The following is a 57671-nucleotide window of genomic DNA, read 5'->3' on the forward strand; positions in this document are numbered from 1 at the left end:
CCAGTTTCTTAAACCGCTCCGCACACTAGCCCGAAGCGTTAGCGAGGGAGCGCGCCGAGGGGGTTCTTCCTCGCTAACGCTTCGGGCTAGTGTTCTTACGCCTTTCCGAGGATTCGCAGATCGTCGACCATCGTGCAGCGGCGCTGGCGGGTAAACGTCAGCGGGGTGGTGACGCCTTCGCCGGTCGGCGTGGCCACCGAGAACGACAAATAGCCTTCGCCGCCGAGGCCCAAGCCGGCCATGCATGGGCCATTCTTGATAAACAACGTCGTGTCCATCACTCGGCCCATGTGCGTCATGTTGCGGACGTTGTTCGAGTGGATGATCGCGGTGTGGCGAAATCCGTGTTCATAGAACTTCGCTTTTTCGATCGCTTCCCCGACATCGCGGCAGCGGACGAACGGCACGAACGGCATCATCTGCTCGACCGACACGAACGGATTGTGTTCGTCGGTCTCGCCGAACAGCAACTCGACGTCGGGCGAGATTTGCTTGCCGATGCCGCGCGCCAACACCGCCGCATCTTGTCCCAAGAATTCCTTGGCCGGCACATCGTGTTGGTCTTTCCCCTCGCCGACGCTGGCGATGGCGACGCGTGTCAGGGCGTCGACTTCCTTCGCCCCGAGCCGCACGGCCCCGGCCCGATCCATCGCCGCCATCATCTTGTCGAACACGTCGCCGACGACGAACACTTCCTTTTCCGCGATGCACAATAGATTGTTGTCGTACGCGCCCCCTTGGATGATGCAGCGGGCGGCGCGGTCGAGATCGGCTGTTTCATCGACGACGACCGGTGGATTGCCCGGCCCGGCCACGATTGCCCGTTTCGAGCTGCGCAGCGCCGCGCGGGCAACGGCCGGCCCACCGGTGACGCAGATCAGCTTCACGCCGCGATGATTGAAAATCGCATCGGCCGATTCGATTGTCGGTTCGGCGATCACGCAAATCAGGTTGTCGATTCCCAGGTCGCGATAAATCGCCTGGTTGAATCGCCGCACGCCCTCGGCAGCGACGCGCTTGCCGCTCGGATGCGGATTGACCACCATCGTGTTGCCCGAGGCAATCATGCTAACGGCGTTGCCGGTGATTGTCGGCAAGGAATGGGTGACGGGCGTAATCGCTCCGATTACGCCAAACGGAGCGTGTTCGATTACCGCCAGCCCGTTGTCGCCGCTGAACACCTCGCTGGTCAGAAATTCGACGCCGGGAGTGCGCTCGCCGAGTGTTTTCAGCTTTTCGATTTTGTGCGGCAACCGGCCGATCTTGGTCTCTTCCATCTCCATCGTGCCCAGCTCGACTGAATCGTCGATCGAGATGCGGCGGATATGGTCGATGATGCGGCGGCGATCGGCAATGCTCCGTTCGCTTAGTTGCTCGAATGCCTCGGTGGCCGCGGCAACGGCATCGTCGACGCAGGTGAAGACGCCGTGCCGGCCGGTGAAGCTCGATCCGTTCGAGGCATGGGCCCGCGGGCCGAGTTGCGAAAGCACCTGCTCGACCACGGAGCGAATCAATTCTTCGGTCGCTTGCATGGAAGATAATTCCGTTGGGTGGCTAAGGATCGGCCGAAAAATAAGTTCCGTTTGTTTTGAACTCCCTCACCCTGCCCGCTCCCGCAAGCTGCGAGGGCTGTGAAGAAGTTATTGTTCGGACGAGCCGAATTGGGTTGCCGCTACGACGTTTCTCTTTCGAAGACGCATTGGCTGTCGACATGCACTTTGTCAACGATGCCGATGATGACGGTGTCGATCGGCAAGCTCTTGGTTTCCGGCGTGAGCCGGGCGCTCGAGCCCTGGGTAATCAGCACGAACTCGCCCTGGCCGGCGCCGACCGTGTCGACCGCCACGAACGTCCGGCCGGTGGTCACCAGCGACCCGCGTTGTTGCGGTTCGAGCCGATATGGTTCGACCACCAGCAGTTTATGGCCGACCATCGTGGCCACTTTCTGCGTGGCGACGACGGCCCCGGTTACCTTGGCGACGAACATGGTTGACTCCTTCGCGGTGACAATTTCCCGGCCACACTAGTCCGAAGCGTTAGCGAGGGAGCGCCGCGAGAAGGTTCTCCCTCGCTAACGCTTCGGGCTTGTGTTACGACCTCGCTAACGCTTCGGGTTTGTGTTACGACCTCGCTAACGCGTCGGGCTTGTGTTACGACCTCGCTAGCGCTTCGGGCTTGTGTCTTTTCCTTACCGGGGCTGTGGGCTTCGGGGCGATTACGCTGCCGATTCCAAAAACTGTTTGCATTGCCAGGCGACGACTAATTCTTCGTTGGTCGGCATGATCCAAAGCTGCACGCGACTGTCGGGGCCGTCGATACGGCTTTCGCCACGGGCCGACGTATTTCGTTCGGCGTCGAGCAAGATCCCAAGCGATTTGAGCCCCTGGCACACCGCACTGCGCACTGCCGCGCTGTTCTCGCCGATTCCGCCGGTGAAGACGATCGCGTCGGCCCCGCCGAGTTCCACGAGATAGGCGCCCAGGTAGTGCCGCACGCTGGTGGTGAATATATCCAGCGCCAATTGCGCTCGCTCGTCGCCGGCCGCGGCGGCGGTTTCTAAATCGCGCACGTCGCCGCTAGTGCCGCTGATGCCAAGCAAGCCACCTTGTTCGGCCAAAACGTGCAGCACTTCGTCGAGGGATTTGCCGGTTTGCTGCACAATCAACGGCAAGGCAAACGGATCGAAATCGCCGACACGATTGTTCTGCGGCAATCCCGATTGCGGGCTCATTCCCATGCTCGTGGCCACGCTCCGTCCGCCACGAATCGCACACACCGAACTCGATCCGCCGAGATGGCAGGAGATGATCCGCAGATCGTTTGCACTGGCCCCCTCACCCCCGGCCCCTCTCCCGCCAGGGGAGAGGGGAGCTGACGGCCCGGCCCCTCTCCCGCCAGGGGAGAGGGGAGATGATGGCTCGGCCACTTTCCCGCCAGAGGCGAGGGGAGCTGAAGGCTCGCCGGCCACGAGCTGTGCGGTGCGCGTGGCGATATAGCGATGGCTCGCTCCATGAAAGCCCCATCGCTCGATGTGCAGCGATTCGGCCCAGTTCTGCGGGATCGCGTAATTTCGCAGCCGCGGCGGAATCGTTTGGTGAAAGCCGGTTTCAAAGGCCGCCACCAGCGGAATTCCCGGCAATCGCTCGCTGAGCAATCGCATCGCCGCGACATACGGCGGGTTGTGTGCCGGGGCGACGTGGTTCATCTCCTCCATCGCCGCGAGCACCTCCGGAGTCACTCGCTGCACGCCGCTCAGCCGGCCGCCATGCACCGCTTTGAATCCGATGGCCGACACCTCGCCCGCATCGTGCAGGCAGCCGCCGTTCGGATCCGTCAGGTGTTCCAAGCATTGTCGCACCGCGACCGCATGATCCGGCACCAGTGCCACGCCTTCGCTGCGGTTGGATCCGATCTCGGCAAACCAACGGCTCTGCGGCGCATCGGCAGCGCCCGAGCGCGAACCGATCCGCTCGACGCCTCCGCGAGCAAGCTGCCGCTCGTCGGCCATGTCGAACAGCCGATACTTGAAGCTGGTGGAGCCCAAGTTGGCCACAAGGATCTTCATCGAAGTTCGATTGGAGTTGTCGGCAGTTTGAACGGACACAACATTCGCCGGGGGCCGTGCGGACGGGGATGTTATCCCAAAAAAGCGTTGGTCAATCCTTCGGCCGGACGGGGGATGATGTGGCTGGACACTAGTTCGCCGGTTTGCGACGCGGCATTGGCGCCGGCTTCGACCGCCGCGCGCACGCTGCCGACATCGCCCGAAACGACCGTGGTGACCAGTCCGCCGCCGATCGAAACCCGCTTGACGATTTGCACGTTGGCCGCTTTGGCCATCGCGTCGGTCGCTTCGACCAATCCGATGAGCCCCTTGGTTTCGACCAATCCGATTGCACTTTGCATGTTTGAATCTTTCTGGGGAAATGAGGTTTTTCGTGGAGAGCCAATCGCGCGCTGACCGCTCTCGGTCGCTGGGGCAAAGAGCGGGGCGGACGGCACACGGAGTGTGCCTGCTACAATCAGTCGCCGCCGGCGGCTTTTTTGCCCGGCGGGGGCAGAACGATGCCGATGTCGTCGTGCGGACGCGGAATGACTTGCACTCCGACAACTTCGCCGATCCGGCCGGCCGCGGCCGCTCCGGCATCAGTCGCCGCTTTGACGGCCGCTACATCGCCGGTGACAAACGCGGTCACCAATCCGCTGCCGACTTTGTCCCAACCGAGAAACTGGACATTGGCGGCCTTCATCATCGCATCGCTCGCTTCGACAAGGGCCACGAAGCCCTTTGTCTCGATCATGCCTAATGCTTCCATCACTTTTGCCATGGTTAGCTCCAAAAAGGGGTTAGGGGCGAGGGACGAGCGCCGAGAAACGAGGACAGGAAGACTTGCTTTCTTCTCTAGTCCCTCGCCCCTCGTCCCTCGCCCCTAATAAACAGTTCTACTCTTGTTGCGTGGTCCAAATCGGCGGCGTTGCCTTCGTCGGTGTCGAGATGCACTTCCAGCTTGCTGGTGGCGTCGGCGCGCACCACCAAGTCGTCGAACACGGTCGGGCAAGGGGATTCGATTCGCAGGCTCATGCGGCCGCCGTTTTTCACGCCGTAATAGGCCGCGTGTTCGAAGTTCATGTGAACGTGCCGCTCGGCGCGGATCACGCCTTCTTTCAATTCCACGACCCCTTTCGGGCCGACCAGCACGCAGCCGGGCGTCGCCTTCACGTTGCCGCTCATCCGCACCGGCAATTCCAGGCCGAGCGAAATGGCGTCGGTGAAGGCCAATTCGACCTGCGTGTAGGGGCGCGTGGGGCCGAGCACGCGCACCGCCGGCAACATCCGCCGGCGCGGTCCGACGACCATCACCGTTTCCTCGGCCGCAAAAAAGCCGTCTTGATAGAGGTCTTTCATCGGCGTGAGCTTGTGGCCAGAGCCGAACAGCGTTTCCACGTGCTCGTCGGTCAGATGGCAATGCCGGGCCGAAATGCTCACCACAAGATTCGGCGTCTGCAATTTCGCCGGTGGCTGCGGCAATTGCTGGGTCGCCCCGACGCCGGCGCCGCGGGCCGTTATGATATCGCGCACGATTCGTTCGACGCTGGAGCGGTCAAACGTGGTTGCAACGGTGCTGGACATCTTTATCTAGCCCGGCGTTCACGCCTGGCTTCCGAGGGTCCAAATCAAACTTGTTGCCCCTTCAGGGGCTAAAGCCGCAGGAGGGTAAGCCCCGTGAACGGCGCCGCAACGGTTTTTTCAGTCGGTTCGCGGTCCCAGGCGTGAACGCCTCGGCCACGTGAATCATTTGCTTTCAGCCGGAGTATCCATTGGTTTTTCCGCGATCAGCACATTCAGTCCGGCGTCGCTTAACCGCTGCGTCCACTTCGCTTCAATTTCGTCGTCGACGATCAGGCAATGAACGGCATCCAAGGGACACAAATTCGCGAGGCTTTGATGGCCGAATTTCGTGCTGTCGGCAACGACAATCACCTCCTCGGCACAACGCATCATGGCCCGTTCGGTTTCCACCAGCAGCAGATTGCTGTTGAAAAACCCCCGCTCGTTGATCCCCGCCACGCTCAGGATTGTCTTGCGAACGCTCAGGCCGGCGAGCATGTGGTTGGCATAGGGGCCGAGCGTCACGCCGGTCCGCGGATACACATAGCCGCCGAGCACTACTAAGTCCGTATTCGCGGCCGAGGCGAACAGGTTCGCCACCGGGAGCGAATTGGTGACGATCTGCAAGGGCCGGCCGACGAGCAACCGGGCCACCTCGTAGGTCGTCGAGCCGCCGTCGAGCAGGAGCGTATCGCCATTCTGCACCAACTGGCTTGCCCGCTGCGCGACCAGCCGTTTCTTGTCCCATTGCGCGGGTTGCCGCTCATCGAAAGGGGGGAGCTGTGGCGAAGTGCCGGTGTAAAACACCCCGCCGTGCGTCCGTTTGGCGGAGCCGATCCCTTCGAGCTGATCCAAATCACGACGGATCGTCGATTCGGAAACGCCCATTTGGTCAGCCAATTCGGGTAGCGACGCAAACCCCCGCATTCGGACGAGTTCGAGCAGTCGGTTTCGCCTTTCTTCGGCCAATGCCACCGGGAAAACCCTCCGAGCTCGTTCCTCTTGATAGAGTTTGACATAAAACTATCACCAATGCAAGCAAATTGTTGCGTACATATGAAAGATTCAGAAATTCGCTCACGAGTTTGTCACCAACCCGGAAAACTCGGGCCTCTTAGGCGGCCAATATGGGCACAAATCGGCGATCATTCTCTCTGGCCGCGATTCTACTTCGTGAAGACGATGGAAGAAAAATGCCACATTCTTCCAGGAATTCAGGGCTTGGCGATTTGTTCTATCATTTCGCCGAGCAGCTCCATCGGCAGCCCGATCACATTCGACTCGCTGCCTTCGAGCACCTTCACCCAGCCCAGGCGATCTTGATAGCCGAATCCGCCGGCTTTGCCTTCCCATTGCCAGCTTTCGACATAGGCGGCCAGATCGGCCGGGGACAGATGGTCCATTTTCAGTCGCGTCATGGCAATGCGGATCAGCGGATCGCGCTCCGGCAGTTTCCAGAGGCAGACGCCGCTCAGTACTCGGTGCTCGCGTCCGCTGAGCATTTCGAGCATCCGCCGCGCCAGCGATTCGTTTTCCGGCTTGCCGAGCACCTGTCCATCACATTCGGCGACGGTGTCGCAGGCCAGAATCAGTCCCTGGCCGACTTGAACCGCCACGTCCGACGCTTTCTCCAATGCCAGCCGGGCGACTAGTTCAGCCGGGCTCTTTCGGCTACAAATTCCGCATTCGTCGACATCCAGCGGCGGCACGATCTCGAATTCATAACCCGCCGCGGCGAGCAACTGCCGCCGTTGCGGCGATCGGCTTGCCAAGATCAGTTTGGGTCGGCGTGGAGGCATGGGCTGTCCGAATCGCTGTGCTGGACCATCGGCATCCGGAATCGTTTCGGTCCCTATCGTACCGCAATGCGGCGGTGCGGCGGAACTGGTGGAAACCGCGATGCGCGGCCGGTTCTGCAAACTTGCCACGGCCTTTCGCCGTGGCGGGCGGTCGATTAGACTGGATTCTATTCCCCCCACCGCCCCGGTCTTTACAGTCGCCCGCATCCACACCGCAATGCGATGCAGATCGAGCAACTTAATCATTATCTAGACCATCCTGCCGAGTCCGATGGCTGGCTCAGTCCCTGGCAATTAGGCGATATCCGGCGCGGGCACGGCAACCTTGTGCGCATGGCCACCTCCGGCCTGACGCTCGATCTGCTGGCCACGATCTGCGATCAATTGGCCGAGCATCTGCCGCGCGTCAGCGATCCCGATATGGCGCTGAACAACGTCGATCGGTTCGTGAGTTCGGCGCGAAACCCGCTGTCTCTCGGTTCGCTGTTCGAGCGCGATCCCGAGGCGCTGCCGACGCTGTTGCAGATCTTTTCGACGAGCCAGTATCTCAGCGATCTGATCATCACCGATTCGGAAAGCTACGATCTGCTGCGGATGACCGAAGGCCAAGCAGTCGGGCGCGATCTGCTGGTCGAAGAACTACAAGCCGAGGTGGCCACGCTCACCGATGAATTGATGGTGATGGCGGCGCTGCGGCGGTTCAAGCGCCGCGAAACGTTGCGGATCAGCTACGGCGACATGATTCGCGGCCAGCGGTTGGAAACCGTCACTCGTCAAATCTCTTATCTCGCCGATGCGATTCTCGAAGCGGCCGTCGCCGGGGCGCGGCGCAATCTTGAAGCGAAGCGCGGCATCCCGCGCGGCCCCGACGGCGAGCGAGCTCAATTCGTTGTGATCGCGATGGGAAAGCTCGGCGGCGTGGAGCTGAACTATTCGAGCGATATCGACCTGATCTTTCTCTACGACGTCGACGGCACGACCGACGGCCTTCGGCCGATCGCCAATAGCGAATTTTTCGGCCGCCTGGCTCGCGAGGTCGTGCGGTTGCTGACCGAGCCGACCGAGTTGGGTATTTGCTATCGGGTCGATTTGCGGTTGCGGCCGGAAGGGGAGCATGGTCCGGTCGTCATCAGCCTCGAAAGCGCGGTGCACTATTACGACCTGTTGGGCCGAACTTGGGAGCGGCAGGCGTTCGTCAAAGCCAGGCCCGTGGCCGGCGATCTGGAATTGGGGCAAGAGCTGCTCAAGCAACTCGAGCCGTGGATCTATCGCCGGTATTTGAGCCGAGCCGACATCGCCGGCATCAAGGCCCTCAAGCGGCGGATCGAAAAGCGCAGCGAACGGGAAGGGGCCGACGACCGCAACGTCAAAACCGGCCGCGGCGGAATTCGCGATATCGAATTCGCCATCCAATTTCTGCAACTGCTCAACGGCGGCGACTTGCCCCCCTTGCGGACCAGCAACACGCTCGACGCGATTGCCCGGCTCGAAGACGCCGGCTGCCTGACGCATCAAGAGCGGACGATCCTTGAAGACAACTACGGTTTTCTGCGCAAGATCGAGCATCGGCTGCAAATCATGTTCGACTTGCAAACGCACACGATGCCCGAGTCGCCCGAGGAATTGCGCCGGTTGGCGATTCGCATGGGCTATGGCGGCCGGCCGGCCCGGGCGGCTCTCGAGGCATTTCTCGCCGACTATAAGCAAAAGACTGAATTGAATCGCAAGATTCTCGATCACTTGCTGCACGACGCATTTGCCGACGACCATCAGCCGGAGCCTGAAATCGACTTGGTGCTCGATCCCGATCCGCCCAGCGCGCGGGTGGTGGAGGTGCTCGCGCGGTATCCGTTCCGCAATATCCACGAGGCCTATCAGAACCTGATGGCCTTGAGCCGCGAGAAGATTCGCTTTTTGTCGACGCGGCGCTGCAGGCATTTCCTGGCGGCCATCGCGCCGCGGCTTCTCAAGGCCATCGCGGTCACGCCCGATCCCGATGCGACGCTCGTGAATCTCAGCAAGGTGAGCGATTCGCTGGGGGGCAAGGGAGTGCTGTGGGAATTGTTCAGCTTCAATCCGCCGTCGCTGCGGCTGTATGTCGAGCTATGTGCGCTCAGTTCGTTCTTGTCGGGATTGCTCACCAGCAACCCGGGCATGATCGACGAACTGATGGACAGCCTGGTGTTGGACAAGCTGCCGACGCTCGAAGCAATGGAAGCCAGCCTCGGCGATCTGACCCACGCGGCCGAAGATCTCGATCCGATCTTGCATAGCTTCAAAAGCGCTCAGCAATTGCGCGTCGGCGTGCGCGATATTTTGGGCAAGGAAGATATTCATGCCACGACCGGCGCCCTTTCAGACATCGCGCTGGCCTGCTTGCGGCGGATCACGCTGCAGGAATATCAACGCCTCGCGGCAAAGCTGGGCGAGCCGCTGATCGCCACCGGCGACGACGCCGGGCGCATTTCGCAATTCGTCATATTGGCGATGGGTAAATTCGGCGGCAGGGAATTGAACTATCATAGCGATCTCGATCTCATCTTTCTCTACGAGGCCGAGGGAGTGACGTTTCATGCCCGGCGAACGCGCCGCAGCAGCGAAACCACCAACAACCAGCATTTCTTCAGCGAACTCGGGCAGCGGATCATCAAGGTGGCCAGCCAGCTTGGGCCGAACGGCCGCCTTTATGAAATCGATCCCCGGCTGCGGCCGACCGGGCGAAGCGGCGCGCTGGCCACTTCGCTCGATGAATTGCAGCGCTATTTCCTTGAGGGGCATGGGCAGCTTTGGGAGCGACAAGCGCTCTGCAAGGCGCGCGTGGTTTATGGGTCGCCGGCCGCCGCGGCGCGCACGCTCGTTGCTGTAGCCAACTCGATATACGGCATTCTTTGGCAAGCGGGCAATGCGGCCGAGATGCGGCGGATGCGGCTGCGACTGCAAGAAGCGGCCAAGCCGAACGACATCAAGCGCGGCGCCGGCGGAATCGTCGATATCGAATTCATCGCGCAAATGCTGCAACTGAAATTCGGCGCCGAAAACGAGGCGATTCGAGTGCCCGGCACTCGTGATGCGCTCGCCGCATTGCATACCGCCGGCCTGCTTTCGGACCACGATTTCAAATTTCTTATTGCCAGTTATACGACGCTGCGCACGATCGAAGGCCGCTTGCGCTTGATGACTCCCACGGCCCGAAACGAATTGCCGGACGACCCAATCGAGCAAGCCAAGCTGGCCCGGCTGCTGAACTACGCCGACACGGCGGCTCTTTTGGCCGACTGGCAATGGCTGCGCGAAGAAAATCGCAGCCGTTTCGAGCGGATTTTCGGCGAGACGTAAACCGGCCGCGTGTTCGCGCCCGCAGCGTCCGCCACTGGCAAGCGAAGTCTGCAGTGCCGGCCGGCGAGTTCGGTCACTATCAAGTAACTGCCGAATCGTGGGAACGGACGGGAGACGATGTTGGCGAGTGGTCCGTCCTGCGGCGCTCGCACTGGCCGACTGCGATGGCCAGTGGCACACCGGCACTATGCTTCCATGGCCGGCAGCATGAAGATTTTGCCGTCGCCCATGCGGCCGGTGCGGGCGATTTCGACGATGCGGCGGACGATTTCTTCCGCCCGCGCATCGTCGACCCAGAGCGTGATTTCCACCTTGGGCAGGAAGGCGAGCGAATATTCGCTGTCGCCATATTGGTCGAGATAGCTTTTCTGTCGGCCATAGCCTTTCACTTCGCTGACGCTGCACGCCTCGAGCGGCGCCCGCTTGAGCCCCTCCAACACTCGCTCAGCCAGATACGGCTTGACGATGGCGACGATTTGTTTCACAGGATGGACTGCGTCGGTTTAAGGGTCAACCACACTAGCCCGAAGCGTTAGCAAGGGCGCATTGCGATAGAACGTTGCCTTCTCTTCGATGTTGATCTATTGAGCCTGACTTAGTAAATGGAAAACACGCCCGAGATCGGTTCGGCGTTTCTCGAACTAGTTCCAAATCAATTTCCATTATCAAAGTCAGGCTCAATGGCGACGTACGCGCTGTGGGGTTCGTGTGATGTGTGATCTTGCGGCAGTTCGTTCCTCGCTTACGCTTCGGGCTAGTGTCGCCACACAAACCCGAAGCGCCCGCGACGCAGTGCTGCACACTAGCCCGAAGCGTTAGCGAGGCAGCACAACGAGCGGGTTCGTCCTCGCCAACGCTTCGGGCTAGTATAACCCGCGGGGCGCGGCCTAGCTGAAAAAGTTCTCGCCATACAAATCGAGCGGCGGTTTGGTGATCACGGTCATGTCGCCGTTGACGGTCGTCTGGCAACTGAGTCGCATCGTGTCTTCGTGGCCGATGTAGGCCATCGATAGTTTTTGCAGCCGGATTCTTTCCATGAACGTCATTGGGCCGGCGTTTTCCATCCCCTTGGTGATCAGCACCCGGCAGCTTCCGCAGGTGCTGATGCCGGGGCAGTGCAGCAGCTTGTTAATACCCGGATAAACTTGAATCCCGGCCCGCATGGCCTCTTTGCGGAGGTTGGCTCCGGCGGGCACCTGGATTTCCTTCTTCTCATTGACGAAATTGACGATCGGCATGAACCGCACACCTAAGGCTGAAAGACAGTCGAAAGAATCCCCTCGAAGCGGTCTATGGTAATGCGATAGCCGCAAAAAATCTAGCGCGACCGTAGTTCGGGCTCTCCAGCCCGACGGTAGCGCCCGGGAGCCCGCAGCGCAAGCACGGACGCCGGGGGCGATGAAAGGCGCGGACAAAGAGCCGTCTGGGTACGAACGACGAACTTCCTTGCTCGCTTCGGGCTCGGAGGGTGCCTCGCGCGGCGGGGCGCGGTAGGCGTGCGATGGTCGGCCGAAATGCCCTTCCCACGCTGCAGTCAGGCTGGAAAGCCTGGCCTACCGGACGGCTTCGACCTGCACGTTGTCGTACGACGCTTCGCCGGTGCCGCCCAAGAGGCCGATGGTGACGATCGCTTCGCGTGCTTTCGCCGGCACTCTGAACGTGCCCGACTTCTCTTGCCAATCGAACGAGCCGCGCCAAAATCCCCCCACGCATACGCTGCCGACCGATCCGCGATTCTCATCCATGAAAATCACCGCGAGCTGCGCCGTCTGATCGGGTGTCGGCCCGGGAAAAACGTCCTTGCACCGTGCCATGCACGAAATCTTCAATTCATGCACCTTGCGGCCATCGACGGCAAAACCTTGCAAGGCCCGGCTGCCGCGCCCCGGCACGTCGTTGGTGAATGTCACGCAGCGCTCGCCATCCGGAGCGCCGGGGCCGGTGACGACTTTCATCTGCCGCACGTAATACCAGCCCACCGGCTGGCCTCCGGCGCCGACCAACTGTTCGAAGCTGCCGTTGGCCAAGTGAGGATGCGCCGGGTCAGGCTTCTTCTCGCGCTTTTCTTCCGCTTCGCCGGTCATCGGCACGAAGAGCGTCGGCCGCAATGCTTCGTTGATCAGCTTGCCATTTTCCTTCTTCAACAGATGAAACACCTGCTGATACCGCTCGCCGACCGGCACGACCATCCGCCCTCCTTCCTTAAGCTGATCGATGAGCGGCTGGGGGACCGTTTCCGGCGAGCAGGTGACGATGATCTTGTCGAACGGAGCGTGCTCGGGCCAGCCGAGATAGCCGTCGCCGATCTTCGTGATCACGTTGGTATATTTCAGCCGCTTGAGCGTTTGCGCGGCGTGCCTGCCCAGCGCTTCGACGATTTCAATCGAATACACCTCTTTTACCAGCGGGCTAAGGACGGCCGCTTGATAGCCGCTGCCGGTACCGATTTCCAAAACCCGGTCGGTCGGCTGCGGGTCGAGCTGCTCGCTCATATAGGCCACCATCATCGGAGGCGAGATGGTTTGATGTTCGCCGATCGGCAGCGACATGTCGAAATAAGCCCTATCGATCAGCTTGATCGGCACGAATTCGTGCCGGGGCGTCTTGCGCATCGATTCAACGACTCGCGGATTGGTGATTCCCGCTCCCACCACCTCGTCGTCGACCATCCTATTCCGCGCTTGCTCGAACGCTTGCGGGGAGCGTCGCTGAGCCGTAGCAGCCGAGGTCCAGCAGCAGCAAGCAAGCAGCGAAGCAATCGAGCAAAGGCGGACAGCGAATCGAATCGGCATGGATCGTGGGCCCATTTGATGAGGAAAAGGCGGCACCGATAGAGTTCAACACAGTATAGCACGGCACCACGCCGAACGCTGGCATCGAAACGTCCAGTCTGCATTCAATTCGATCAACCGATTCGCCTTTTCGTGTCGAGGGCAATTTTGAAAACCAATCCCTCGGATGTTTCTTGTCGGCGCCTTCGCTTTGGTTACGGTTCCAGGGCAATGCCGATCGTTCCGGCACTCCCCGAACCGGAGCGAGGCGGCGACTGCGCTATTGGGATCAGCTCTACTCGCCGCCGGAGCAGGAGTGCGGTATACCGTATGCAGTTGGGGCCGGGGCTTTTCCGGTCAGCGGCCGACGGTTGCGTGTTCTTGGATCGATGCCGTGGGAAGGCTGCGAAATGCTCATCCTCGAAAGGGGCTCGTTTCGCCGTTCGATTTAAATTGCCATGCATGAACTTTCGATTGCCCAGAGCTTGATCGAACTAGCCTGCGAAGCCGCCGCCCGTGATAGGTGCGAGCGGGTCACGCGGCTGTTCGTTCGAGTTGGGGCGTTGTCGGGGGTCGTAAAAGAGGCGCTCGAATTTTCATTTGAGTTGGCTGCGGAAGATACGCCGTGCGCGGGAGCGACGCTCGAAATCGAGAGCGTCGGGCTGACCGTGCATTGCCCCAAATGCGATGCGACGAAGACGGTCGGCGGCGATTATCTCTTCTGCTGTCCGACCTGTGGCAGTCCGACTCCTGAGATCCTGAGCGGTCGTGAATTGGAACTTGTGTCTGTCGAGGTCGATGAATATGCCCCCGCGAATCGTTGAAGTTCGCCAGAAAATATTGAAAAAGAACGACGAACTCGCGCGCTCGATGCGCGAGGAATTCGCGCGGCGAGGCGTGTTTGTCACGAACATGGTGTCGGGGCCAGGAGCGGGCAAGACTGAATTGCTGAAACACACGCTCGCGGCGCTTCAGCGAAGCTATCGCTCGGCAGCGGTGGTCGGCGATTTGGCCACCGAAAACGATGCCCTCCGATTGGCCACGAGCGGCGCTCCGGTCAAGCAGATTCTGACCGGCACGATGTGCCATCTCGAAGCGGAAATGGTACACAGCGCGCTGCACAACTGGGATATGAGCCGCTTCGATTTCCTGTTTATCGAAAACGTCGGAAACTTGGTTTGCCCCAGCAGTTGGGATCTCGGCGAGGATTTGCGCGTGTTGCTCTTCGCCGTGACCGAAGGGGAAGACAAGCCGCTCAAATACCCGACACTGATCAACACCGCCGACGTTGTCCTGCTGAGCAAGATGGACATCGCCGACGCGGTTGGCTTCGATCTTGACTTGGCGCTGCGAAATATTCAGTTGGCCCGGCCGGGGGCGGAAGTAATACAAATCTCGGCGCGAACCGGCGCGGGGATGGACACATGGCTGGAATACTTGCGCAGGCGGCTCGAACAAAAGCGGCGCGCGATGCCGCCAGTCGAAGAATCGACCCCCCTGCTTGCAGAGCAACTTTGCGGAGAATGAGGCGGTAATTTAGGCTCAGCCCCCTCACGCTGCCTCTGCCGCGAGACGAGAGGGGTCGTCGAGGAATTATCGTTCGGTCGATCCTTAGCCAAGCCAACAACCGTTCACCCAATCACAATCAGGTGAAATTATGGTCGATACCAACGTTCCCTATGGACGCAAAACGCAGCATCCGCCGGCGGTGAAAGAAATTCATGTCGTCTGGATGACTTCGGGCTTGGGCTGCGATGGCGATTCCGTGTCGATCACCGCAGCTTCGCAGCCGAGCGTCGAAGACGTCGTGATGGGAGCGATTCCCGGCCTGCCCAAGGTGCATTTGCACAACCCGGTTCTGGCGTATGAAGTCGGCGACGATTTCATGAAATACTGGTATATGGCCTGGGAAGGGAAGCTCGACCCGTTTGTGCTCGTGGTCGAGGGGTCGATCCCGAACGAATCGATCAAGGCCGAGGGTTATTGGGCCGCCATGGGCACCGATCACGCCACCGAGCAGCCGATCACGACCAACGAATGGATCGATCGCTTGGCGCCGAAGGCGCTGGCGGTGATTGGCGCCGGCACTTGCGCGACCTATGGCGGCATCCATGCCATGGCCGGCAATCCGACCGGCGCGATGGGCCTGGCCGACTATTTGGGTTGGGATTGGAAATCGAAAGCCGGGTTGCCGATCGTGAACGTGCCGGGTTGCCCGGTCCAGCCCGACAACTTCATGGAAACCTTGCTCTATCTGCTCTATCAGGTAGCCGGCTTGGCGCCGATGATTCCGCTCGACGAATGCCTGCGGCCGAAATGGCTCTTCTCGAAGACGGTGCATGAAGGCTGCGATCGGGCGGGCTTCTACGAACAAGGCGAATTTACGCAAGAGTATGGCAAGCCCGAATGCCTGGTGCGCATCGGCTGCTGGGGGCCGGTCGTGAATTGCAATGTTCCGAAGCGCGGCTGGATGGCCGGCATCGGTGGTTGCCCAAATGTGGGCGGCATTTGCATCGGCTGCACCATGCCGGGCTTCCCCGACAAGTTCATGCCGTTCATGGATGAGCCGCCAGGGGGCAAGTTGTCGTCGGCCGCGTCGAAGGTGTATGGAAAGATGGTCACGAGCCTTCGCCACATCACCAACCACACGTTGAACAAAGAGCCGAAGTGGCGGCATCGCCGCGGGCAACTTACAACCGGCTACGAACCGTCGACTTATTAAGAGCAGTTTCAAAACCGCCGGGGACTGGCCCGGTTTTTCGTGGTCCTCGGAGAAAAACGGGGACTGTCCAGGACTGTCCCCCTCTGCCTTGCGACGCAACACGCCCGCCCGTTCACTCGTAAGAAATCCTCTGGGAAGGAGCGAATACCGTGGCCACAGCAACCCGCCCGCAAAAGTCGGCTGAAAGTGGATCGAAGCACATCGTCGAGATGAATTGGGATCCGATTACGCGGATCGTCGGCAGCCTCGGGATTTTCACGAAAATTGATTTCGCCAATCGTCACGTCGTCGAATGCCACAGCACCTCGTCGATTTTTCGCGGCTATAGCATTTTCATGAAGGGGAAAGACCCGCGCGATGCGCATTTCATCACCAGCCGCATCTGCGGCATCTGCGGCGACAACCACGCCACCTGCTCCTGCTACGCCCAACAAATGGCCTACGGCATCCGTCCGCCGGCGATGGGCGAATGGATCGTGAACTTGGGCGAGGCGGCCGAATACATGTTCGACCACAACATCTTTCAAGACAACCTGGTCGGCGTCGATTTCTGCGAGCAGATGGTGAAGGAGACCAATCCGAGCGTGTTGGCCAAGGCCGAAAAAACGCCGGCTCCGAATTCCCATTTGCACGGCTATCGCACGATCGCCGACATCATGCGGGCCCTGAATCCCTTCAGCGGCGATTTCTATCGCGAAACGCTCGTTGTCAGCCGCTACTCGCGCGAAATGTTCTGCCTGATGGAAGGCCGGCATGTGCATCCATCGACGCTCTATCCCGGCGGAGTCGGCACCGTGCCGAGCGTGCAGCTGTTTACCGATTATCTGGTGCGGCTGATGCGCTATGTCGAATTCATGAAGCGCTGTCTGCCGCTGCATGAAGACCTATTCAATTTCTGGTACGAAGCATTGCCGGGCTACGAAGAAGTCGGCCGGCGGCGGATTCTATTGGCCTGCTGGGGCTCGTTCAACGACCCCGACGTGTGCGACTACAAGTACAAGAACATGGACCACTGGGGCAAGTCGATGTTCGTCACGCCCGGCATTATCGTCGACGGACAAACGGTGACCAATAACCTGGTGGACATCAATCTCGGCATCCGCATCCTGCTCGGCAGTTCGTATTACGACGACTGGGAAGACGGCGAAACATTCGTGAAGGAAGATCCGCTCGGCAACCCGGTCGACCAGCGGCATCCCTGGAATCAGACCACGGTGCCGCGCCCGCAAAAGCGCAATTTCGACGGGAAATACACCTGGGTCATGTCGCCCCGCTGGTACGACAAGCGCACCGGCGACCATTTGGCTCTCGACACCGGCGGCGGCCCGATCGCCCGCCTCTGGTCCACCGCGCTGGCCGGCAAGGTCGACATCGGCTATATCAAGGCCACGGGCCATAGCGTCAAGATTTACTTGCCGAAGTCGGCCACGATGCCCGACGCCGAATTCGAATGGCACATCCCCAAGTGGAGCAATGCCATCGAGCGCGACCGGGCGCGAACATTCTTCCAGGCCTATGCCGCGGCGTGTGCGCTGCATTTCGTCGAAAAGGCGCTCGCCGAACTGCACGCCGGCCGGACCAAGACTTGGACGGAATTCAAGGTGCCGGACGAGGCAATCGGTTGCGGATTCCACGAAGCGGTGCGAGGTGTGTTGTCGCATCATCTGGTGATTCGCGACGGCAAGATCGCCAATTACCATCCCTATCCGCCGACGCCGTGGAATGCCGCCCCGCGCGACGTATACGGCACCCCGGGTCCCTACGAAGATGCGGTGCAGAATACGCCGATTTTCGAAGAAAATGGGCCCGACAATTTCAAAGGGATCGATATCATGCGCGCCGTGCGCAGCTTCGACCCGTGCCTCCCCTGCGGAGTGCATATGTACCTCGGCAACGGCAAGCAGCTCGACGTGCACCACTCCCCAATGTTCGGCCAACATGGGTAGAATTGCCTTTCCGCCCACTGTCCCCTCACCCCACCCTCACCCTCCCGCTGCCCATGTCCAAAGAATCAGAACTTCAGCAGCGGATGGGACAGATCGAGGAGTTGGTTCAGGAAATCCAAGCGGGGGCCGATCCGGCTTTTCGCGATCGGGCCCTCAAACTCGTCGAATTGTTGCTGGAAGTGCACGGCGCCGGCCTCAATCGGATGATGGAACTCACGTGCGACAGCGCCGCCGGCGGCGATCCATTGATCGCTGGCTTCGCGGCCGATCCGCTTGTTGCCAGCCTGCTCTTGTTGCACGGCTTACATCCACTCGACTTCGAAACGCGAGTGCGCAAGGCGCTCGACGAAGTGCGACCCTATCTGCAATCGCATAAGGGCAACGTCGAGTTGCTAGGTGTCGACGACGGTGTAATCCGCTTGCGGCTCGACGGCAGTTGCAATGGCTGCCCTTCGTCGTCCTTGACGCTTAAATTGGCGATCGAAGAAGCGCTTGCCCAACACGCGCCCGATGCGGCCGGGTTGACCGTCGAAGGCGTGGTGCCGGCGAAGCCCGCGCCCGTGTTTGTTCCGTTGGCTCCTTTGGCAATGGCGGCGCATTCGGGGCAACCGACGGCCGAGCCGCTGCCCGCCGATAGCGGCCAAGAATCATGATCCCTTCCGAACCAATCCGTCGGGCGGCCGGATTTTCCGCGCTTCGCCAGTTCGTCAAGACCGCCAGCGACACATCCAAGCGGCAGCGCGGCGAACATTGTGAAATGTGCGCCATGCTTTTGCCCGAGGTGCATCCGCATCTGGTCGAACCGGCCACTCGCCGGATCGTTTGCGCCTGCGATGCCTGCGCGCTATTGTTCGACAATCCGGCGCAGATGAAATATCGCCGCGTCCCGCGCCGCATTCGCCGCCTGGTCGATTTTCAACTCTCCGACGCACAATGGAACGATCTGTTGATTCCGATCAACATGGCATTCTTCTTCCACAGCACGCCTGCCGAACGCGTGGTGGCGATTTATCCCAGTCCGGCCGGGCCGGTCGAGTCGCTGCTGACGCTGGAATCTTGGACCGGCATGGTCGCCGACAATCCGCTGCTGGCGACGATGGAAGCGGATGTCGAGGCGCTGCTGGTGAATCGGCTCGCGCCGCAGAGCGGATTTTCCGAGCCGGAATATTTCTTGGCCCCCATCGACGAGTGCTACAAGCTCGTCGGCGTGCTGCGAATGCAGTGGCGCGGGCTGTCGGGCGGCGCTGAAGTGTGGGGCCACATCCAACGGTTCTTCGCCGATCTCGGCCAGCGGGCAACGCCCGTGCGCGGCCGGGGCATGGAGAAAATCGACCATGCCTGAGTTGAATTTCCAGGTCGAAGCGGTCGAGGCGGATCGGCATTCGATTTCACCGCTACTGATTTTCAAGCTGCGAATCACCAACGCCGATCCGGAAGAACAAATTCAAAGCATCGCCCTGCGTTGCCAATTGCAGATCGAGAGCACGCGCCGCCGCTATTCGCCCGAGGAACAGGCGCATCTGAAAGACCTGTTCGGAGAGCCGGACCGCTGGAACCAAACGCTGCGCGGCATGCTCTGGACGCACGCCAGCGCCCAGGTGCCGCCGTTTTTAGGCAGCGTTGTCGCCGATTTGCCGGTTCCCTGCACATTCGATTTCAACGTCGCGGCGACGAAATACTTCCATGGCCTGGCCGACGGCGAGGTGCCGCTCATCCTGCTGTTCAGCGGCAGTGTCTTCTATCGCGATGGCGGCGGCGAATTGCAGGTCTGCCAAATCCCCTGGGACAAGGAAACGCGGCATCGGCTGCCGGTGGCAGTCTGGCAACGGATGATGGACATCCATTATCCCAACAGCGCATGGCTCAGCTTGCGAACGGACGCCTACGACCGGCTCTGCCGCTTCAAAGTGCAGCACGGCATTCCCACCTGGGAACAAGCCATCGAGCGCTTGCTCGACGCCGCCGGCGATGAGCTTGATCCGCTCGCTGCCGAGAGGGCGCCGTTATGAATTTTCAAGCGATCGAACAAGTCGCCGATGCCGTCCTCTACGAGGGATACGTTCTGTATCCGTATCGCGCGTCGGCGGTGAAGAATCGGCAGCGATGGAACTTCGGTGGCCTGTTTCCAAAGGCGTACAGCGAAGCCAGCCGCGGCTCCGATGCTTGGATCATGCAGACCGAATGCTTGATCGACTGCGGCGGCAGCATATCCGGCGGCAGCGAAGCCGGCGGCAGCGAAGCCGGCCGGCACGCGACCGTCGATCTCAAGCTGCGCTGCTTGCAGATTTCGCTCCGCGAAGTGGGACGAGTGATTTCATCCGACACAAAGTCGCAGGGCGAAACCGGGTCCGAGCGCGAGCCGCGCTATGAAGTGGTCGAGTCGGCCGTCGTCGCTGGCCAAGCCATTTACACGTGGCAAGAAGCGATCGAACGAGAGTTTGCCGTCGCATCGGTTTCCCTGGCCGAGATCGCCGCGCAACCGCTACGGCGCGAGTTCAGCTTTCCGGCCAATCGCAAGTTCGAGACGCATCGCGGCCGGGACGGCGAGCCGGACGCCGTCATCGTCCGCCGGCAGCAGCGTATCGAGGGCGAGATCGAAATCTCGGCCGAAGCCGTCGCCGCCGGCTTGTTTCGCCTGCGCGCCGTGGTGCGCAACAACACGCCGATCGAAAATGCCGCGAACTCGACGCGCGATGAAGCGGCGCTATTTGCGATGGCTTCGACGCACATGATCCTGGCCTGCCGCGGCGCTGAGTTCGTATCGCTGATGGATCCGCCTCCGCGTTGGAGCGAGGCCGCCGCGGGCTGCAAGAACGTCGGCGCGTGGCCCGTTTTGGTCGGCACGGAGCCGCGGCGCGAGTTTCTGCTCGCCTCGCCGATCATCTTGTACGACTATCCTCAGATCGCGCCAGAGAGCGCGGGAGAACTATTCGATGGCACCGAAATCGACGAGATTCTGACATTGCGGATCATGTCGCTCAGCGACGAGGAAAAACAGGAAATGCGTTCGCTCGACGACCGCACCCGAGCGATCCTCGAGCGCACCGAAAATCTCCCCCCCGACCAATTAGCAAAACTGCACGGCGCCATCCGCGGCCTGCGCCATCTGCACCCCAACCAACCCCAAACAGTCCCCGACCCTTCGACCGCATAAACCGCGTGCCCGTGCTTCCTAACCCCTCACCCTCACCCTCACCCTTCCTCCGATGTCCTCCCCTTGGGATTTTTCCGACGAAAATCGCCGCGTCGAATCGTGCCGGGTCGCCGGAATCGAATTGAAAGCTGGCGATCGTGTACGGCTTGCGCCTTCGGGCCGAGCGGACATTATGGACCTCGCCTTGGCCGGCAAGATCGGCCAGATTGAGGCCATCGAACAAGATTTCAACGATAAGATTCACTTGGCGATCGTGCTCGACGACGATCCGGGCCGCGACCTGGGCATGCTCCGCCAACCCGGCCACCGCTTCTTCTTCGCCCTCGACGAAGTCGAACCGCTCCCCAAGCCGCATCCCATCGACAACTAACCCCGTTCTCCTGACCCCTCACCCTCACCCTCAGCCTTGCCTCCAACCGTCCTCATCGCCGGCATCGGCAACATATTTCTGGGCGACGACGGCTTCGGCAGCGAAGTCGCTCGCCGGTTGGCCGGGCGGTCGTGGCCGGCGGGAGTGCGGGTCGTTGATTACGGCATACGCGGCTTCGATGTCGCGTTCGCGCTGATGGACGGCGTCGACGTTGCAATCCTGGTCGATGCCACTCCGCAAGGCGGACCGCCCGGCACGGTTTATGTCATCGAGCCCGATCTCGGCGCGCTGAATGATCCGAGCGTGAAAGAACTGCCGGTCGACACGCATGCGATGAACCCGATGAAAGTGTTTCAATTGGTTCGAGCGATGGATGGCCGGTTCAATCGGGTGCTCATCGTCGGTTGCGAGCCGGCCGATTTCGGTCCGGAAAATGAAGGCCGCATTGGTCTGAGCCCGGCCGTTGCCGCGGGCGTGGAGGAAGCGATCCGCGTGGTCGATCGTCTGGTCGCTGAAATTCTTTGTTACAATGAACCTGCCGATGCCGTTCGGAGCGGCAGCAACACCTAAGGCAATCAATCATTTCAGGAGCACCGGTTATGGACATCTCCGAAATCGTCGAAGAACAAGAACCGAAGGACATCATGCGATTGGCGGGCGGATTGGCTTTGATCACGCTCGGCGCCGGCATGATCTTGTCGTTCCCCAAGATCCGCAAACTGCTGCATTCGAGCGTCGAGGCGGCCACGAAAGACAGCGAGGGAAATCCGCTGCCCGCCGCGAAAGGGATGCTTCCCGATCTCGAGCGGTATTTGAAAATCCGATCGATGTGATGACCACTGCCGTGGCAACCTATGTAGCGGCGAACGACCAGAGCCGGTTTTCCGTGCAAGCATTTGCCGGCGGCTTGCTCTCGTCGTTCGCGCATAATCCGACGTTTGCGGTGCGCAATTTTTCGGCGAAGCTCGAATTCGATGCGGAATCCCCCGGGACAGCTTCGATCGAGGTCGATGCGAAAGCACAGAGCTTGGAATTGACCGACAATGTGAAAGCCGCGGATCGCGAAGAAATCGAGCGGCAAATGCGTTCGCTAGTGCTGGAAACGACAAAATATCCGCAAATCACGTATCGCAGCACGGAAATTGCATCCGACAAGGTGACCGAAGGCTGGTTTCGGCTGCGGATCAACGGCGAACTGATGCTCCATGGCGTGACCAAGAACCATGCCATGGAAGCGACGGTTCGCACGAGCGAAAACAAATTGCGATTCACCGGCGAAACGTCGATTCGCCTGTGCGACTTCCGCATGAAAAAAATCTCGGCCCTCGCCGGCACGATAACTCTCAAAGAAGAAGTGAAGCTGACCTTCGATTTCGCCATGAGTTAAACTCCTGGAGCCCCGGGTCCGGAGCCCGCAGCGCCAGCAAGGGAAGGTTGCCTTCGTCATTCGTGTTTCGTCATTTTCATTAGACATTCATCCTTAGCCATTCGTCATTTTCGTACTCCGTCGGCCCCTCGAACAAATTGACCCCACGATGTGTCTCGCCATCCCCGGCCAAATCACCGAACTGTTCGCCGACCCGCACGACGCCGAGCGCAATAGCTTGGCGATGGTCGATATCCTGGGCGTGCGGCGCAAGGTCAGCATCGATCTATTGCAAGACGATCCGCCGGGGCCGGGCGATTGGGTTTTGATTCACGTCGGATTCGCGATGAGCAAGATCAGCAGCGAGCGCGCCGCCGAGCAATTGGAAATGCTCGCAATGCTCGGCGAAGCCTCCACCGCCCGAGATGAACTCTTCGATGGAATGACGAATATCGAATGACTAAATCCAGTGTCAAACGCCGTTCGTCATTCGCCATTCATCATTAGACATTCGTCATTTCGCTTCCCCTATCCCCTCACCCTCACCCCTCCTCGCCATGCTCTTCGTCGACGAATTCCGCAATCCCGAGTTGATCCAGCGAGCCGTGGATGAAATCCATGCGCTGGCGGATCCGAAACGGGAATATCGCGTGATGGAAGTTTGCGGCGGACATACGCACGCCATTTTTCGCTTCGGTCTCAAGGGGCTGCTGCCGCCGAATGTCGAATTGATTCATGGGCCCGGCTGCCCGGTGTGCGTGTTGCCGATGGGGCGGATCGACGATGGATTGGAGTTGGCCGGCGATCCGAACGTGATTTTCACGGCCTTTGGCGACATGATGCGCGTGCCCGGATCGAAAGGAAGTCCGCTGGAGAGCAAGGCCCGAGGGGCCGACGTGCGGATCGTTTATTCGCCCCTTGATGCGCTCAAGATCGCCCAGCAGAATCCCGATCGCCAAGTGGTTTTTTTTGCGATCGGTTTCGAAACCACGGCCCCATCGACCGCTCTGACGCTTCTGCGGGCCCGGGGCCTCAGCGTAAAGAATTTCGCCGTGTTTTCCAATCATGTCACGATCATTCCCGCGATCCGCGCGATCCTCGAATCGCCCGACATGCGGCTCGACGCGTTCATCGGACCCGGGCATGTGTCGACGGTGATCGGCTGCCGACCGTATGAATTCATCGTCCGCAATTATCGCTGCCCGATCGCCGTATCGGGTTTCGAGCCGCTCGACATTTTGCAATCGCTGGTGATGGTGTTGCGGCAATTGCGCGACGGCGTGGCAAAGGTGGAAAACCAGTACAATCGCGTTGTGCCTTGGGAGGGAAATCTGGCGGCTCTGCGGGCAATGGCCGAGGTGTTCGAGGTGCGGCCGTATTTCGAATGGCGCGGGCTGGGCTTCATCACGCAATCGGCGCTGCGCATTCGCGAGGCATTCGCTCCGTGGGACGCCGAGCAAACGATGTCGGTTCCGGGCATTTGCGTTACCGATCCGAAGGCGGCCCAATGCGGCGAGGTGCTCAAAGGAGTGCTCAAGCCGCACGAGTGCAAGCTTTTCGGCAAGGAGTGCACGCCCGAGCACCCGATCGGCGCGTTGATGGTTTCCTCGGAAGGCGCGTGCGCGGCCCATTTTAAATACGCGGTGACATAGGGCGACAGGCTGAAGGCTACAGGCGACAGGCTTCAGGACGCGCGAAGCCGCAAGCGAGCCACGCCACCAAGCGGTGGCCCGCAACTCGCTTGCGGTTTCGGGTCCACCCCCTCATCACTCGCCCCTAACCCCTCGCCCCTCATGGAATTTTACGACAAACGAATCGCCATGGCGCACGGCGCTGGCGGCGAGGCGACGCGGCGGCTGGTGGAGGGACTTTTTCAACCGGCGTTCTCGAATCCGCAGCTCGATTCGCTTTCCGATGCCGCCATCATCGAGCCCCCTGCCGGCCGGCTGGCGATGACCAGCGATAGTTTCGTCGTGCAGCCGATTCGTTTTCCCGGCGGGTCGATCGGCGAATTGGCCGTCAACGGCACGGTGAACGATCTGGCCGTTTCCGGCGCCCGGCCGCTGGCAATGACGGCCACGTTCGTGCTCGAGGCGGGTTTGTCGGCCGAGGCGTTGCGATGGGAAGTCGAAGCGATGGCCAAAGCGGCGAGGCAAGCCGGGGTGCCGATCGTCGGCGGCGACACGAAAGTCGTCGAGCATGGCAAGGCCGACGGAATGTATATCTGCACCACAGGGCTGGGACTGGTGCATAGGAATGCCGATCTCGGCCCGAAACGCGTCGAACCCGGCGATCGCGTACTGCTTTCCGGGCCGATCGGCAACCATGGCATGGCGATCATGCTCGCCCGGGCCGAATTGGACATCGAAGCCGACATTCAGTCCGACACGCGTCCGCTCTTGGAATTGGCCGGCCGGTTGTTCGATGCTCTGGGCCCGAGCGTCCATTGGATGCGAGATGCGACCCGCGGCGGCGTGGCAACGGTGTTAAACGAACTGGCCCGCGATACCGAATTGCGGATCACGATCGCGGAAGAAGCGGTTCCGATCGACGATTGCGTTCGCGGCGCATGCGAACTGTTGGGGCTCGATCCGTTGCATGTAGCGAATGAAGGCCAATTCATCGCTATTGTCGCGGCCGAACAGGCCGAAGCGGCCCTCGACGTGTTGCGCCGCACGGCGGGGGGCGAGCGCGCGTGCCTTCTGGGTGAAATCGATCGTGCGACGATTTCGCGCGTCATCGCCCGTAGCTCTTTCGGCGGGACCCGCGTCGTCGATATGCTAATCGGCGATCCGCTGCCGCGGATCTGCTGACGTGAATTTGACGGCCCGGCTTTCGCTTGGTGCTGGAGCGCATGCGGCGCCAAACGGTCGCGAATCAAGACGATCGTTTCACTGCCAAACGCAACCGGGCCGGCGAATGGTCGCCGGCCCGGAGAGAAATCGTGGCAGAATGGCTTGTCAGGCGGGAGAATCTGCTGCGGCCGCTTGTTCGTCACTTATTCGCGGGGCCGGACGACGCCGGTCAGGCCGCTGTAGTCGGGCCGATCTTCGGGGTGCCAAAGAGGCAAACCCTGTTCGATGCGACGCGCCAGCACGTCGAGCTTGTCGCGCGAACCGGCCGGAGCATCCGTAGCGGAAAACTCCTCCGACTCGACGGGCGCGAAGTCTTCGTCGTGGCCGTACTTCAAAATCGTTTCAAACACATTTCGCACTTGTCGCATGGAATGCACCTCGCTAGCAAAAGTCAACAATACGACCGGAGAGCCACGCAGTGTTAACCGCCCACGCCTCGAGCCCGTCTTTGGGCCGGGCCGCTGCGGCGACCAATCTTGGCCGCTCGCTGCGGACGTTTTTGCCGCTGGCTCGTTCCGCGCCGCCGGGGTTTATCCCGCTGGGCGATCGAACACGAGCACAGCCGACACTTCTGCGTTTGCCACTCACTCCGACCACGAATACCATGAGCGCGACATTAATCCCGGCTGCGGTGGGCACGCAACAAAATGCCGAGAGGCGAAGGTCTCGCTCAACAATACGATCTCACTGCCAAAGCATCTGATTATTAGGCATGGATGAGAAATGTCAAGCTTTTGGCTTGGATTTATTCCCGCACATTCTGCCGTGGGCAGGGAAGTTGGCCTATAATGCGTAGCCCAACAAACACGACGCCGCAAGCAACGCGCCGCGCTGTCGCAATGCCCGTTCTCTTCCCTCACCCACCACCCCCGCTCTGCCCCCATGCTCTCGACGATTGCGGTTGTGTTAGCGGCCGGCAAGGGAACGCGGATGAAATCCGATTTGCCCAAAGTGCTGCTCCCCGTCGCCGGCCGGCCGATGATCGAGTTCGTGCTCGATGCCTTGATCGCGGGGGGCATCCGGCAGACGATCGTTGTCGTCGGCTATCGCGGCGACTTGGTGCGGCACGCTTTGACAGATCGCACTGGCGTCACGTTCGTCGAGCAACGGGAGCAATTGGGCACCGGCCATGCCGTCATGGTTTGCCGCGAAGCGCTCGCGGAGCACGACGGGGCGGTGTTGGTCGTCGCCGGCGATTCGCCCCTGATGCAGCCTTCGTCGATCGCGAAATTATTTGATGAATTCGAGCGCAGCCAGCCCGCCTGCTTGCTGGGGACGGCAATCCGCTCCGATCCCACCGGTCTCGGTCGCATCGTTCGCGACAGGCAAGGCAATTTTGAGGCAATCGTCGAACAGCGCGACGCCACGCCAGACCAGCAGCGGATCACCGAAGTGAATATGAGCTGCTACGTGTTTGATAGCCGGCGGCTTTTTCCGGCGCTTGCTCGGATCGACCGGCACAATGCGCAGGGCGAATATTATCTAACCGATTGCCCGGGAGTGCTGCTGCGAGACGGTTTTCCGGTACTGGCGCTAAGCGTGCTCCAGCCGTGCGAAGCGCTGAGTATCAACACGGTGGACGAACTCGCCGTCGTCGAGAGGGAACTGCTTCGGCAGCGCGAGAAACAGCACCCGTAGTTTTGCCCAGCCTTGTCATTCGCTGGTTTTCCATTTGCCCGCCTCCGTCCTTTAATCTCGGCCAAGCGATTATGAACGACTTGAAAATCTTCAGTGGTCGGGCCAACCCGGAGTTGGCCCACCGGATTTGCGAGTATCTCGGCTTGTCGCTGGGCAAGATTTCGATGGGAAACTTTCCCGACGGCGAAATCTCCTGCAAGATCGACGAAGACGTGCGCGGCCGCGATGTCTTTCTGCTTCAGCCCACCTGCCCGCCGGTCAACGAAAACCTGATGGAACTGCTGATCATGATCGACAGCTTTGTGCGGGCGAGCGCATACCGGGTGACGGCCGTCATTCCCTACTACGGCTACGCCCGGCAGGATCGCAAGGACGCCGGGCGCGTGCCGATCACGGCCAAGCTCGTGGCCAACTTGATCACGCGCGCCGGCGCCAACCGGGTATTGGCGATGGATTTGCATGCCCCTCAGATCCAAGGTTTTTTCGACGTTCCGCTCGACCATCTGTATGCCGCGCCGGTGCTCAATGATTACTTTCACGCGCAGAATTTTCGCCGCGAGGATCTCGTGATCGTCAGCGCCGACGAGGGCGGGATCAAACGAGCTCTTGGGCATGCCACCCGGCTCGGCGCTCCACTGGCGATCGTCGACAAACGCCGCACGAGTGCCGACGTGACCAAGCAGGAGAACGTGATTGGAGCGCCGGTGCGCGACAAAATCGCCCTGATGTTCGACGATATGATCAGCACGGCCAGTTCGATCTGCGGGGCCGCGACAGCCATTCATAAGGCGGGAGCCCGCGAAATTCACGTCGGGGCGACGCACGGCCTGCTGGTCGGCCCGGCCATCGAACGCCTGCAATCGGCCCCGATTTCGTCGGTCGCCGTCACCGACACGATCCCGCTCCGTCCCAGCCAATTGCTGCCGAAGGTGCGCGTGCTATCGGTCGCGGCCTTGTTGGGCCAAGCCATCAAGAGGATCCACCGCAATGAATCCGTAAGCGGGCTGTTTGTGTAGACAAATGCCTACTGCCCAATGACGAATGTCTAAAGAATGAACGAAGCACGAATGACGAAGCACGAATGACGAAGCACGAATGACGAAATGAGGCAATCCAGTGCAGGTTGGCCGGTCTGCGCCAGCCATTCTCAGTTTCGTTCATTTTTCGCGTGCCGCAAAAACCGGGGTTGAATTCTCGCCAATTTCGGGCACAATACTTGGTTCGCCCAACTCGATTTGAATTTGCCCCTTTCCCCCGCTGATTTTTTCCCGAGGACGACCATGGCGGAATCGTTGACCGTCGAAAAGCGTGCCACCCACGGCAAGCATCATGCCAAGCGGCTGCGTCAGGCCGGGGCGATCCCGGCCGTGCTCTACGGCCACGGCGAAGAGCCCGTCAGCCTTTCGGTTCCGCGGGATGCGTTCGTTGCCGCATTGCGGCACGGCACACGGCTTGTCGAATTGCAAGGCGGCGTGCGCGAGAGCGCGCTGATCCGCGATTTGCAGTGGGATACCTACGGCACGGGCTTGCTGCACATCGATTTCGCCCGCGTCTCGGCCGACGAAAAGGTGAAAGTCACCGTGCAGGTTGAGCTGCGCGGCCAGGCTGCCGGCACTCGTGCCGGAGGCGTTATTCAGCACCTGGTCCATTCGATCGAAATCGAGTGCCTGGCCACTGCCATTCCGGAAAAGCTGCAAGTGAATATCAATCATCTCGAGATGAACGGCACGATCACGGTCGGACAGATCGAGCTACCGGCGGGCGTAACCCTGTTGAGCGATGGCGAGGCGATTGCCGTGCAATGCGTCGAGCCGGCTGCCGAGGTCGAGGCTGCCGAAGCCGGATTGGGCGAAGCCGCCGAGCCCGAAGTGATCGGTCGCAAGCCCGAGTCCGAGGAGGACGAGGAGAAAGCGTGAGGAAGGCTGCGAGGCTTGAGGCCAAAGGCTTGAGGACGCTCGGGTCGGCCTTCGGCCATTTGCTTCGTACCTCAAGCCCTCGCCTCAAGCCTTATGAAACTGGTGGTGGGGCTCGGCAATCCGGGCCGCAAATACGATGGTACCCGGCACAACATCGGTTTTGCCGTCGTGCGGGAAGTTGCCCGGCGGCACTGCGTCGGCCAGCCAAAGACGAATTTTCAAGCCGAAGTGATGGAGGCTGCCTGGTCCGCCAAGAATGCGGCGGCCAAGAGTGCGGAGCGTAAGCGTGCGGGCGATGCGGGCTCGGTTGCGAGTGCCGGTGGAGCAGAAAAGGAAAAAGTGCTGTTGCTGCTGCCGCAAACGTTCATGAATCTGAGCGGCAATAGCGTCGGAGCGGCCCGCGATTTTTACAAACTAGCGGACGAAGACCTGCTGATCGTTTGCGACGATTTCAACATTCCGCTCGCGAAGCTGCGGTTTCGGGCCGGAGGGTCGGCGGGAGGGCAAAAAGGGTTGGCCGACGTGATTCGCCGGCTCGGAACCGATCAGGTTCCGCGGCTGCGGGTTGGAGTCGGGCCGGTTCCGGCAAATTGGGACCCGGTCGATTTTGTGTTGGGAAAATTCTCGGCCGACGAATCGGCCGAAATCGCGATTGCAATCCAGCGAGCAGCCGACGCGGTGGTCGATTGGGCCACCGAAGGCCTCGCAAGCTGCATGAATCAGTATAATTGAAAGGGACGTGAGACCGTGAGGACGCGCAAGCGTCCGCAAGCTCGTCTTCGTACCTCAAGCCTCACAGCCTCACAGCCTTTATCCCAGGAGTTTCGACTTTGGCTGCCAACGTTTACGAAGCGATGTTCATCCTCGATAGCAATCGTTACGGCCGTGATCCGGCGGGCGTGAGCGGTCAGATACCTGCAATGGTGCAGCAGTTGGGGGGCGAAGTGCTTGCCAACCGCCTCTGGGAAGAGCGCCGGCTTGCCTATCCGATCAATGGCCATCGCAAGGGCACCTACTGGCTCACCTATTTCAAGCTCGACAGCACCCAGATGGTGCAATTCCGCCGGCAATGCCAGTTGAATGAAAACATCGTTCGCTCGCTGTTCTTGCAGGTCGATCCGCGGATCGTCGATGCCCTCGTGGCCCACGCCCTGACCGGCGGTCAATCGGCGACGGCCGAGCAGCGGCGGGCGGCAAAGCCGGAAGCGGCCCCGGCTGAGGGAGAAGAAGAGACGGTCGGCGTCGATGCGCTCGCGGATTTAGAAGCTGAAAAGTCGGAAATCTGATCGCGCATGTCGCCTGCATCGTGGCTCATGACTCGCGACTCGGGTCCGAACCACGAACCGCTCGATAAGTTCTGCTTGCCCGCTTGATTGTAGCGGGTCTTGGATTCTGGTAGTTTGAAAGTGGCGTTGAGATACGTTTGTTCATCGGTTTGAGTCGCCCCAGGAGGCGCCCCGACATGGCTAGTTTCAACCGCGTTATTTTGGTCGGCAATCTGACCCGCGATCCGGAATTGCGTTACATTCCCAGCGGCACCGCTGTCTGCGAAGTCGGCCTTGCGGTCAACGATCGCCGCAAGAGTGCCAGCGGCGAGTGGATCGAAGAGACCACGTTTGTCGATGTGACACTTTGGTCGCGCACCGCCGAAGTGGCCAGCGAATATCTCTCGAAGGGCGCTTCCGTATTGATCGAAGGCCGGCTGAAACTCGACACGTGGGAAAAAGACGGCAAGAAGAATTCCAAGCTGCGCGTGGTCGGCGAAAAGATGCAAATGCTCGGCGGCAAGGGGGGTTCGGGCGGTGGACGCGGCGGCGCTGCCCGTGGCGGTGCTGCGCAAGGCGGCCCATCCTACGATGAATCGGAAGCCGGCTTCAGCGGCGAATCGTTCGATGATTCGCATGGCAGCCCGCCTCCGTCCAAGCGCGAGTCGGTCGGACACGGCACGCCCGCGCCGAACGACGACCTCCCCTTTTAATTAGTTCCCCGACGATTCAAATTCCCCAATCTAAATTCTGCGACATCTTTCGAGGTTCATCATGCCCAACGTTTCGAAGCACAAGACTCCCCCGAAGGCCAAGCGACTCGGCCGCGGCCCGCATGGCGGCATCGAATTGCTGTTGATCCAATCGGTCGATCACTTGGGTGGGCAGGGGGATGTCGTCGAAGTGAAACGCGGCTATGCGATGAACTACCTGCTGCCGCAGGGCTTGGCCACGATTGCCACCGACCACCATAAGCGGATGGTCGACAAGCATCGCTCGAAGCTGCTCGCCATTCAGAACCAACGGCTCGCCAGCCTTCGCACGATGGCCGAAGACTTGGGCCGCCAGAGCATCACGATCGAGGCCAACGCCAACGACGAAGGTCATTTGTACGGCTCGGTCGGAGCGCCGGAGATCGTGAAGGCGCTGAAGCAGCACGAGATCACGATCACCGCCGATCAGGTCCGCCTCAAGGGCCCGCTCAAAGAATTGGGCCTCTACACGGTGGCGATCCATTTGGGCCAAGAGATCGAAGCCGAATTGAAGGTGTGGGTGGTGCCGACCGTGGCCGATCATGTGCCCGAGCCCGCCGCGGCCGCGGAAAAACCGAGTTCTGAAAAGCCGGCCACCGCGACGAAGCCAGCCACCGCTGGAAAGCCAGCGCCTGCGAAACCGGCGGCCAAAAAATAACGCGCGCTAGCTTCGCCCCGCGTTGAAGCGCTTGCGGTTTCGCGCATCGCTCGCTGTTCAAGCGCACGCGATTCCGCCATCAGGGAGGATCGGCTCATGGCAACCGTCGAGCGAAACGGCGACTCCAAATCGCCGCGCAAAACGTCGATCTCGGCCGAAATTCTCGACCGGCAGCCGCCCCACAATCTCGACGCCGAACGCGGCGTGTTAGGCAGCATTCTGCTGTTGCCCCAAGTCTGCGACGACGTGGCCCTCATGCTGCGCGCGGGCGATTTCTACGACGACGCCAATCGCATGCTCTACGAGCACATGCTGGCCCTGCACGATGCCGGCCGCCGGATCGACAAAACGCTCCTCATCGAGCGACTCCGCACGGCGGGCCAGTTCGATCTGATCGGCGGTATGGGGTATCTGATCAAAGTGCTCGATTCGGTTCCCCACGCCGCAAATGCCACCTTCTACGCTCAAATCGTCCGCGATAAATCGACGTTGCGTTCGCTGATCCATTCCAGCACCGATATCCTTCGCGACGTGTACGAAGAAGCCCACGATGCCCGCGATCTTTTGAATCGGGCCGAGGAAAAAATCTTCGCGATTCTCGGCGAACGGGCCAACACCCAGGCCGTCGCGATTCACGATATCTTGAAGCTGGCGATGGAGCGGTTGGATCGCCGCATGAAACACGAGCACGTCGAAGGAGGCGTCGAAACGGGCTTTCGCGATCTCGACGCCCTGATCGGCGGGCTGCACAATTCGGAGCTCACGATCCTTGCCGCTCGGCCGAGCATGGGCAAGACGGCGCTGGCGCTCAATATCGCCGAATATTGCGCGCTCAAGGCCGGCGTGCCGACGCTTTTCGTCAGCCTGGAAATGTCGGCGATGGAATTGGCCGACCGGTTGCTTTGCTCGGCGTCGCGCGTCAATGGCCATAAGCTTCGCAACGGTACGATCACGGGCGAGGATCGCCGCAAGCTCTTGGAAACGGCCGGCGAGCTGAGCGAAGCGCCCCTGATGATCGACGACAGCCCAAGCCGCAACATGACGGAAATTTCCGCCACGGCTCGGCGGCTCAAGCGGCAAAACAAGCTCGGCCTGATCGCCATCGACTATCTGCAATTGATCGAGCCCGACAACCCGAAAGATTCGCGGCAGGAGCAAGTGGCGCGGATCGCGCGGCGGCTAAAGGGTGCGGCCCGCGAGTTGAACGTGCCGGTGTTGTGCCTCGCCCAGTTGAACCGCCAAGCCGAAGCCGCGAAGGAAAACCGGCCAAGGTTGAGCCATTTGCGCGAATCGGGCGCGATCGAGCAGGATGCCGACGTGGTGATGTTCGTGCATCGCGATGAGTATTACGAAACGAACGACGAAGACCGGGCCCGCGTGGCCGGCGAAGCCGATGTGATCGTGGCCAAGCAGCGCAACGGACCGACCGGCGATGTGAAGCTGGTTTGGAAGGGCGAATACACGCGCTTCGAGAACTTGGCCCACAAGCCGCACGACGAATTCGCCCCCTTCGAATAACCGCCATCGGCTTTCGCCTGAGCGGCGAGTCGAATTTTCATCGCCCGGAGGAATCGCTCGGACCCGGCAAGCCCTCCAACAGAACGTCGAACACCGCTTCGGCATCGTGCGACTCGCCGCGGCGGAACTGATCGATGCCGATTTGCACCTCCCGCCGCAGTCGGGCCAGGAGTTCGTGGCGGGCCGGCTTCGCGCGATTTCAACAGCTCGAGCGCCTCCCGCACGACTTCTTGCGGAGAGTGCTAGCCGCCGCCTCGAATGCGTTCGTCGATCGTCTTATCGAGTTCGGGATCGAGTTCCAGATTCGTGTTCATCGCGCCTATTCTCGGTGTACCGCTGTCCGATTGCCGAAGGCAATTCGCTTGCCGAGTTGGGTGGTTTCGCCGGTTGCGAATCATCCGAACCGAACCGCCGTGTCGCACGCGGCAGCACCGCATCTGACAATGGCCGCTCCCGCGTGCCATCCTCGGCGGCGCCTGGTTCTCATTTTCTCATTCCCTCGCCCCTCGCCCCTCGCCCCTCGTCCCTCGTCCCTCGTCCCTCGCCCGCACTGCTAGCGTGCTCAAAAATCGCTCTACCGTCGCGGCGGGGTTTTTGATTTAATCCCGCCCCTATGAAAACCACTCTTCTGCGACTCGCTCTTCTCATCGTTGCTTCCGGGTCGCTCGCCGCGGCGGCGGAAGCACAGTCATCGCCTTATTCGCCGATGCCGGGGCAGCCGACGGCCGATCCAGCCGCCGGCCAAGCGCCGCCGCAATCGTACGGCCCGGCGCCTTACAATCCGGCCCCGTATAATCCCACAGTCGCAGCTCCGGGTGCATACAATCCGCCGCCGTATAACCCCGCGCCTGCCGGTGGAAACCCATACAATTCCGCGCCCTATAATCCGGCGCCTGCCGCCAGCAGCCTGCCGCCGTACACGCCGCCGGCCTATAATCCGGCGCCATCGAGCGCCGGCCCCTACAATCCAACGCCCTATAATCCAACTCCGTATAATCCGGCACCGGCCACTCCAGCCGCCTACGATTCGCCGAATTCGGGGCCGCCGGGCTACGCTCCGCCGCCGCAGGGTTACACAGCCAATCCGTACGCGACGTCGCCATACGGACCGCCGTCGTATTCGCCGGCCCCGGGCGGCCCGAGCTTTGGGGCCGCCCCTTCCGGTCCGCCCTACACGCCTGCCCCGGGCGGCCCGCCGGCATACACGCCGGCCCCTGCCGGCCCGCCGGCTTACACGCCGGCGCCCGGTCCCGAGTTGCCGATTACGACCGAAGGGCCGCGATGGCGTTTCGCCGCGGATGCGCTCTTCCTCGAACGCAGCATCGGCAGCAATGTGCCGCTGGGCTACACGGTTTACAATCCGGCCTCGATGCTTCCGCAGGCCATTCCGACCGACACGCTGTATAGCGGCGATGAGCCCATGGCGTTGCAGGGGGGCGTGCGGCTGGAACTCGGCCGGCGGTTTACCGACGATATCGCGGTGGATGCCGTCTACTGGGGTTTGCAGCAATGGTCAGTGGGGCGGAATATCTATGGCGATCCGTTTGGCGACACCGTGTTGGCGTTTTCACCGTGGACCCAAACCGACGCTCTCATCGGCGGCTTCAACAACTATCTCGGCTACACCTACAAAAGTCAGATCAACAATTTCGAACTCAACGAAAAGATCATGCTCACGCAGCGTGATCCCTATCATTCGCTCGCCTGGCTGTGGGGCTTCCGCTATTTCCAAATGTCCGACAACTTCACGCTGAGCGGCGACGATCTCGACACCGGCGACTACGAAAACATCAATTGGAAAACGCAGAACGAGCTTGTCGGGCTCCAAGCCGGTTTGCAATGGACGAAAGGCTGGGAACGATTTCAGCTTGTGACTGAAGGCAAGGCCGGTTTGTTCGCCAATTTCTACAACCAAAAAGGCAATAACCTCAATTCCAGCGGCGCCGCCTACGGCGATCCGGCGGGCTTTGTCCCCTTCAGCGTTTCGCACGACGGAACCGACGTCGCGGGCCTGTTCGAGCTTTCCCTCTTGGCCCGATATCGCTTGAACGATTTCCTCTGGCTGCGGCTGGGCTATCAGGGCTACCTGATCACGGGCTTGGCGCTCGGCCCGCGGCAACTCGGCGGCTACAGCCACGGCGGCACCGTGGCATTCGACGGCCCATCGCTGGGCTTGGAAGCGAGCTGGTAAGTGGCCGAGGCGCGGCGCTACAACCGTTGATGCGGCCCTGGCGAAAAGTTACAGTCTTTGGTCGCGCCATCCCTCGCTGACGCTTCGAGCTAGTTTCCCGCAGGCGTCTTCGATATTCGCCCGAAGCGTCAGCGAGAGACGGCGTTCCACTCCGCGCGTACTCTCGGCTCAACGGGAGGCCGCTTCGACGGCCGGGGCTTCGTTCGCCACGGGGCGATGCTTCGAACGGCGCGTGCGGTCGGCAAATATCTTCGGCCTTCTTCAACCGCGCGTTCGCGGCGAGCGAGTTTTGCTCCGATCCGGGAGGAACTTAGCGCAGGATACTGCGCGCAGGAGGCCGCGAAATTTCAGAAAAAGTTGGCTGCGGGTGGCAGAAACGCCAATCCGGTTTGATTATACTAACCGCATCCCGCCCGTCGGTTCCCGCCGCTTGCCACGCCGCCACGCCTCAGCTCCCTCGATCAGCACTGGCAGACCGCGCTTGCCGATGCTACACGACAACGGGCCTTCCGGCCGGCAAATCGTTGACTCGCGGCGGTGGGCAATATACTTTCAACGTAGTCGATGCTGTCCGGCAAAGTAGCAGGCACACTCCGTGTGCCGTCCGCCACTTCGTGGGTCGTCCACCACGGCGCGCGGAACGTGCCTGCTGATTTACGGTTCAGCGCTTTGAATCGGTCGGTTGTTGCGGGGGGGTTTTGGAGCGTGGCAACGGTTTGGCGCATCGCGTCCACCAACGCCGCGCGGTTGTAAGGCCAACGGCAGCCGTGCATGATTTTTCATGCGGCTGCCTCAACGGAAGGAATGATCGCGTTATGAGCAAGCGTAAGCATGCGGCGAATCGAAGAGAGTTTCTGGCCACGGCAGCTACCACTGCGGCCACAGCGGCGGCGATTAGCTGCCCGTATATCATTACGTCGTCGGCCCTCGGCGCCGGCGACAAACCGGCCGCGAGCGAGCGGATCGTGATGGCCGGCATCGGCATCGGCAATCGCGGCAACGACGATTTGGGCTCCTTCGCGGGCCGGCCCGACGTTCAATACGTCGCGGTTTGCGATGTGAAGAAGGGGGCTCGCGAAAGCGCCAAGGGGCGCATCGACAGCCACTACCACAACAAAGATTGCAAGATGTACGGCGATTTCCGCGACGTGCTTGCCCGTAGCGATATCGACGCGGTGCACATCGCCACGCCCGACCATTGGCATGCGATCATCGTGGTCGAGGCGTGCCGCAACGGGAAAGACGTGTTCTGCGAAAAGCCCGAGTCGCGCACGATCCGCGAAGGCCGTCTGATGGTCAATGCGGCGCGGCGCTATTCGCGCGTCGTTTCCGGCGGTAGCCAGCGCGTGTTGGAAGACTATCGCAAAGACACCGAGAAGTGTTACAGCGGCGAATTAGGCACGATCCGCGAGGTGTATGTGAATTGCGGCGGACCGTCGAAGCCGTGCAATCTGCCGGCCCAGCCGGTTCCGGCCGGCCTCGATTGGGACATGTGGCTCGGGCCAGCGCCGTGGGCTCCGTATCACGAATATCGCGTGAGCGGCAGCTATAACATCAACGGCACGAGCTGGCGTTCGTGGCGCGATTATTCCGGCGGCGGCATGACCGACTGGGGCGCTCACAAGTTCGGCGGGGCGATGTTTGCCGCCGATGTGCGCGACCAAGGGCCGACCGATATCTATCCGCCCGACGGCAAGGAACATAAGTGGCTCACTTATGTTTTCGCCAACGGCCTGAAGATCTACCACAGCGAAGGCCACGGCAACATGGATCCCGTCGGCACCCCCGGCGAGAAGATCGAAGCCAAGCCGTATCCGCAATATAAGGGAACCGGCGGATTGCCCGGCGACTTTATCTATTGCGTTCGCACCCGGGAAAAGCCGTTCCGCGATATCGAATTCGCCCATCGCACGGCAACGGTTTGCCACTTGGGCAATATTTGCTACGAGCTCAAGCGGCACTTGAAGTGGGACCCGAACAAGGAAGAATTCCCCGGCGACGAAGAAGCCAACCGCTTCCTCGATCGCGCCAAACGCGAACCGTGGTCGCTGAGCTGACAACCGGCGCTTGTTTTTCAACGTGGGCGCCACTGCTGGCTCGTCCAGCAGTGGGCCGCACGTTCGAAGTTTCCTGTTGGACAAGCCAGCAGCGCCAGCCATGCCCGTGGCAGGCGACACACAGCCCGAAGCGTAAGCGAGGATGAAGCGGCGATTCGCATCGCCACTCGCCAAACCGATCCCAAATACTCGCAATAGAAAGAAATCATCCATGCACCATCGAATGAAATTTCTGTCGGCGATCGCCGCCGGCCTGATGATCTTGGCTTGCGGCGCCGTCCGCGGCGACGACAAGCCGGCCGTCGATAATGCGGCTGTCGACAAAGCCTTCGAGACGCTGAAGACCTACGACTACGGCACCGACCGCAACGACCTGAAGGCGATCGACGACGCCGTGATTGCCACGCACGGAAATCCGGAAGCTTGTTTGGCGCTCGAAAAGCGATTGGCTGCGGTGCTTTCCAGCAACGATTCGACCGATGCGAAAGATTACGCATTGCGCACGCTGCGGATCATCGGCACTTCGGAATCGGTCCCGGCGATTGCCCCGCTGCTGGAAAAGAAAGAGCTGTCGCACATGGCCCGCTACGCGTTGGAATTGAATCCTTCGCCAGCGGCCGGCAAGGCGCTGCTCGATGCGTTGCCCAAGGTGAGCGGCAAGTTGAAGATCGGCGTCATCGGCTCGCTGGCCTCGCGGCACGACGCCGAAAGCGTGCCGGCGATCGCATCGGCTCTCGACGATTCCGACAAAGACGTGGCCGAGACCGCCGCCCATGCGCTGGGGGCGATCGGCAATGCCGACGCGGCCAAAGCGCTTGGCGAATTCCTGCCCAAGGCCCCCGCCGGCGTGAAGGCCGCGGCGACCGACGCATATCTTGTCTGTGCCGAAAGGTTGTTCAAGCACGGCAAGAAGGCCGAAGCGATCGCGATTTACAAGTCGCTGATGCACGAAGGCGAACCGAAGCACATCCGGCTGGCCGCCACCCATGGTCTGCTGGTTGCCACGGAAAAGAAAGACTGACGATGGCATCGGCCGCGGTCGCGGGCGGTTTTGCTGTGCCAAGGCGTTAACGCCTGGCAGCGCGAATCGCCGCGATCGCGCGTGCTAGCCCGCTTCAGCGGGCTAGCGGCGTCGCCGGCTTTAGCCGCCGAGACTGGCTAAAGCCGGCGCGAAGCCTCGTAAACGGGCCTCTTGAAACGATGTTTGGTTCCGCAGTCCGAGGCGCGAACGCTTGGACTATTTAAAAAATTCCTTGGCTTCGTCGGAGATCCGGTTGTGAGAGCGCGCGGTTTTCTTCTTTCGATCTTGCCCGCCGTCGCGATTGTTCTTGCATTGAGCGGCCGCGCTACGGCCGTCGCGGCCGATGAAAGCTCCGACGACTCGGTCGGCACCATTGCCACTTTGCTCGGCGACAAGGACAAAGACATTCGCGCTTTGGGCCTGCAGCAGGTTCGCGAAGCGGCCAAGGGGACGAAGGCGACCGAGCAATTCGCCGGATTGCTGGCGAAATTGCCCGCCGATGCTCGAGTCGGCTTGCTCGATGCACTGGCCGACCGTGGTGATAAGGCGGCCCGGCTGGCCGTGCTCGAGCAACTTCGCAGCCAGGACGGTGCGGTCCGCGACGCGGCGCTGCGGGCTCTCGGTTCGATCGGAGAGCCAGCCGACATGCCGCAATTGGTTCAATTTCTTTCCACCGGTTCCGAGGCCGATCAGGCTGCCGCCCGTGGAAGCCTGACGCATTTGCCGGGCCACACGATCGACACAGCGATCGCCGGCGAGCTGGCGGGCGCGACGCCGAAGATTCGCTCGGAAATAATCGAAATTCTCGCGGCCCGCAGGGCGATCGGCACCGTCTCGAACCTTCTCACGGCTGCCGAAGATTCCGATCCGATGGTCCGCAAGGCAGCGATGGCGGCGCTCGGCGAGTTGGCGACGCCCTGCGCCAAGGATGTCGGGTCGATGCTTAGGGGCGTGGTCAAGGCGGAGCCCGGCACGGAGCGCGACGCGGCGGAAAAAGCTGTGTTGTTGGTTTGCAATCGAATCGAGGATCCCGCGAAACGTGCCGCGCCGATTCTGGTCGGTTGGACCCAGTTGTTCACGGAAGACCAGCGCACGATCCTTTTGCCGGCGCTCGGCCGCGTCGGCGGCCCCGATGCGTTGAAGGTTGTCGAAGCGGCCATCGCCGATCCGAATCCGCGCCGCGCCGATGCCGGCATCCGCGCGATCTGCAATTGGCCCGACGCCACCGTCGCCCCGCGGCTGTTGGCGCTGTTTCAATCCAATGCCGATCCCGAGCGGCAAAGCTTGCTTCTGCGGGCGCTGACGCGCGTGGCCGTGTTGCACGACAAGCGCAGCAACGCGCAGCGGCTTGCGCTCTTGAAAACGTGCATGAGCCTGGCGACCCATGACGACGAGCGCAACTACGTCGTCAAACGCGCCGCCGCGGTGCGCACGGTCGATGCGTTGCGGTTCCTGGTTCCCTTCTTGGAAAGGCCGCCGCTTGCTCAGGAGGCATGTGCCAGCATCGTCGAACTGGCCCATCATCGCGAATTGCGCTTGCCGAACGAAGCCGAGTTCGCCAAGGCCCTTGATGCCGTGATTCGCATCTGCAAAGATCCGGGCGTCGTGGATCATGCGCAGCGGTATAAGGCCAATAAAACATAGGGGCGAGGGACGAGGGACGAGGGCGAGGGAAGGCAAACGCAGCGACCCGAGCCCGTTCCGAGCTGCACTCGTCCCCAGCCCCTCGTCCCTCGCCCCTAACCGAGAGCCCGATCATGCACCAGCCGGTGTTTCGCTTGCCGCTTCTAGCGATTCTTGGATTGATCGCATGGGGTTTTTCGGCGGCGGCACCAGCTCGGGCGCAGTCGGGCAACCCGGAATTGGATGCGCTCTTGAAGTCTGGCGTGGTGTTTCCCGGGGGCCAGATGCGCCGGCTTCGGCCCCCCTCGATGGCCGACGGTCTCGGCGCCGCCGGCCAGAAGCAGGCCATCCAGACAGTGCTGGCCATGCAGCATTCGGTTCGGCCGGTGAACTACCCGCAATTCATGGTCAAGAATCTGAACACGCCTTATGTGCTGCTGGTCGATCAGGATCCGCAATACGACGGAAACCAACCGGGGCATTCAATCAACTTATGGTTCGTCGTGTACGGCGATTTGAAAACCGTCGCGGATCCGAAATTTCTCAAGAAGCAGTTCAAGCCCGACAACACGGGCCACCTCGACACGCTAACGCCTGACGATCTCAAGCGGCGGAATATCGTGCCACGCACGATTCCGGCCGGCAACGAATGGTTCGTCCACGGCGTGTTCAAACTGCTGCAAACCCAGGTTCTCGTGCAAGTGCAGGGAACGAGCCGGGCCGTGGAAACGACGACCAAGGAATCGACGACCTTGGGCTGCCAGATCGATCGCCGGTTCGATGGCGACTCGAAGTTTCCCAACGATTGGCGGCCTGCGCCCGGCGGCGTCGTGCAAAACAGTCCCACGCCCTACGACTCGTTCGGCGGCTACGCGAAGGTGACACGGCTCGTCGAGCCGGCCGGCGCGCTGTTTGTCGAATATCATCTGGTCTACGACGAACCTCAGGGCTGGTTCAACGGCGCGAACTTGCTGCGGGCGAAACTACCGCAAGCCACGCCTGGCGACGTTCGCGAATTCCGCCGCGATGTGCGAACGGCAGAGCAATAAAAAACGCGACCGTCAAAACCGGATCTGCACGCCGGCAAGCGGTCCCGTGATGCGAACATCGCCGATTTGCCCTAAGTCGCAGCCGGTGTCGATCTCTTTGCCGAAACGGCTCTGGGGCAAAGCCCCTGGGAAACCCACCAAAAAGCCGAATACGCGAAAAGTGTCTTTATGAAACTGTGTCGTCGCGTGTGCGCAGCTTGTATTTTTGTATTTTGGATCCAGTAGGATTTTCCGTGACACCGGAGATTCGGATTGTTAGCATAGCAGGGTAGGGGTCCGGCCGTGCAATCGGGATCCGACGGGGAGGGCTCGGGTTTCAAGGCCTATTCCCGGGGTTCGTCCGAGCTTTAAAACGCGCGCAAAGGGGGAAATCTTGTCGCGCGGTTCGCCGGTCGGGATCGCATCACCTGCGATGCTTCCGGCAAATCTGGCCGCGGTCGTCGCAGACATCGATACGGTTTTGGGGCGTTGGCGGAACTGGTGCATCGTCGCCGCATTTGGTGGCGGTGCGCCCATAAATCTGATTTCGGGAGTTTAGCGCGGATGCTTTTTCACACTGATTGTTCGGTTCCCCCGACACTTCGTAGCGGCTCTTCCATCTCCAAATCGTTCCCCTCGCTCGACTCGCAAATTCCGAGATCAGAATCGCGTTCTCCGCAAATGTGTGGGGGGCAAAGGCCGCATCGTCGGCTCCTCGGTGGCTGTCGCGTTTTTTCGCTCGTGGCCTTCGCCCTCGGGTTCTTGGGTGTTTTCCTTCCCGTCGCGGCGCACGCGCAATCGAACAGTCCGCTTTATTGGGACGCGGCGGGTGGCACCGGCACATGGAGCTCGGCCGCGACGAATTGGGTCAACTCCGACGGCAGTCCCGCGTCGGCAGATCCGACGACGACCAACGATGCCGTCTTCAACTACTCAGGCTTGGCAGCCGCGAATGAAACGGTGTCGCTCAGTTCCCTGCAATCGGTGCTCGGGCTGTATTTCACCAACACCGATACCACGTTGCTGGAAAGTGCGACCACCGCGGAAAGCCTGACGATCGGCAACGGCACCAGCGGCGACGGCATCAACATCGCCTCGGCGGCCGGCGCTGTCACCATCGGCTCGACGACGGCTGCGAATTCTCTGCCGATTATCATCGCCGACAGTCAGACCTGGACGAACAACTCGACCGCCACCACCGGGCTGACGGTGGTCAATGGCATTTCGGATACCACCGCCTCCACGCTCACATTCGCCGGCACCGGCAGCACGACCGTCAGCGGCGTCATCTCCAACGGCCCGGGCCTGGCCCTAATTCAGGCCGGCGCCGGCATATTGTCGCTGAACGCCAGCAATTCATTTGCGGGCCTGACGATCCAAGCCGGCACGGTCAATCTGGGAACCGTCGGGGCCCAAGGGGCCGGCACGATCACGATCGGCACCACGACCACGAATGCCACGCTCAACGTGGCCGGCATCGGCTCGGGCGCAAATGGGACGTATACCGGCGCGATTGCCGTCGGCGGCTCCGGCATCGACACTCTCAGCGCTACCGCCTTCAACCCCGTGTTCAGCGGCCCGATCACGCTCGGCAACAATCTAACGATCGAGTCCAACAACAGTTCGGGCAGCACCATCGGCATCACGGGCGGCATCCTCGGAACCGGCAACGTTACGACCACGGTGCTCGGCGCCAACGCCGCGTCGACCATTACGCTCAGCGGCAGCCCGATCAACCCGACCGGCAGCTTCATCAACAACGGCAGTGGCACGAGCGGCGTCGTCGTCAGCGCGAGCATCGGATCGAACGTCACTGGGCTAACCCAAAGCGGCGCTTCGCCCCTCACGCTCACCGGCAACAACACCTACATTGGCCCCACCACGGTCAGCGCCGGCGCCTTGACCGTGTCCGGCGGCGGCACCTTGTCTGGCACAACCGCCCTGTCGGTCAGCGGCGCGACGTTCGATTATTTCCCCAGCGCAGCTGGTCCGTTGACGCTCGGAAGCGGCTCGACCTTGAGCCTCACCAATAGCACGATCGGGCTTGGCATCGGCGATTCGATCGTCGCCGCAGGTGCGGCCGCGGTTAGCGGCACCAATCGGATCAATCTCTCCGGCGCCATTACGCCCGGCAACAGCTACACGCTGCTCAGCGCCGCCGGCGGACTCGCTAGCGGCGGCACGTTTGCCGTCATCGTTAGCGACCCGACAAACTACACCTACACCACAAGCACGGGCGGCGGATTGTCGCTGTCGATCAATACGACGGCGGAATCGCAGCTCTCGACCGCCTATTGGACAGGCGGATTGAGCGGGGCAACCAACGTTTGGGCGTCGTCCAACGGCGCCGCAAGCAACTGGGTCATAACCTCCGGCGGCTCGGCCCAGGGCCAGGTGCCCGGCTCGGCGACGAGTGTCACGTTTTCGTCCAGCCCGATCGCCACCGCGCCCACGGCGACCGTGCTCGGCGCGAACATGACGATCAACAACCTCACGATCGCCGACACCGTGAATGGTCTCGGCTTGACTGGCGACGGCAATACGCTGACGATCACGCCCACATCTTCTAGCACCGGCATCACGATGAACACGGGCGTTCCCGCCAGCAGCATCGCCGCCAACGTGGCTTTGGGCGCCCCGCAAACCTGGACCAACAATTCCGCCAACCTGCTGACCGTCAGCGGCGTCGTTAGCGGCGGCAGCGGCAATGGCCTTACGGTCGCCGGCAGCGGCAGCCTAACGCTCTCCGGGGCCAACTCGTATTCCGGGGCCACCACCGTCAACGCCGGCACGCTCGTGCTCTCCGGCTCGGCCGCCGCCGCCAACAATAGCGCGATCGCGATGGCCAACAGCGCCAACCTGACCTTCTCGGCCGCGACCGGCACCGGTTACACGTTCAACCAGGCGATCACCGGCACGGCCGGCAATGTGACATTCAATGTCGATGGCAACACCAGCGCCAGCGGCGGCAGCGACGGCACGCACTTCACGCTCAACGACAGCGGCGGCTTCACCGGCACGATCGTCATCAACACCGGCCTGGTGAGTCCCACCGCCGACACCGTGTTCGGCAATGCCGCGAACGTCGTCGAAATGAATGCCCCCAACGGCTCGAGCGCCGGCATCGTCACCACTGGCAACGTCACGCTCCCAAGCACGCGCTCGTTTGATCTGACCACGGCCGGCGGCATCGGCGTGTTCCGCGAATACAGCGGCACCACGCTCATCGTCAACGGCGTCATCAGCGGGCCGGGCACGCTCTACAAGACCGACGGCGGCACGCTCGACCTCGGCGGCGCGAATACCTTCACCGGGCCATCGAGCGTCGGCTCCGGAACCATGGATCTGACCAATGCTTTGGCATTGCAAGACAGCACGCTCACCAGCGGCGGCACGACGTTCGATTCCTCGGTCACCGCGAATGGAAACGCATTCACGCTCGGCGGCCTCACCGGCAGCACGAATTTCGCCCTGGCCAACAACGCCACCACCCCCGCCGCGGTCGCCCTCTCGGTCGGCAACGACAACGCGAGCACGACCTTTTCCGCCGCCCTCACGGGCGCCGGCAGCCTGACAAAAATCGGCACCGGCACGTTCACGCTCTCCGGCACCGGCAGCTACACAGGCGCGACGAACATCACCGGCGGCGAACTGCTTCTCTCGGGCACCGGCGCGATCAACACCAGCAGCGGAATCACGATCAACGGCACCGGCGCCTCATTGATCCAAGCCAGTTCCGTCGCCATCAGCCCGGCCATTACCCTCTCGGCTGGCACGCTCGGCGGCGCCGGAACCGTCGGAACCGTGAATGTCGCCGATGCCGCGGGGGCGATCCTGCAAGGCGGCAACGGCAGCGGCGGCGTGCTTACCATCGGCAGCCTGAATTTCGCCGGCTCGGCCACCATCAATTTGCCCAGCGGCGCGACCTTGCTCGCCACGACGCTGGCCACGCCGAACGCCGGCACGATCACCATCAATGCCAGCGGCTTGAACGGCGGCTTCGCCAAACTGATCAACTACGGCTCCTACAACGGCGCGAACTCCAGCGACTTCACCGTCGGCGCCATCACGCTCGGCCCGAATCAAGCCGTCGTGAGCGGCGTGATCAACAATACGGGGAGCAGTTCCATCGGAGTCGATGTGATGGGCAACATCGAAGGCATCGTCAACTTCGGCGCAGCGAAGACGATTTCCGGCGTGACCGACGTCCTCAATGTCGGCAAGGCGGTCGCGGCCTACGACTTCGCCAATTCCACGCAGACGGTCAACGGCGTGACGTTCACCGGCACGACGTACGCCGGCAGCGGCACCGCACCAACCGGCGTCACGCTGAGCGGCGTTGGCACCAACAACGTCAACGCCTTCAACTCCGGCACCGCGCCCTTCGGCACTTTGAACAGTTCCTATCTCAACATGCTGATCGGCTCCGATTACGGCGGCAGTTCCGCCGCAACGGTCACGCTCACCAGCCTGACCGCGGGGCATGTTTACGCCACCCAGTTCTGGGTCAACGACCCGCGCCCTGAATCCGGCCGCGCCGAAGTGCTCACCAGCGCCGGCGGAAACTCGGTCACGCTCTCGTATTCCGCCAACAACGTTGCCGGCAGTCCGGGCCAGTACAGCATCGGCGGCTTCACGGCAAGCGGAGCTTCCCAAGCGTTCACCATCACGCCCACTTCCGGGGGCACCCCGGCACAAATCAATGCCATCCAAGTCCGGGATGTCACCGGCGTCTGGAGCGGGTCTACCAATGGTATCTGGGAAAGCTCCGGCGTCGGTAGCAGCAATCTGAACTTCACCGGCAACAACAATTTCTCAACCGTCGAAAGCATTCTCGGCGCCTCGGGCAGCGTCTACTTCGGCGATACCGACGGCTTTGGCAACGCGATCACCAATAGCGCCATCACCGTGGGCACCGTCGGCGCCCCCGGCGTTAGCGCCGGCAGCGTCAATTTTCTGAACAATTCGGTCGCCTACTCCCTCACCAACGCCAGCGGAACCACCGGCATCACGGGCACGACCGCCGTGACGATGGGCGGCTCGGGTACGGTGCGTTTCAACAGCGCCAACACCTACACCGGCGGAACCACGATCAGCGCCGGCAGCTTGCAATTCGCCCAAACCGCCGCCATGCCCGCCAGCGGCACGGTCGCCGTCGCCAGCGGCGGCACCCTGGCGGTCAACGCCGGCGGATCGGGTGAATTCACGAATGCCACCTCGGGCGCGGGCTCGATCGGCGGGCTGCTCGGCGGCATCGGCGGCCAAGGGGCTCCGGTCACGTTGGCATCCGGCGCGTATCTGGGCATCGACACCACCGACGCCGGTGGCTCGCTCACCTATTCCGGCAATATCACCAATGCCGGCCTGGGGATCGTCAAACTCGGCTCAGGCACGCTCACGCTCTCCGGCACGAACACATATTCCGGCGGCAACATCGTAAACGGCGGCACGCTTTATATCCCCGTCGGCGGCACTCTCGGCGCGACGACCGGCGCGCTGGCCGTCAATGGAGCCAGCAGCATTTTGGACCTGGGCACGACCAGCCAAACCGTGGGCGCGGTAACGATCGGCGGCGGCACGATTCAAGACGGCGGCACGCTCACCGGAACCTCGTTTACCTCGACCGGCGGCACGGTGAACGTTTCCCTGGCCGGCGTGGGCGCGCCGTTGACGCTGAGCTCCGGCACGTTGACGTTGAATGCCGCGAACACTTATAGCGGCGCCACCGCGGTCAACGCCGGCGTGTTGCAATTGGGGAATGCCGGCGCGGTGCAAAATAGCACCGTCACGGTGACTCCGAACAATGGCTTGATCTTCTTGGCCGGCAACGATTCACCCACGCTCGGCGGCTTGGCCGGCGCGGGAAATATCGCCCTGCAAGACACGGCCGGCAGCCCAGCCGCGGTGACTCTGACTGTCGGCGGCAACAATGCCAGCACGACCTATAGCGGCGTGTTGAGCGGTCCCGGCGGCCTGACCAGAACCGGAACCGGCACCCTAACCCTCAGCGGCGCGAATACCTACACCGGAGCCACCGCTGTCGCTGGCGGCACGCTCTCGCTTTCGACCGGCTCGCTGGGCAACACCGCAGTGTCGGTGGGCAGCGGGGCCAATAGCGGGGCGCTGCGGATCAACGGCTCCTATGCCATCGGCACCGCATCGGCGGCCAACGCCAGCCTCGCCATCGGCGGCACAACCGCCGGCGGCACGCTCAGCTTCTCCAGCAGCGAGACCAGCGTCAGCACGCTCAGCATCCGCAATGCCACCGCCACCACGCCGAACCTCACGCTCGGCGGCAGCACCTCGGGCGACGCGGTCTTGAACTTCAACTATAGCGCCACCGGAACCGACCAGATCGTCGCGGCAGGCCAGTTGACCGTCAATCCCGGCGGAGCGGTCATCAATATCGCGCCGCTGTCCGGCGTCAGCACGCTCGGGGCCGGTCCTTACACCTTGCTCAGCTACGCCGCAGTCAGCAGCGCGCCGACCTCGATCGGATTGGGCAACGCACTCCTGCCCAGCGGCGACATCGGATATTTAACCACGACCACCACCAGCGTGTCGCTGAGCGTCGTTGCCGGAGCGACTGGCAACGCCTATTGGGCCGGCGGCACCGACGGTAACTGGAACACGAATCCCGCGGGAACCACCAACTGGGTGACGACGGCGGGCGGCGGCACTTCGTCCGCCTTGCCCGACAGCAATACGAATGTATTCGAAACGGCCACGACCGCCGGAAACCTCACGCAAACGCTCGGCCAGGGCTTCACGGTCAACAGCCTGACGTTCAACAACCCGGCCGGAGTTTCGATCGCGCCGGGCACGTTTGCCACCGACGGCATCACGATCATGGCCGGCAGCGCCAACGGCAACACTGCAGGCAGCGGTTTGACGGTTCTTTCCACCGCGGGCGCCAACACGATCAGTGCCCCGGTGATTCTTGGGGCCGCGCAATCGTGGAGCAACGCCAGCTCCAATCCGCTGACCCTCAGCGGCGGCGTCGTCACCGGCGGATATACGCTCACGATTGCCGACACGGGCACCGGCGGCACGACGATCGGCGGCTCGATTTCCGGCGCCGGCGGCTTGACGATGAGCGGCAGCGACACCTTGACGCTCTCCGGCGCGAGCACGTATTCCGGCACGACCACGGTCACCTCCGGAACCTTCAGCTTAGCCTCGACCGGCTCGATCGCATCGAGCGCCGGCGGCTTTGCCCTCAGCGGCGCGAGCACCATCGCCAATATCAACGGCGCCTACAGCACGACCGGCACGACGGGCACTAGCGCCGTCACGGTGTCGGCCGGGACGCTCAATGTCGGCTCGACCGGCTCGCTCGCCATCGCAAGCTCGCTCGATGTCACCGCCGGCGGCAATCTGGTCATTTCCGGGAACGTGACGATGGGCAGCGGCTCGGCCTTCGGAATCGGCTCCGGAATTGGCAGCACGACGGGCACGGTGACGGTCGCCGCCGGCGGCACGCTCAACATCGGCGCCGGAAACGGCATCACCTTCATCGGCGGCGATTTTCTCAACACCGCCGGCAATGGCCGGAACGGAACTTACGGCGTCGGCACGCTGACGATTAACGGCGGCACGGTGAACGTGGCCGCTCCCGGCACTGGCAGCAATGGCCCCGGCGGCCTCGACGCGACCAGTCTTTGGCTCGACCCCTACGGCGACTCGTCCGGTCCCAGCACGATCAATTTGAATGGGGGCACCCTGATCTCTGCCCGGCCAATCTATGACGGCAGCAACGGCAATTCGGTCGTCAATTTCAACGGCGGCACGTTCGAGCCCACCTATACGGCTGCCGCCATGTTCGGTGGAACGATCAATCTCGAAGTGCAAACCGGCGGAGCAATCGTCGATGTGCCGACAGGTCTGAACGTGTTGATCAGCCAGGGGCTGGTGCACGGCGGCGGCTCGCCCGATGGCGGGCTGACTGTCAACGGCCCGGGCATTCTCACGCTCACCGGCGGAAACAGCTACACCGGCCCCACCACCATCAATTCCGGCAGCACGCTGCAGCTCGGCAATCAATCCGCGAGCGGCTCGCTGTCCGGCAGCTCGGCGATCGCCGTCAACGGCACGTTCCTCGTCGATCCCAGCACCGGCGGCGTCACGCTCAGCAACACGATCACCGGCAACGGAACTATTACCGTGAACGGTTCGACGGCGTCGGGCCCCTCCTATCTTTCGTTCACCGGCAACGCGACCGGTTTCACCGGCGCGTGGCTCCTCGAAGCCGGCCGGCTTCAGACCACCGCGGCGAATATCAATCCTGCAAACCAGATCACCGTCACCGGCAATGCCACCGTCGGCGGCGAACTCTACCTCGGCACCACCACCACATTCGCCAACCCGATTACGATCAGCGGCATCGGCGCGTTGGAAGCCGTCGGCAACCTCGGCGCCATTCGGCTTCAGGGCGGGAGCTACGCCGGCCCAATCACGTTGGGCGGCAATGCCCGCATCACCGCCTTTGCCAGCAACGGCACTCTTTCCGGCCTGATTTCGGGAGCCTACGTCCTGTCGCTCGGCGATCAGAACACCGGCACCAGCGCCGGAACGATCAGCATCACAGGCGCCGACAACACCTATAGCGGCGGCACGGTCATCTTCGGCGCCAATATCGGTGCGAATGCCGTCGGTGCGCTGGGCACCGGCCCGATCACGCTTTCCAACGCGACCTCCGACACCGCCGCCACCGCGCTGACCGAAAGCATCGCCGACGCCCTGACCGGCACTAACTCGCTGACCGTGCAAGCCGGCACGGCAACCTTGAGCCAAACGAACGACTACACGGGCGGCAGCACGGTTTCCGGCGGCACGCTCGCCGCCAACGCCGTTGGCGCGCTGGGCACCGGCAATGTGCTCGTCAGCGGCGGCGCACTTACCGAATCGATCGGCAGCGCCTTGAACGGCGCGAGTCAAGCGCTTTCGGTCACCAGCGGCACCGCGGCACTCAGCCAAGCGAACAGCTATGCCGGCGGCACGACGATTTCCGGCGGCTTGCTCGATATCGGCAACGCCTCCGCCCTCGGAGCCGGCCCCTTCGCGATCAACGGCGGAACGATCGACAACACCAGCGGTGCGGCGATGGTCCTCTCCGCCACCGGCGGCACTTCGCTCGGCGGCAATTTCACCTTCACCGGCACGAAGAATCTCGACCTCGGGCCAACCTCCATTACACTCTCCGCCACACCGACGATCACCGTCGCCGCCAACACGCTCACCTTCAGCAGCCCCGTCGTGGGCACGGGTTTCGGCCTGACCAAGGCCGGCCCCGGCACGCTCGCGCTGACTAACGCCGAATCCTACACCGGCCCGACCACGGTCAGCGGCGGCACGCTCTCGCTCGCCGCCGGCTCGCTCGGCGACACGGCGGTCGCGGTCGGCAGCGGCGCCAGCGGCGGCACCCTGCGGCTCAATGGCAACCCCGCCACCCCGTACACCATCGGCTCCGGCTCCGCGGTCAATGCCAGCCTCACTGTCGGCGGCGCCACCGGCATCGGCACGTTGACGTTCTCCAGTTCCGAAGCCAGCCACAGCATTCTGTCGATCACCAACGGCAATACCAGCGCGGCTAACCTCACGCTCGGCGGCAGCACGTCGGGCGCGGCGGTGTTGAACTTCAACTACGATTCGAGCACTACTGACGAGATCGTTGCCTCGGGCACCCTGGCCGTGAATCCAGGCGGGGCGGTGATCAATCTCTCGCCGCTGGCCTCCGCGGAATTGGGCGTCGGCACCTATCCCTTGTTCTCCTACAACACCAGCCCGGTGCCGACCGCGATCTCGCTCGGCTCCTTCACGGCCGAGCCGGGCGAAGCCGGCTATCTGACCAGCACGAGCACCGGCGTTTCGTTGACGATCGTTTCGGCCGCGACTGGCAACGCCTATTGGGCCGGCAGCACCGACGACAATTGGAACACGATCAACACCGGCGTCACCAACTGGGTCGATGCCGCCAGCAACGGCAACAACACGGGCCTGCCGGTCGGCACGACGAATGTCTTCGAAACCGCCGCCGGGGCGGCCCAATTCTCGCAATCGCTGGGTCAAAGCTTCACGATCAACAGCCTCAACTTCAACAGTTTGTCGGGCATTTCGATCGGCCCTGGCGTCGTCACGACCAATTCGATCACGATCCTGGCCGGCACCGCCAATGGCAACACGGCCGGCAATGGCATCTCGGTCGCCGCAGGCGCGGGCGCCAATTCGATCTCCGCCGCCATCGTGCTCGGCGCCAGCCAGAACTGGACCAACAACTCGACCAACCCGCTGACGGTAAGCGGCGCGATCAGCGATGGCGGCAACAACTACGCCCTCACGCTGTCGGGCCAGTTCACGTTCAGCGGTCCGAACAGCTATGGCGGCGGCACGGTCCTCGACGCCGGCACGCTGTTGAACATCAATGCCGACGCCGCTTTGGGGGCTGCCCCCGCTTCGCCGACAACGAATCTGACATTCGCGGGCAATAGCACCTTGCAGGCCGGCGGCACGGTGAGCATGGCCACCAATCGCAACCTATCGATCGGCGCGGGCGTGACCGCCACGATCGATACCAATGGCAGCAACGTCACGATTCCGGGCGTCATCAGCGGCGGCGATGGAGTGTCGAATCTCGCCGTCGTCGGCTCGGGAACGCTCACTCTCTCGGGCGCGAACACCTACGCCGGCCCCACCACCGTCAATGCCGGCACGCTGCAATTGGGCGACGGCACTGCGAGGAACGGCTCGGTCGCGGGCAACATCGCCAACAACGCCGCGCTCGTGTTCGCGAATCCGAATTCGCAAACCTACTCGGGCATCATCAGCGGCGGCGGCAATGTAACCAAGACCGGCGCCGGCTATCTGCAACTCACCGGCGCCAACACCAGCACCGGCAGCCTCACCGTCAACGGCGGCACGCTCAACCTCGTGCAGCAATCGGCGTTCACCGGCACCACCACGATCTCGAGCGGCACGTTGGTGCTCGGCTCGCCGGCGCTGCCGTCGATTGCCGGCCTGGCATATCATCTCGACGCCTCGGTCGCCGGCACTCTGAGGCTCAATGGCACGAGCGTGGCGGGCTGGAATGATCTGACCGCCAATGCCGTCAACTTCACGCAGTCGGCGTCCGGAAGCCAGCCGGCCTATGTCGCCAGTGGCATCAACGGTCTTGGCAGCGTGAGCTTCAACGGCAGCACCAGCCAGCTCGTCGCCAACCTCGCCGTGACCACTCAGACCGTGTTCATCGTCGATACTCCGGGAGCGACGAACACCGATCTGGCCGGCATCTTCGGCAGCTACAACAACGACAACGGCGTGCGGATGTATAGTCCGACGGCATGGCAAAATGGTGCAAGTGGCAACAGCAGCGACTTCACCAACGGCGGGTCGATGTATCTCGATGGCGTGCAGCAAACCGGCAACGCGAACTTTAGCACGCTCCAGCCGCAACTTCTGGAAGCAGTCAGCTCCGGCGCCAATAGTCTCACTGCCGCCCTGGGCGAATACATCAACACCGGCACTTCGGGCACCCGCTTTTTCAACGGCGAGATCGGCGAAGTGCTGGTTTTCAACGGCACGCTTACCGCGGCCCAGCAAGCGCAGGTCGATGCCTACCTCACCGCGAAATGGCTTACGCCCGACAGTTCATCGGTCACCAGCAACGTGCTTCCGGCAACCAATTCCGTGAATCTTTCCGGCAGCGGCGCCACGCTCGATTTGGGAACGACGAATCAGACCATCGCCTCGCTCACCGGCGTTTCCGGCAGCGGCGTGAATCTCGAATCGCAAACCCTGACGGTCAACAATTCCTCGCCGACGACGTTCGCCGGCGTCATGAGCGGAGCGGGTTCGCTGGTCATGAACGGATCGAGCACGTTCACGCTCACAGGCGCCAATACCTACACCGGCGGCACCACCATCAGCAACGGCACCCTGCGATTGGGCGACGGCACGGCGAACAACGGCTCGGTCGCCGGCAATATTTCCAACAATGCCACGCTGACCTTCGCGAATCCGAATCCGCAAACGTATGGCGGAATCATCAGCGGCAACGGCGCCGTGAACAAAACGGGCGCGGGCGCGCTGACCCTCTCGGGCTACAACACGAACACCGGCGCTCTGACGGTCAATGGCGGAACGGTCACGCTCACGAACTACCAATCGTATGCCACGACCACGATCCAAAGCGGCACGTTGCTCCTCGGCGGCGCGGCCCTGCCGGCGATCCCCGGGCTCTCCTACCATCTCGACGCGACGAATGCCAGCAATCTCACCCTCAGCGGCGGAAGTGTGCTCGGATGGGCCGATTCGAGTGGCAACGGCGTCAACTTTACGGGCGGCACCTACACGAATTCGGCCGGCAATGCCGTAACGCCGCCAACCTACATCGCCGCCGGCTCCGCCGGCGCCATCAACGGCCTGGGCACCGTGAATTTCAATGGCACCACGGCCGCGCTCTTCGCCAATCAGTCGGCTACCACCCAGACCGTTTTCATCGTCGACCAGGTCAACGGATACACGGGGCTGGGCGGTATCTTCGGCGCTTCGGCCGACCTCGGAATCCGCATGAATAGCTCCTCGACTTGGCAAAATGTCGGCACCAACGGCAACGACTTCACCAACGGCGGCTCGATGTACGTCAACGGCGCGCTGCAGTCCGGGAACGGAACATTCACTATCGGCACTCCTCAGATCCTCGAAGGCGTAAGCGCCACTGCAAGTAGCCTCACGGCCGGATTAGGTGGGTACTTCGTATTGCCTGGGAATGGTCCCCGCAATTTCGACGGCGAAATTGGCGAAGTGCTCGTCTACAACGGCACGCTCACCACGGCCGAGCAACAGGCCGTCGATACCTATCTCACCGACAAATGGTTCTCGTCGGCGCTCGGCGTGAACCCGAGCAATATCCTGCCCGCGGCCAGCACCGTGAACATCACCGGCAGCGGCGCCACCCTCGATTTGGGCACTGCCAACCAAACGGTCGGTTCGCTAGCGGGCGTGGCTGGCAGCCTCGTGAACCTCGAAAGCCAAACGCTCTCGATCGGCGGAAGCTCCAGCACCACCTTTGCCGGCACGATGAGCGGCGCCGGCTCGCTTGTCGTCGGCGGCTCCGGAGTGCTCACGCTTTCGGCGGCCAACACCTATTCCGGCGGCACGACGATCAATTCCACCGGCACGCTCCGCGTCGCCAATGGCTCGAGCGGCTCGGCCACCGGACCCGGCGCGGTGTTGGTCTCCAACGGCGGCACGCTCGGCGTCACCGTCGCCGGCGGAAGCGCGACCGTTTCTCCAATCGGGTTGAACACGGTCACGATCGCCTCCGGGGGCAATCTTGCCGGAGCCAACGGTGTCACGCTGACACTGACGAATGGATTGATCCTGCAAGCCGGCGCGATCGCCACCGCCAATCTCAGCGGCATGCCGAACGGCAATAGCGGCGCAAATCCCCTGCTGGCCGTCAACGGCGGAGCCATTTCAACCAGCGCCGGGAGCTACACCGTCAACCTGACCGGTTCGCCCACCGCCGGCACCTACGATCTCATCAATTACAGCGGGGCAACCCTGAGCGGCAACGGCGCCTTCCAAATCGGCTCGGTTCCGAGCGGGTTCGGCTACGAATTGCAGCTCAACCCGGGCATCAGCCAGTTGGATCTGATGGTCGTCGGCGTGCTGAATTGGAACGGTTCGGTAAGCAACGTGTGGGATGTCGACGCCACCAACAACTGGACCACCGGTTCGCCCCCGGCCGCCAGTCCGTTCCTCAGTAGCGCGCCGGTCGTCTTCGGCGACGGCGCAAGCAACACCTCGATTTCGATCCAGCCCTCGAGCGGCGTGAACCCGTCTTCGGTGACATTCACCAACACGGGCGCCAGCAACGGCGGCTCCGACTACACGATCAGCAATGCCGCGGGGAACACCGTCGGTATCTACGGCAGCACGGGCATCACGCTCAATGGCATCGGCAACGTCATGCTGCACGGCCAAAACTCGTTCACCGGCCCTGTAACGCTCAATGCCGGCCAATTGATCCTACAAGCCAATGGGGCGATCGATTATTCGTCAAGCGTCATAGTCGCCTCCGGGGCCGCGCTCAATTTGCAAGGCGCCTCCGTGGGAAATATCCCCTCGACCAATCTTTCCGGCGCCGGCCTGGCGGCAGCCCCGGCCGGAGCACTGGTTAGCTCCAGCGGCAGTAACTCGTATGCCGGAGCGATCACGGTCGACAGCATGGGCGCCACGATCGGCTCCACGTCGACCACCGCTGGCGATGGCCTCACGATCATCGGCGGCATCGATACGGCCGGCAATGCGTTGACATTCTCCGGCGCCGGCAACACGACCGTAAGCTCCATGCCGATTATCGGCACTGGCAGCCTGACCTATAACGGCACGGCGGGCGGCACGTTGAGCCTCGCGGTGGCAAGTTCCTATAGCGGCGGCACGACGATCAGCGGAGGCACGCTTCGAGTTGCGAACTCCACCGGCACGTCGGCCACGGGCTCTGGCCCCGTCGCGGTCAGCTCCGGCGGAACCTTGGGCGGCGCCGGCACCGTGAGCGGCTTGGTCACAGTTGCCAGCGGCGGCATCATCGCGCCGGGCGCCGGCCAATCGCCTATCGGAATCACCTCAAACTTCAACGGCGGACTGACGCTGCAATCGGGATCGCAACTCACGTTCAATCTCAGCAGCTCGGCCGACGCCACGGGCAACAATCTACCGGTCCACAATTCCTCGAACGACTACATCGTTAGCGGCAATTTAGACCTCGCCGGCAGCGGCACCGTCAACGTCAACGACTACGATAGCACATTGCAGATCGGCACCTACGAATTGATTAGCTACACGTCGCTCACCGGTTCCGCCTCCGGATGGACGACGGGCATCGTGCCCGCCGGTTACTCGTATTCTCTCAGCACCACGCTCAATCCCGACCAGCTTGATTTAATCGTCGGGTCCAGCAATGGTTCATCGAGCTGGGCGTCGAGCGTGAGCGGCGACTACGAAACCGCAAACAACTGGAATCCGAAGGCTTCCCCCGACGGCCCCGACCTGAGCGCGACGTTCCCCACGGTCGCCGGAGCGAATTCGCCCATTACCGTGACGGTCGGCAGCAACGATATCGCCGGCGAATTGACGTTCAACAGCAGTTCCACATCCTACATGCTTAAGTCTGGCACCCTGACGCTCGACAACGGCGGCGGCAGCAATGGCATCGGCGGCTCCGGCGCCATCGTGAATGTCTCGGGCGGTGCAAATCCACAAATCTATTCAACGCTCAGCCTCGCCGATTCTTCTCACACCACGACCTTCAACATCGACGGCACCACGAACAGCTCGCTGACCGTATACGGTTCGATCAACGACTCGAACACCGTCCCGGGCCAGTCGATCGTGCTCACCGGCGGCGGCACACTCTCGCTCGAAGCCCCCAACGGCTACACCGGCAATACCACAGTCAATGGCGGCACGCTCAATGTCGGCGACCAAAGCCCCTCCAACCTCGGCAGCGGCACTTTGACCATCAATGCCTCGGGCGGCGGCGCCTCGGTCGTCAACCTGACCGGCAGCACTGCGGGCGACGGCGGATTCGTCATCGGCAACCTGTCGGGCATGGTCAGCGGCGCCGGCAGCACGGCGCAGTTGAACGTGGGATCTGGATACTTGTCGGTGACCGAAAGCCCGACCGCCCCCAGCAATACATACGGCGGCACCCTGTATCTCGGCACCAGCACCGGTTTGATCGTGAACGCTTCCGGCACCACGCTGACCCTCAGCGGCGCTCCGACCTTCGCCGGCGGCGGCAACACCGTAACGGTCAACTCCGGCACGCTGGCTTTCGCCAACGCGACGGCCGCCACAGTCGAAGGCCCGGTGAGTGCCACGGTGGCTGCGGGAGCAACGCTCCAATTGGCCGGCACGGCGCCCGCTCTGTCGCAAGGCGCCTATGCGGCAACCATTCTCACGCAGCAGGGCACCGGCGGTACTGCCGATGGCCAACTGTTGGTCACCGGCACGGCGCAAACCGTCGGTGTGGTATCGGGTACGCAGGTGTCTACCTCCCCAACAACCTATGCCGGAACCACCACGGTCGGCGACGGCACTCATGCCGCCAGCCTCTCGGCCGCGCAGATTCTGCAAAACACGCTGGCAATCAACGCCGGCTCGACCGTGACGATTTTGCCCTTCGCCGGTGGCCAAGACGGCGCTCAACCGGCCGCGATCACAGCGAGCGCAACCCCCGCGGCGGCCACCGCCGGCGCGTTGCCTGCCGCCACACCCAGCGATCCCTTCACGGCGATCCAGGCCGCGATCACCTCCGGCGCGATCTCGGGTGCCACGGGCCAATCGCTAGAAAATCGCATCACGGCAATTGAAAGCCTTGCGACCGCCGACCCCGGCCTGAATGCGAGCCTGCTAGAAAGCCGGGTGCTCGCAGTGCTCCCGTCAAACTCGGCGCTATCCACGCCCGAAGCATCGCCGGCCGAGATCGGTTCGAGTCTGCTCGCCTCGGACACGACGGCGTTCAGTTCTCCGTCTGCTTCCGTAATCGGCGAAAGCGCGATCGTCTCGGCCGCG

The 57671-nt window shown here is 62.1% G+C and carries 43 protein-coding genes (1 of these 43 running past the window's edge); 30 read left to right on the forward strand and 13 right to left on the reverse strand.

What is annotated here, in order from left to right; genetic code table 11:
• Positions 1-95 precede the first annotated feature (95 nt).
• From VHX65_17205 to VHX65_17240, 8 genes are all read right to left on the reverse strand, one after another.
• Complete coding sequence (locus VHX65_17205; protein ID HEX4000292.1) at positions 96-1532, reverse strand: aldehyde dehydrogenase family protein; 1437 nt, start codon at positions 1530-1532, stop codon at positions 96-98.
• A gap of 140 nt (positions 1533-1672) precedes the next feature.
• Positions 1673-1987, reverse strand: coding sequence for a EutN/CcmL family microcompartment protein (locus VHX65_17210; protein HEX4000293.1), 315 nt, complete (start codon positions 1985-1987; stop codon positions 1673-1675).
• Between the two features lie 228 nt (positions 1988-2215).
• A complete protein-coding gene (locus tag VHX65_17215) occupies positions 2216-3565 on the reverse strand; it encodes an acetate/propionate family kinase (GenBank protein ID HEX4000294.1) in 1350 nt (449 codons plus the stop codon).
• Between the two features lie 71 nt (positions 3566-3636).
• Positions 3637-3906: a BMC domain-containing protein gene (locus tag VHX65_17220; protein ID HEX4000295.1), complete on the reverse strand. Its 270-nt coding sequence runs from the start codon at positions 3904-3906 to the stop codon at positions 3637-3639.
• 116 nt (positions 3907-4022) lie between these two features.
• Positions 4023-4328 carry a BMC domain-containing protein gene (locus VHX65_17225; protein ID HEX4000296.1) on the reverse strand — a complete coding sequence of 102 codons (306 nt, stop codon included), beginning with the start codon at positions 4326-4328 and terminating at the stop codon, positions 4023-4025.
• 74 nt (positions 4329-4402) lie between these two features.
• Positions 4403-5131 (reverse strand): phosphate propanoyltransferase, encoded by a 729-nt coding sequence (locus VHX65_17230; GenBank protein ID HEX4000297.1) that lies wholly within the window; start codon positions 5129-5131, stop codon positions 4403-4405.
• A 162-nt stretch (positions 5132-5293) separates the two neighbouring features.
• Positions 5294-6085, reverse strand: coding sequence for a DeoR/GlpR family DNA-binding transcription regulator (locus tag VHX65_17235; protein HEX4000298.1), 792 nt, complete (start codon positions 6083-6085; stop codon positions 5294-5296).
• Between the two features lie 239 nt (positions 6086-6324).
• Positions 6325-6909: a Maf family protein gene (locus VHX65_17240; protein HEX4000299.1), complete on the reverse strand. Its 585-nt coding sequence runs from the start codon at positions 6907-6909 to the stop codon at positions 6325-6327.
• Positions 6910-7131: 222 nt separating this feature from the next.
• On the opposite strand from VHX65_17240, the gene VHX65_17245 reads away from it, so the two are divergent.
• A complete protein-coding gene (locus VHX65_17245; protein HEX4000300.1) occupies positions 7132-10245 on the forward strand; it encodes a hypothetical protein in 3114 nt (1037 codons plus the stop codon).
• A gap of 185 nt (positions 10246-10430) precedes the next feature.
• On the opposite strand, the gene VHX65_17250 is transcribed toward VHX65_17245, so the two are convergent.
• The 3 genes from VHX65_17250 to VHX65_17260 form a co-directional block, all read right to left on the reverse strand.
• A complete protein-coding gene (locus tag VHX65_17250; GenBank protein HEX4000301.1) occupies positions 10431-10730 on the reverse strand; it encodes a P-II family nitrogen regulator in 300 nt (99 codons plus the stop codon).
• Positions 10731-11132: 402 nt separating this feature from the next.
• The gene (locus VHX65_17255; GenBank protein HEX4000302.1) at positions 11133-11483 is read right to left on the reverse strand and encodes a 2Fe-2S iron-sulfur cluster-binding protein; all 351 of its coding nucleotides are present in this window, start codon (positions 11481-11483) and stop codon (positions 11133-11135) included.
• A 315-nt stretch (positions 11484-11798) separates the two neighbouring features.
• Entirely contained in the window at positions 11799-13004 is a 1206-nt protein-coding gene (locus VHX65_17260; protein ID HEX4000303.1) for a protein-L-isoaspartate(D-aspartate) O-methyltransferase, read from the reverse strand.
• 470 nt (positions 13005-13474) lie between these two features.
• Here VHX65_17260 and hypA point away from each other — a divergent pair, with 470 nt between their 5' ends.
• The 15 genes from hypA (at position 13475) to hypE (ending at position 25387) form a co-directional block, all read left to right on the forward strand.
• Positions 13475-13840, forward strand: a complete 366-nt coding sequence (hypA, locus tag VHX65_17265; GenBank protein ID HEX4000304.1) for a hydrogenase maturation nickel metallochaperone HypA — start codon at positions 13475-13477, stop codon at positions 13838-13840.
• The gene (hypB, locus tag VHX65_17270; GenBank protein HEX4000305.1) at positions 13821-14543 is read left to right on the forward strand and encodes a hydrogenase nickel incorporation protein HypB; all 723 of its coding nucleotides are present in this window, start codon (positions 13821-13823) and stop codon (positions 14541-14543) included. Before hypA ends, hypB begins: the two co-directional genes overlap by 20 nt.
• Positions 14544-14673: 130 nt before the next feature.
• Positions 14674-15738: a hypothetical protein gene (locus tag VHX65_17275; protein HEX4000306.1), complete on the forward strand. Its 1065-nt coding sequence runs from the start codon at positions 14674-14676 to the stop codon at positions 15736-15738.
• Between the two features lie 149 nt (positions 15739-15887).
• The gene (locus VHX65_17280) at positions 15888-17684 is read left to right on the forward strand and encodes a nickel-dependent hydrogenase large subunit (protein HEX4000307.1); all 1797 of its coding nucleotides are present in this window, start codon (positions 15888-15890) and stop codon (positions 17682-17684) included.
• A gap of 53 nt (positions 17685-17737) precedes the next feature.
• On the forward strand, positions 17738-18337 hold the full coding sequence (locus VHX65_17285) for a NifU family protein (GenBank protein ID HEX4000308.1): 600 nt from the start codon (positions 17738-17740) through the stop codon (positions 18335-18337).
• A complete protein-coding gene (locus VHX65_17290; GenBank protein HEX4000309.1) occupies positions 18334-19026 on the forward strand; it encodes a DUF5947 family protein in 693 nt (230 codons plus the stop codon). The genes VHX65_17285 and VHX65_17290 overlap by 4 nt, the downstream gene beginning before the upstream one ends.
• Entirely contained in the window at positions 19019-19693 is a 675-nt protein-coding gene (locus VHX65_17295; protein ID HEX4000310.1) for a DUF6084 family protein, read from the forward strand. Before VHX65_17290 ends, VHX65_17295 begins: the two co-directional genes overlap by 8 nt.
• Positions 19690-20838, forward strand: a complete 1149-nt coding sequence (locus tag VHX65_17300) for a hypothetical protein (GenBank protein HEX4000311.1) — start codon at positions 19690-19692, stop codon at positions 20836-20838. Before VHX65_17295 ends, VHX65_17300 begins: the two co-directional genes overlap by 4 nt.
• 52 nt (positions 20839-20890) lie before the next feature.
• The gene (locus tag VHX65_17305) at positions 20891-21208 is read left to right on the forward strand and encodes a hypothetical protein (GenBank protein HEX4000312.1); all 318 of its coding nucleotides are present in this window, start codon (positions 20891-20893) and stop codon (positions 21206-21208) included.
• A 36-nt stretch (positions 21209-21244) separates the two neighbouring features.
• Positions 21245-21778, forward strand: coding sequence for a hydrogenase maturation protease (locus tag VHX65_17310; GenBank protein ID HEX4000313.1), 534 nt, complete (start codon positions 21245-21247; stop codon positions 21776-21778).
• Between the two features lie 29 nt (positions 21779-21807).
• A complete protein-coding gene (locus VHX65_17315) occupies positions 21808-22041 on the forward strand; it encodes a hypothetical protein (GenBank protein HEX4000314.1) in 234 nt (77 codons plus the stop codon).
• Entirely contained in the window at positions 22041-22595 is a 555-nt protein-coding gene (locus VHX65_17320; protein ID HEX4000315.1) for a YceI family protein, read from the forward strand. Before VHX65_17315 ends, VHX65_17320 begins: the two co-directional genes overlap by 1 nt.
• A 148-nt stretch (positions 22596-22743) precedes the next feature.
• A complete protein-coding gene (locus tag VHX65_17325) occupies positions 22744-23034 on the forward strand; it encodes a HypC/HybG/HupF family hydrogenase formation chaperone (GenBank protein HEX4000316.1) in 291 nt (96 codons plus the stop codon).
• Positions 23035-23131: 97 nt separating this feature from the next.
• Positions 23132-24226 carry a hydrogenase formation protein HypD gene (gene hypD / locus VHX65_17330; GenBank protein HEX4000317.1) on the forward strand — a complete coding sequence of 365 codons (1095 nt, stop codon included), beginning with the start codon at positions 23132-23134 and terminating at the stop codon, positions 24224-24226.
• Positions 24227-24367: 141 nt separating this feature from the next.
• On the forward strand, positions 24368-25387 hold the full coding sequence (gene hypE, locus VHX65_17335) for a hydrogenase expression/formation protein HypE (GenBank protein HEX4000318.1): 1020 nt from the start codon (positions 24368-24370) through the stop codon (positions 25385-25387).
• Between the two features lie 185 nt (positions 25388-25572).
• Here hypE and VHX65_17340 read toward each other — a convergent pair whose 3' ends face one another.
• On the reverse strand, positions 25573-25797 hold the full coding sequence (locus VHX65_17340) for a hypothetical protein (protein HEX4000319.1): 225 nt from the start codon (positions 25795-25797) through the stop codon (positions 25573-25575).
• Positions 25798-26311: 514 nt separating this feature from the next.
• On the opposite strand from VHX65_17340, the gene VHX65_17345 reads away from it, so the two are divergent.
• From VHX65_17345 to VHX65_17405, 13 genes are all read left to right on the forward strand, one after another.
• Positions 26312-27067 (forward strand): NTP transferase domain-containing protein, encoded by a 756-nt coding sequence (locus VHX65_17345; GenBank protein HEX4000320.1) that lies wholly within the window; start codon positions 26312-26314, stop codon positions 27065-27067.
• A 71-nt stretch (positions 27068-27138) separates the two neighbouring features.
• Positions 27139-28083, forward strand: coding sequence for a ribose-phosphate pyrophosphokinase (locus tag VHX65_17350; protein HEX4000321.1), 945 nt, complete (start codon positions 27139-27141; stop codon positions 28081-28083).
• A 264-nt stretch (positions 28084-28347) separates the two neighbouring features.
• Positions 28348-28983, forward strand: a complete 636-nt coding sequence (locus VHX65_17355; GenBank protein HEX4000322.1) for a 50S ribosomal protein L25 — start codon at positions 28348-28350, stop codon at positions 28981-28983.
• 93 nt (positions 28984-29076) lie between these two features.
• Positions 29077-29715 (forward strand): aminoacyl-tRNA hydrolase, encoded by a 639-nt coding sequence (gene pth, locus VHX65_17360; protein HEX4000323.1) that lies wholly within the window; start codon positions 29077-29079, stop codon positions 29713-29715.
• A 98-nt stretch (positions 29716-29813) separates the two neighbouring features.
• Entirely contained in the window at positions 29814-30269 is a 456-nt protein-coding gene (gene rpsF, locus VHX65_17365; protein ID HEX4000324.1) for a 30S ribosomal protein S6, read from the forward strand.
• Positions 30270-30445: 176 nt separating this feature from the next.
• A complete protein-coding gene (gene ssb / locus VHX65_17370; GenBank protein ID HEX4000325.1) occupies positions 30446-30961 on the forward strand; it encodes a single-stranded DNA-binding protein in 516 nt (171 codons plus the stop codon).
• A 61-nt stretch (positions 30962-31022) separates the two neighbouring features.
• Positions 31023-31658 carry a 50S ribosomal protein L9 gene (rplI, locus tag VHX65_17375; protein HEX4000326.1) on the forward strand — a complete coding sequence of 212 codons (636 nt, stop codon included), beginning with the start codon at positions 31023-31025 and terminating at the stop codon, positions 31656-31658.
• A gap of 96 nt (positions 31659-31754) precedes the next feature.
• A complete protein-coding gene (gene dnaB, locus VHX65_17380) occupies positions 31755-33176 on the forward strand; it encodes a replicative DNA helicase (GenBank protein ID HEX4000327.1) in 1422 nt (473 codons plus the stop codon).
• A gap of 613 nt (positions 33177-33789) precedes the next feature.
• On the forward strand, positions 33790-35367 hold the full coding sequence (locus VHX65_17385) for a hypothetical protein (GenBank protein ID HEX4000328.1): 1578 nt from the start codon (positions 33790-33792) through the stop codon (positions 35365-35367).
• An 815-nt stretch (positions 35368-36182) separates the two neighbouring features.
• Complete coding sequence (locus VHX65_17390) at positions 36183-37424, forward strand: Gfo/Idh/MocA family oxidoreductase (GenBank protein ID HEX4000329.1); 1242 nt, start codon at positions 36183-36185, stop codon at positions 37422-37424.
• Positions 37425-37647: 223 nt separating this feature from the next.
• The gene (locus VHX65_17395; GenBank protein ID HEX4000330.1) at positions 37648-38445 is read left to right on the forward strand and encodes a HEAT repeat domain-containing protein; all 798 of its coding nucleotides are present in this window, start codon (positions 37648-37650) and stop codon (positions 38443-38445) included.
• A 255-nt stretch (positions 38446-38700) separates the two neighbouring features.
• Complete coding sequence (locus VHX65_17400; protein ID HEX4000331.1) at positions 38701-40089, forward strand: HEAT repeat domain-containing protein; 1389 nt, start codon at positions 38701-38703, stop codon at positions 40087-40089.
• Positions 40090-40202: 113 nt separating this feature from the next.
• Positions 40203-41117 (forward strand): hypothetical protein, encoded by a 915-nt coding sequence (locus VHX65_17405; GenBank protein HEX4000332.1) that lies wholly within the window; start codon positions 40203-40205, stop codon positions 41115-41117.
• Between the two features lie 12 nt (positions 41118-41129).
• Here VHX65_17405 and VHX65_17410 read toward each other — a convergent pair whose 3' ends face one another.
• The gene (locus tag VHX65_17410) at positions 41130-41357 is read right to left on the reverse strand and encodes a hypothetical protein (protein HEX4000333.1); all 228 of its coding nucleotides are present in this window, start codon (positions 41355-41357) and stop codon (positions 41130-41132) included.
• 480 nt (positions 41358-41837) lie between these two features.
• Between VHX65_17410 and VHX65_17415 the strand changes: the two genes are divergently transcribed.
• Positions 41838-57671: the 5' portion of an autotransporter-associated beta strand repeat-containing protein gene (locus VHX65_17415; GenBank protein HEX4000334.1), read on the forward strand. It continues 135 nt past the right edge of the window; only the first 15834 of its 15969 coding nucleotides appear in the window; its start codon is at positions 41838-41840; the stop codon falls past the right edge of the window.

The organism is Pirellulales bacterium, from assembly GCA_036267355.1.
Classification (GTDB): Bacteria; Planctomycetota; Planctomycetia; order Pirellulales; family DATAWG01; genus DATAWG01.

What these genes read in the sequence shown, in the direction of transcription:
- VHX65_17205 (HEX4000292.1), bottom strand. Translation starts at nt 1,532, where the DNA reads ATGCAAGCGACCGAAGAATTGATTCGCTCCGTGGTCGAGCAGGTGCTT.
- VHX65_17210 (HEX4000293.1), bottom strand. Translation starts at nt 1,987, where the DNA reads ATGTTCGTCGCCAAGGTAACCGGGGCCGTCGTCGCCACGCAGAAAGTG.
- VHX65_17215 (HEX4000294.1), bottom strand. Translation starts at nt 3,565, where the DNA reads ATGAAGATCCTTGTGGCCAACTTGGGCTCCACCAGCTTCAAGTATCGG.
- VHX65_17220 (HEX4000295.1), bottom strand. Translation starts at nt 3,906, where the DNA reads ATGCAAAGTGCAATCGGATTGGTCGAAACCAAGGGGCTCATCGGATTG.
- VHX65_17225 (HEX4000296.1), bottom strand. Translation starts at nt 4,328, where the DNA reads ATGGCAAAAGTGATGGAAGCATTAGGCATGATCGAGACAAAGGGCTTC.
- VHX65_17230 (HEX4000297.1), bottom strand. Translation starts at nt 5,131, where the DNA reads ATGTCCAGCACCGTTGCAACCACGTTTGACCGCTCCAGCGTCGAACGA.
- VHX65_17240 (HEX4000299.1), bottom strand. Translation starts at nt 6,909, where the DNA reads ATGCCTCCACGCCGACCCAAACTGATCTTGGCAAGCCGATCGCCGCAA.
- VHX65_17245 (HEX4000300.1), top strand. Translation starts at nt 7,132, where the DNA reads ATGCAGATCGAGCAACTTAATCATTATCTAGACCATCCTGCCGAGTCC.
- VHX65_17255 (HEX4000302.1), bottom strand. Translation starts at nt 11,483, where the DNA reads ATGCCGATCGTCAATTTCGTCAATGAGAAGAAGGAAATCCAGGTGCCC.
- hypA (HEX4000304.1), top strand. Translation starts at nt 13,475, where the DNA reads ATGCATGAACTTTCGATTGCCCAGAGCTTGATCGAACTAGCCTGCGAA.
- hypB (HEX4000305.1), top strand. Translation starts at nt 13,821, where the DNA reads ATGCCCCCGCGAATCGTTGAAGTTCGCCAGAAAATATTGAAAAAGAAC.
- VHX65_17275 (HEX4000306.1), top strand. Translation starts at nt 14,674, where the DNA reads ATGGTCGATACCAACGTTCCCTATGGACGCAAAACGCAGCATCCGCCG.
- VHX65_17285 (HEX4000308.1), top strand. Translation starts at nt 17,738, where the DNA reads ATGTCCAAAGAATCAGAACTTCAGCAGCGGATGGGACAGATCGAGGAG.
- VHX65_17290 (HEX4000309.1), top strand. Translation starts at nt 18,334, where the DNA reads ATGATCCCTTCCGAACCAATCCGTCGGGCGGCCGGATTTTCCGCGCTT.
- VHX65_17295 (HEX4000310.1), top strand. Translation starts at nt 19,019, where the DNA reads ATGCCTGAGTTGAATTTCCAGGTCGAAGCGGTCGAGGCGGATCGGCAT.
- VHX65_17300 (HEX4000311.1), top strand. Translation starts at nt 19,690, where the DNA reads ATGAATTTTCAAGCGATCGAACAAGTCGCCGATGCCGTCCTCTACGAG.
- VHX65_17305 (HEX4000312.1), top strand. Translation starts at nt 20,891, where the DNA reads ATGTCCTCCCCTTGGGATTTTTCCGACGAAAATCGCCGCGTCGAATCG.
- VHX65_17315 (HEX4000314.1), top strand. Translation starts at nt 21,808, where the DNA reads ATGGACATCTCCGAAATCGTCGAAGAACAAGAACCGAAGGACATCATG.
- VHX65_17320 (HEX4000315.1), top strand. Translation starts at nt 22,041, where the DNA reads ATGACCACTGCCGTGGCAACCTATGTAGCGGCGAACGACCAGAGCCGG.
- VHX65_17325 (HEX4000316.1), top strand. Translation starts at nt 22,744, where the DNA reads ATGTGTCTCGCCATCCCCGGCCAAATCACCGAACTGTTCGCCGACCCG.
- hypD (HEX4000317.1), top strand. Translation starts at nt 23,132, where the DNA reads ATGCTCTTCGTCGACGAATTCCGCAATCCCGAGTTGATCCAGCGAGCC.
- hypE (HEX4000318.1), top strand. Translation starts at nt 24,368, where the DNA reads ATGGAATTTTACGACAAACGAATCGCCATGGCGCACGGCGCTGGCGGC.
- VHX65_17340 (HEX4000319.1), bottom strand. Translation starts at nt 25,797, where the DNA reads ATGCGACAAGTGCGAAATGTGTTTGAAACGATTTTGAAGTACGGCCAC.
- VHX65_17345 (HEX4000320.1), top strand. Translation starts at nt 26,312, where the DNA reads ATGCTCTCGACGATTGCGGTTGTGTTAGCGGCCGGCAAGGGAACGCGG.
- VHX65_17350 (HEX4000321.1), top strand. Translation starts at nt 27,139, where the DNA reads ATGAACGACTTGAAAATCTTCAGTGGTCGGGCCAACCCGGAGTTGGCC.
- VHX65_17355 (HEX4000322.1), top strand. Translation starts at nt 28,348, where the DNA reads ATGGCGGAATCGTTGACCGTCGAAAAGCGTGCCACCCACGGCAAGCAT.
- pth (HEX4000323.1), top strand. Translation starts at nt 29,077, where the DNA reads ATGAAACTGGTGGTGGGGCTCGGCAATCCGGGCCGCAAATACGATGGT.
- ssb (HEX4000325.1), top strand. Translation starts at nt 30,446, where the DNA reads ATGGCTAGTTTCAACCGCGTTATTTTGGTCGGCAATCTGACCCGCGAT.
- rplI (HEX4000326.1), top strand. Translation starts at nt 31,023, where the DNA reads ATGCCCAACGTTTCGAAGCACAAGACTCCCCCGAAGGCCAAGCGACTC.
- dnaB (HEX4000327.1), top strand. Translation starts at nt 31,755, where the DNA reads ATGGCAACCGTCGAGCGAAACGGCGACTCCAAATCGCCGCGCAAAACG.
- VHX65_17385 (HEX4000328.1), top strand. Translation starts at nt 33,790, where the DNA reads ATGAAAACCACTCTTCTGCGACTCGCTCTTCTCATCGTTGCTTCCGGG.
- VHX65_17390 (HEX4000329.1), top strand. Translation starts at nt 36,183, where the DNA reads ATGAGCAAGCGTAAGCATGCGGCGAATCGAAGAGAGTTTCTGGCCACG.
- VHX65_17395 (HEX4000330.1), top strand. Translation starts at nt 37,648, where the DNA reads ATGAAATTTCTGTCGGCGATCGCCGCCGGCCTGATGATCTTGGCTTGC.
- VHX65_17405 (HEX4000332.1), top strand. Translation starts at nt 40,203, where the DNA reads ATGCACCAGCCGGTGTTTCGCTTGCCGCTTCTAGCGATTCTTGGATTG.